Raw genomic sequence first — 56,408 nt, 5'->3', positions numbered from 1 at the left:
TGCTGCGCGGCGAGGTCAGCCTGGACGGCAACACCAACGACAACCGCCCGTTCAGCATCGACACCCGCATCGGCGCCTTGAGCACCCAGGGCGGCCAGCTGCTGCTGCGGGAAAACGCCCAGGGCCTGCTGCTGGCCGTGCGCAGGGGCGAGGTGACGCTGTTCCCCGCCTCTGCCGCCGCGCATCAGGTCAAACCCGGCGAGGTGCTGCAGGTGTTCGCCCAGGGCGACTTCCAGCCCGCCACCCTGCACAACGACCCCTGGGGCTGGACCGATGGCGTGCTCAGCGTGCAGCAGATGCCCCTGGGCGAGTTCATCGACGAACTGTCGCGCTACCGCCCCGGCCTGCTGCGCTGCGCGCCGGAGGTCGCCGGGCTGAAGGTCTCCGGCACCTTCCAGCTGGCCGACACCGACCAGATCCTGCTGCTGGTCGCCCGCAGCCTGCCGGTGCGCGTCGATTACCGCACGCGCTTCTGGGTGAGCATCGCCGCCGCCTGAAAACATCGCAAAAAAATAAATGAGGTGGAATCTCATTCTCGTCCGGCCTGAAGGAAACAAGCCCGAACAGTGGTCTGCCAACCTTCAGGAGCGCTTCATGATCCGCCCGTGTTCCCCTCGCAACGCCACCCTGCGCCATGCCATCCACGCTGCCGCCCTCGGCCTGAGTGTGGCGTGCGCCAGCATCGCACCGGTAGCGGCAAGCGCCGCGCCCGCCAGCCAGAGCCAGCAGCGCGACTGGAACATCCCGGCCGGCCCGCTGGCCGCCGCCCTGGACCAGCTGGCGCGCCAGGGCGGGCTGAACCTGTCGTTCGACGCCACCAGCCTGCGGGGCAAGACCACCCAGGGCGTGCAAGGCCGGCATGACAGCGCCCAGGCCCTGCAGATCCTGCTGCGGGGCAGCGACGTGCAGGTCCAACAGGAAAGCGACAAGAGCTTCCTGCTGCTCCCGGCCCTGGACGTCGGCGACGCCCTGCAGTTGGGCGCCACCAGCATCTCCAGCAACCGCCTGGGCGAGACCACCGAGCACAGCGGCTCCTACACCACCGGGGCAGTGACCATCGGCAAGACCCCGCAAAGCATCCGCCACACCCCGCAGTCGGTGACCGTGGTCACCCGCCAGCGGATCGACGACCAGAACATCACCAACCTCACCAACCTGCTCGAACAGACCCCCGGCGTGGTGGTCAACCTCACCGACAGCGAGCGGGTGCAGTACTACTCGCGCGGCTACCAGATCGACGCCATCCAGTACGACGGCGCCACCGTGGTGCAGAGCAGCGGCGGCGGCTCGTTCATCCAGAGCGACTCGGCGATCCTTGACCGCGCCGAGGTCCTGCGCGGCGCCACCGGCATGCTGCGCGGGGCCGGCAACCCCTCGGGCACCGTCAACCTGGTGCGCAAGCGCCCCACCTATGAATTCCAGGGCGAAGGCAGCGTCACCCTCGGCACCTGGGACGCCCAGCGCTACGTCGCCGATCTCTCCGGGCCGTTGACCGAAACCGGCAACGTGCGTGGCCGGGTGATCGCGGTGCACGACGAGAAAGACCACTTCCAGCAGTCACGCCAGGAGCGCAAGGACGTGCTGTACGGGGTGATGGCCTTCGATCTCGACGACAGCACCACCCTGACCACCGGCCTGGAATGGACCCAGCTCGATGCCACCGGCGCCTGGGGCAACCTGCCGGCCGACTACGACGGCTCGCCGCTGCCGTTTGGCCGCAGCACCTACCTGGGCGCCGACTGGAACCGCTGGAACCGCAGCAACCTGCAGACCTTCGCCGAGCTCGAGCACCGTTTCGACAACGACTGGACGCTCAAGCTGATGGCCCAGCGCACCCACTTCGAGCTGGACGACAACGGCTTCAAGCAGACCTACTTCAGCCGCGCCACCGGCACCGCCAACCCGACCCGCAACCCTTACCTGATGAGCTACCAGGTGACCGAAGGCGATGGCGGCGAGAGCCTGCAGAACAACCTCAGCGCCACCCTCAATGGCCCGTTCGAGATGCTTGGCCGCACCCACGAGCTGATGCTGGGCGTCGAGCGCATCCGCAACGATTCCTACGCCTCGGCCACCAACAACGTGCAGTCGGGCGTGTTCGACATCCGCACCTGGGACCCGAAGACCAGCCTGGCCAACCCGAACATCAATATCACCGCCCACCCGGTGCGCACCCGCACCACCCAGGAAGGCGCCTACGCCACCTGGCGCATCTCCCTGGCCGACCCGCTCACCGCGATCATCGGCGCCCGCGCCAACTGGTACGACTACGAGCAGGAGAACAACACCAAGGCCAGCGGCAAGTTCAGCGTCGACAACGAGATCGTGCCCTACGCCGCGCTGATCTACGACCTCAACGAGAACTTCAGCACCTACGCCAGCTACACCGAGATCTTCAACCCGCAGACCAACACCGACGCTGCCGGCTCCGTGCTCGAGCCGGTCACCGGCGAAGCCTACGAGACGGGAATCAAAGGTGAGTTCTACGAGGGCCGGCTGAACACCTCGCTGGCGTTCTTCCGCATCTACCAGGTCGGCAATGCGCTGGACGACCTCAGCGGGCCGAACCCATGCCTGCCCAACTACACCAGCGGCTACTGCAAGGTCGCCGCGGGCAAGAACCGCAGCCAGGGCTTCGAGCTGGAGATATCTGGCGAGGTTCTGCCGGGCTGGAACGTGACCGGTGGCTACACCTACAACACCACCGAATACCTCAAGGACACCACCGGCACCAACGGCAACCCCATCCGCACCACCGACCCCAAGCGCATGCTGCGCCTGTTCACCAGCTATCGCCTGCCTGGCGAGCTGCAGGCCTGGACCGTGGGTGGCGGGGTGCAGGCGCAAAGCGACATCTACAATCGCAGCGGCAGCGCCGAAGCCTCGCAGTCGGGATATGCGGTGTACAACGCGATGGTGAACTACCGCTTCAACGACAACTATTCGCTGCAGCTGAACGCCAACAACCTGTTCGACAAAAAGTACTACCGCCAGGTGGCGCCGACGCCGACCGGCTACTACTGGGGCGATCCGCGCAACGTCTCGGTGACCCTGCGCGGGAGTTTCTGAATACAGGCCGGCGCTGACGGGGCAAGCTCATGGCTACTGGGCCTGCCCCGCGCACCCGGCGCTTAGAACCGCTCGTCGCGCAGCGCCGGCAAGGTCAGGTCGCGCACGTAGCTGGCCGAGGACAGGCTCAGCATCATCCGGCACACCTGCACCACATCGTGCAGCGGGATCAACGCCCCCTCCCCACGCTGCTCGGCCTGCGCCAGCGGCACCTCCAGCCCGTCCTCGGTGTTCAGGTAGCCCAGGTTCAGGCAGCTTACGCCCAGGCCCTGGTCGCGGAACCCTTCGCGCAGGCTCTCGGCGATGCCGCGCAAGCCGAACTTGCTGGCGCCGAACGTCACCTCCGGGCGCCCGCTGCCCGGCAGGCCCGAGGTGGAGCCGGTGAGGATGATCCGCGGCCGGGCGCTTTGCAGCAGCACCGGCAGCAGGCGCTTGATCAGCAGCAGCGGCGCGGTGATGTTGGTGTCGACCATGCGCTCGATCTGCGCTTCGTCATCGTCGAGAAAGCTGTAGCCCTCCTCGAAGGCCCGCGCTTCCCAGATACCGACGTTGTACACCAGCACATCCAGCCCGCCGTCGAGCACGGCCTCGTGGATGGCAGCCGCGGCCTGGCGCGGCTGGCCGAGGTCGGCCTCGATCCAGTTCACCGCGCCCGGCAACGACGCCGGCCTGCTGCGCGACACACCGATCAGCGTATCGCCCGCCCCACCCAGGCCCTGCACCAGCGCCCGTCCCAATCCCTTGCTCGCACCGACCACTAGAATTCGCATCGAATCACTCCCTATGGACTGCGCCAGATAGTACCCTGCCCAACCCAGCAAATCAGTCGGAAATATCACTGCGCCGTGGACAGAGATCAACTCGAACGCAACCAGATCCCCCTCTACTTCATCGCCGTGCTGCTGGCCGCCGCGCTTGGCCTGCTGGCACCGGGCGCCGCCGGCCCGCTGGAAGCGCTGGTGACCCCGGCCATCGCCGTGCTGATGTATGCGATGTTCCTGCAGATCCCCTTCCTCGACCTGCGCGCGGGCCTGGGCAATCGACGCTTCATGGGCGCGCTGCTGCTGGCCAACTTCGTGCTGGTGCCATTGCTGGTGTGGGCCGGCACCCGAGGGCTGGTCGAACACCCCGCCATTTTGGTCGGGGCCTTGCTGGTGTTGCTGACGCCGTGCATCGACTACGTGGTGGTGTTCACCCATATCGGTAAAGGCGACTCGCGCCTGACCCTGGCGGCGACACCAGTGCTGTTGCTGATGCAACTGGCGCTGTTGCCGCTGTACCTGGCATTGATGCTCGGTGGTGGCCAGGTCGAGATTTCCGTCGCGCCCTTTGTCGAGGCCTTCGTGCTGCTGATCGCGCTGCCGCTGTTGCTGGCCGTCGCCACCAGTGCCGGGGCGCGGCGCTCGGCGTTGGTGGCGAAATGGAACGACGCCTGGGCCTGGTTGCCGGTGCCGGCCATGGCCCTGGTGCTGATCGCGGTGATCGGTTCGCAGATCGGCGTGGTGGCCAGCCGGCTGGACGACCTGCTGCCGGTGGTGCCGGTGTACGTTGGTTTTGCCCTGCTGGCGCCGCTGCTGGGCTGGTTCGCGGCGCGGCTGTTCACGTTGTCCACTGGGGAAGCACGGGCAGTGACCTTCAGCGCCGCGACGCGTAATTCGCTGGTGGTGCTGCCGCTGGCGTTGGCGCTGCCGGAGTCGATTCGGGCGTTGGCGGCGGCGGCGGTGATTACCCAGACGCTGGTGGAACTGGTCAGCGAGCTCATCTATGTCCGTGTCGTGCCTGCCTTGGTTCGGCGATAGCGGCCAATGCACAGGTATCAGCCCAACTGCAGCCTCCATTGCCCGTAATGGCTCAAACACACGCGGGCCAGGGGCGGCACATCAATCCGGTGGAACGACTCGAAAGGTGCCCCCAACGCGTGCAGCATCGCGGCGCGGATGACGAAGGGATGGGTGATCGCGGCCCACTCGCCCGGCGCCAGCGCTGTATCCATCCAGGTCGCGACACGCTCGCACAGCATGGCGATGGATTCGCCGCCGTGAGGGGTTGCCTGGGGGTCGGAAAGCCAGACCCGCAGGGCAGCTTCGTCCAGTTGCTTGAGCGGGATGCCTTTCCAGTTGCCGAGGTCGCAGTCACGCAGGCCTTCGTCGACGGTCGCACCCAATCCTTCGGCGGTCTGGCGGGTACGCAACTCAGGTGCCATGAGATAGCGAGCGGTTGTGGGCAGATCAACCGAAAGCGACGACGGATCACGCAACGGCTCGTCGTCCACGGCGAAACGCCCCACCCGTTGCGCCTCGGTGCGGGCGTGGCAGATCAGGGTGAGGTGGGTGGTTTTCATCGCGGGCGCTCTGGTCACAGTCGAAAGTACGATGTTGCCTGAACGATCCGGGGGCTGCTACGCAGCCCTTTCGCGGCACGAGGCCGCTCCTACAGAAGACCGCGATCCCCTGTAGGAGCGGCCTTGTGCCGCGAAAGGGGCGCAAAGCGCCCCCGACGGTCATCGAACCATGGCGCGCAACTCGCGGGCAGCGGCCACCATGTTCACCAACGCCGCCTCGGTCTCCGGCCAGGCACGCGTCTTCAACCCGCAATCCGGATTGACCCACAGCCGCTCGGCCGGAATCCGCCGGGCCGCCTTGCGCAGCAGTTTGACCATCTCTTCCTTGCCCGGCACCCGTGGCGAGTGGATGTCGTACACCCCAGGGCCGATCTCGTTCGGGTAGTCGAAGCGTTCGAACGCCTCCAGCAGCTCCATGTCCGAACGCGAGGTCTCGATGGTGATCACATCGGCATCCATCGCCGCGATCGACTCGATCACGTCGTTGAACTCGCTGTAGCACATATGGGTGTGGATCTGCGTCTCGTCACGCACGCCCGAGGCGCACAGGCGGAAGGCCTCGGTGGCCCACTCCAGGTAATGCGGCCAGGCACTGCGGCGCAGCGGCAGGCCCTCGCGGAAGGCGGCCTCGTCGATCTGCACGATCTTGATGCCGGCGGTTTCCAGGTCCACCACCTCGTCGCGGATCGCCAGCGCCAGCTGACGGGCCTGCACTTCGCGGCTCACGTCCTCGCGGGGGAAGGACCACATCAGCATGGTCACCGGGCCCGTCAGCATGCCCTTCATCACCTTGCGGGTCAGGCCCTGGGCGTACTTGATCCACGCCACGGTCATGGCCTTCGGGCGGCTCAGGTCACCGAAGATCACCGCCGGTTTGACGCAGCGCGAACCGTAGCTCTGCACCCAGCCGAAACGGGTGAACACATAGCCGTCCAGTTGCTCGGCAAAGTACTCGACCATGTCGTTGCGCTCGGCCTCGCCGTGCACCAGCACATCCAGGCCCAGGTTCTCCTGGATCTCCACCGCGTGGCGGATCTCGCTGTGCATCGCCTCGACGTAGTCCGCTTCGGTCAGCTTGCCCTGTTTGAACGACTGGCGCGCCAGGCGGATCGCCGAGGTTTGCGGGAACGAACCGATCGTGGTGGTCGGAAACGCCGGCAGGTCCAGGCCGGCACGCTGCTTGGCGATGCGCTGCTCGAAGGCCGATACACGCTGGCTGTCCACCGGCTTGATCGCGGCGACACGGGCCTGCACCGCTGGCTTGTGAATGCGTGGCGAGGTGGCGCGGCGGTGTTGCACGGCACGGCTTTGCGCCAGTGCGACGAGCACATCGTCGGCCTCTGGTTGATTGACCGCCTTGGCCAGCAGCGCCACTTCCTGGCATTTCTGCACGGCAAAGGCCAGCCAGCTCTTCAGCTCGTCATCGAGTTTATCTTCACGACTCAGGTCCACCGGGCTGTGCAGCAGCGAGCACGACGGCGCCACCCACAGGCGATCACCCAGGCGTTCGTGGGCATGGCGCAGCACGTCCAGCGCCTTGCCCAGGTCGCAGCGCCAGACGTTGCGGCCGTTGACCACGCCCAGCGACAGCACCTTGTAGGCCGGCAGGCGGTCGAGGATGGTCGGGTACTGGTCCGGGGCGCGCACCAGGTCGATGTGCAGGCCATCGACCGGCAGGTTGGCGGCAAGGCCCAGGTTGTCTTCCAGGCCGCCGAAGTAAGTGGCGATCAGCTTTTTCAGCGGGGCGCGTTGGAGGATGTTATAGACGCGCTCGTAGGCATTCTTCCAGTCCTGCGGCAGGTCGAGGGCGAGGATCGGCTCGTCGATCTGCACCCACTCCACGCCCTGCACGGCCAGGCGGTTGAGGATATGGTCATACAGCGGTAGCAGGCGGTCGAGCAGCTCCAGCTTGTCGAAGTCGGCGCCCTTGGTCTTGCCCAGCCACAGGTAGGTCAGCGGGCCGATCAGCACCGGCTTGACCGCGTGGCCCAGGGCCTTGGCCTCTTCAACCTCTTCGAACAGCTGTTCCCAGCTCAGGGCGAACTGTTGGTCGGCAGTGAATTCGGGGACCAGGTAGTGGTAGTTGGTGTCGAACCACTTGGTCATTTCCTGGGCGTGGGCGCCGCCGCAGCAGTTGTCGCTGCCCTTTGTTCCTAAGGCACCACGAGCCATGGCGAACAGGGTCTGCAGGGTCGGCTTGGCACCGTCCTTGGCACGGAAACGCTCGGGGATCACGCCGAAGGTCAGCGAGTGGGTGAGTACCTGGTCGTACCAGGCGAAGTCGCCCACCGGCAACAGCTCGATGCCGGCGGCCTTCTGCACCTGCCAATGCGCGGCGCGCAGGCCACGACCCACGGCACGCAGCCCGGCTTCGTCCAACTCGCCCTTCCAGAAGGCCTCCTGGGCTTTCTTTAGCTCGCGGTCGCGGCCGATGCGCGGAAACCCCAGGTTGTGTGCCAGTGCCATGTTGTCGTCCCTCGAGCCTTAAAGTGAATGAGGGCATTCTGGGCGCGGGGTAAAGGTGAGACAAACTCATTAAATTTGAGATGAAATCAAGATTTGTTCATGATGCCAGACAGAAATGATGAACCCTGTAGGAGCGGCCTTGTGTCGCGAAAGGGCCGCAAAGCGGCCCCGGCGATTTATGCATCAACACTGAAATCCTGGGGCTGCTTCGCAGCCCTTTCGCGACACAAGGCCGCTCCTACAGGGGGCTGGGTCGCCTAGGATGTCTCAATCAACACATTCCCCCGCGCAATCAGACATGCCCCACCCGCCAATCTGCCGCACACTGCCACCCTGCCCCAACCCGGTAGCCCGCACCCCATGAGCCTGCTGAAAACGACCCTGGACGCCAACGCCTTCGCCTGCATCCTGGAATTCGTCCCCAAGCCCGGTGCCGAGCGTTTCGCCACCCTCGAAACCCTCATGGCCCGCACCCGGCTGTGTGGCTGGCCGCTGACCGTGGCCATCGGCGACCGCGTCTCCAGCGCCCTGGACATGTCGCCGCTGGAGGCCTTCAGCAGCCTCGCAAACCCCGTCCCCGCCCTGCTGCACTTCTCCGGCAAGGACCGCGAACGCCGCGATCTGCTGGCCCAGTTGCAACGCATGGACGCCGCCGGCCTCGACCAACTGCTGCTGCTCACCGGCGACCGCCTGCCCGGCCACAACCCGGGCGAACGGCCGGTGCGCTACCTGGAATCCGTCGCCGCCCTGCAGATCGTCCGCCAGGCCCGCCCCCACTGGCTGCTGGCCGCCGCGCTCAACCCGTTCAAGTACCAGGAAGCCGAAGGCGGTGCGCAGTACTGCAAAGCCGAAAAGAAACTCGCCGCCGGCGCCGACCTGTTCATCCTGCAGCTCGGTTTCGACATCGACAAACACCAGGAAGCCTTCGACTGGATGCAGCGCCAGCCCCGGCCCAAGCCGCTGATGGCCTGCATCATGGCGCTGACCGAAGGCCGCGCCGGGATGCTCGATCACGTTGCCGGGGTGACCGTCACGCCGTCGATGCGCGCGCTGCTGGCCGCCGAAACGGCGGTGTCCAGGGCCTACGCCAGAGAGCGCGCCAACCATCGCCTGGCCTTGCAGGTGATCGGCTTGAAGTTGATGGGCTATGCCGGCGTGCACCTGTCCGGTATCCACGAGGTGGCGCAGTTCGAGGCGCTGGAGCAGGCCATCGACGCGCTGCAGCCGCAGTTCACCTCACTGCAGGACTGGACCACGGCCTGGGAAGCAGCCTGGCAGGCACCTGGCCTGACGCCAGTCACCTTCCACCCACTCGGACATGCCTGGCGCTTCGGGCAACGGCAGATCACCGCATCGAACAAGGAAAAAGTTCGCTACCACCTGCTGTCGGCAATGCACCATCAGCTGTTCAGCCGCACCACGGCCCTGAGCAAGGCCTTCGGCTGGGCCGTGACCCGGCCGCTGTGGGCCAACCCCACGGCGGCGCAGTGGCTGCATCAGCTGGAGCGACGCATCAAACGCCCGATGGTGGGGTGCGATACCTGCGGCAGCTGTCGGTTGGAGGACACGCTCTACATCTGCCCCGAGACCTGCCCCAAAGGCCTGGCGAACGGACCCTGTGGCGGGACCAGCCTGAACCGTTGCGAGTTTGGCGACCGGGAGTGCGTGCACAGTGCCAAGTATCGGCTGGCGGTGAGCGTGGGCAGGACCGAGGTGTTGCGCGAGCGGTTGATTCCTTGCGTGCAGGTGGAGAACCGGCATCGCAGTTCGTGGCCGGTGTGGTTCGAGCCTGCACCACTTGCCATTGCCGAGCCCACACCGATGAGCGACGACGACCTGCTTGCCAAAACGCGGGAGCGCCTGGCTGCGCCACAACGAGTGAAGGTCTCGCTGGACGACCTGTAGCCAGGCACGAGCGGATCAGCCTGCCTGCTGAGCCAGTGAAACCTCCACCCCCTGCCACTCCCCAGCCTGACCGGAAACAACCAACAGCCGATTCCCGGCCCCTGAAGCCGCCACGACACACCGCCCCTGCTCGTCCCAGAACGCGCTGCGCCCAGCCGCCGCCCAGCCGCCCGTGGTGCCGCCATGGTTGGCCATGAGCACCGCCATGGCATGCCGCTGTGCATAACCCTGCAGCAACGCGCTATCCGCCGGATACCCACCCTCCCCGATCAGCACACCCGTCGCATACACCTGCGCACCACGCTGCGCTGCCTGGGCGGCATGCTCCGGATGATTGAAATCGGCACACACCGACAAGGCCACGGACAGCCCGGAAACGGACAACAACTCACCGCCGCTCCCCGCACTGAAGAACACGTCCTCGCCGGTATGCAGATGCTGCTTGGTATAGACCGCAATCGAGCCATCCGGGTGGAGGATGCAGGCCGCAATCCGCGGCTTGTCCTGGCCCGGTACCTTGAGCGGCATCCCGACCACCGTGGTCATGCCCGCTTCCTGGGCGAGCTGGCGCAGTGGCGCCAGCAGCGGCGTGTCCAGGTCCTGCGCCAGGCCACTGGCCAAGGCGGGGGCGTAGCCCGTGAGCGACAGTTCGGGGAAGAGCAACAGGTCCACGCCATGCTCATGGGCCTGGCGCATGAACGCCAGGTGCAAGGCCAGGTTAGCGGGGATGTCGCCATCACGAATGACGCATTGGGCGGCGGCGAAAACGGCTGATGGCATGGGTGTCTCCTGACAAGGTAGGCAGACTCTGCTCGGCTGCCGCTCAAAAGACAACCTCTGCATTAACGATGGGATCAGCGTGGGAGCGGGCTTGCCCCGCGATGGGTCCCACAGCTTGGCTCCAGCCCTTGTGCAGAAAGGCTATGATGCTCTCCTGCACGCAATCAGCCTGACAGGGCGGCCCCATCATGAATCTGAGTGTTCTCTACGCGTTGGTTGCAGCCGCGCTGTTTGGCGCAAGCACGCCGCTCGCCAAACTGTTGGGTGTCGATACCCCGCCCATCCTGCTGGCCGGTCTGCTCTACCTGGGCAGTGGCGTCGGCCTGACCCTCGTCCGTCTGGTGCGCGATCGCGGCTGGCAGCGGCCCGGGCTGCCTGCGGGAGAATGGCCCTGGTTGCTGGGTGCGATCTTATTCGGTGGCGTGCTTGCACCTGTGGCGCTGATGTTCGGGCTCACTCGCACAGCGGGAGCCACTGCATCGTTAATGCTCAATCTTGAGTCGGTTCTTACGGCAGTGCTGGCGTGGGTGGTATTCAAGGAAAACGCCGACCGCCGGATCGTGATCGGCATGGTTGCCATCGTCCTGGGCGGTATCGTGCTGTCATGGCCGCAAGAGACCGCAACCGCCCATGACTGGATCGGCCCGCTGGCGGTGGCGTTCGCCTGCCTTTGCTGGGCGATCGACAACAACCTTACCCGCAAGGTCTCCGCCTCCGACGCGCTGTTCATCGCCGGCAGCAAAGGCCTGGCGGCGGGCGTGGTCAATGGCGGCCTGGCCTTGGCCATCGGCTCGCAACTGCCGGCCCTGGGCACGCTGGGGTCGATCATGCTGGTTGGGTTTCTTGGGTATGGCGTCAGCCTGGTGCTGTTCGTCCTGGCGCTTCGCGGGTTGGGGAGCGCGCGAACCGGGGCTTACTTTTCCACAGCGCCGTTCCTGGGCGCGGCAGTCGCGATCCTGATGCTGGGTGAGTCGGTGTCCGTGATGTTCCTGCTCGCCGCAGCGTTGATGGCCTTGGGTGTGTGGATTCACCTTATGGAAAATCATGTTCACGAGCATCAACATGAGGCCCTCGATCATAGCCACCGGCATACGCACGATGAGCACCATCAGCATGAGCACGACTTCGAGTGGGATTGTGCCGAGCCGCACAGCCACCCGCATGTGCATGCACCGATTCGACATAGCCATGCGCATTTTCCGGATGTTCATCATCGGCATAGGCACTGAGCCAGTCAGGGTAAGGGGGCTGGTTTTTTTCATCCGTCAGCGGTAGAGAAATTCGTCCCTTTTGCCGTTCGACGAATCACCGCCTGTTAACCATTTTTTTGACTTGTTAACTGCTCAGGTTTACAGCACAAAAAATCACTTAACACCACACATCCTCGACATGGCCAAATCACACAAGGAAACCAAGCGTTACCTTGGGCCAGTCCTTGGTATGCCCACTCAGATCAACTGCATCCAGTAACTCCAGTTTGCGCGCCTGGTGGAACTGATAGACCGTCATCCCAAGCAGCTCCGCCGCCTTGGACTCGCCGATAATCCCCTCCCCCAGCGCGCGGTAGACCAGTTGCTGGAACAGCCGTGTGGTTTCCTGCCGGTACGCAGCCCCTGGCTCCTGTTTGCGCCAGCCCTGTTTGACGAACAGCATGAACAGCCGCTCGCGCACGGCATGCGGGATGATCTCCAGGTCGCCAGCGCGATACAGGCAACCCTGCATGCTGAGGCCAAATTCCGCCTTGAGCAGATACAACTCGCGCACCTCCAGCATGTGGCGTTTGTGGCCCAGATGCTGCCGCATGGCGCTGGCCGGCACCAGCAATGCCGAGGCAAAACGGTTACAGGCCTTTTCCTCGTCCAGCCCTTCGGCCAACCGACCGTGCATCAGCAAGTGACCAAGTTCGTGGGCCAAGGTGAACCGCTGCCGGTCACCCGGCCAGTCCGCCGACACCACGATGACCGGCTGCCCCGCCACGCTGGCCTGCAAGCCATCGAACTTCGCCTGCGCATCGACCTGGGTGATGATCACCAGAATCCCATGTGTCTCCAGCACGTCGATCAAATCGGGAATCGGGCTCGCCCCCAGGCCCCACAGCTGCCGCACCTGGTCCGCCAGGTTGTCGACCGCCTGCAGCGAATCCAACTGCGCGGGCAGCCCTGCCGGCGCGCTGAACGCCTGCACGGGATAATCCGGCCATAGATTGATCAGTTCCTGCCAACGCTCCGCCTGATCCAGCACATCGGCCTCGATGCGCTTGAGGATCGCCTTGGGCGTGCTGCAACGCTTGCGATATTCGACACCCGCCAGCTCGACCTTGGCAGGGCGGAAAAAGTACTCGGCGCGTACCGATAGCGCCTTGCACAAACGCACGAGCACGCCGGAACTGGGCATGCTCTGGTCATGTTCATACTTCTTGATCATGTTGGCGCTCACGCCCACCTGATCACCTAGCGCCTGCATCGACAGGCCAGCAGCAGCGCGGGCACGTTTGAGCCGCTCGCCGATCATCGGCTGTCTCCCTCGGTTTACGATTCCATAAAATTTCAAAGAAATATAAACCCGATACACTTACCCGTCGAGCCATGGGCGACGACCGTCCCACCGCGTCCAGCTCGGCATTGCGCAACAACCCCTGATTCATATGCATCACCAAAGAATGTATAAAGCGCCAGCAACCCGCGCCCCGACGTCTGCCAAAGGAAACCCGTCATGCTTCGGCTCTTGATGCCAGCCCTGCTCCTGCTGCTTGCCGGCTGCGCCACCAAGCCCCCGGCCAACCCCGACAACCTCTGCGAGATCTTCCGCGAGAAGCCGAAATGGCACGAGGCGGCGCTGAAGATGCAGGCGCGCTGGGGTGCGCCGGTGCAGGTGCCGATGGCGATGATGTACCAGGAGTCCTCGTTCAAGCACGACGCCCTGCCGCCGCGCTACTACTTCCTCGGCTTCATCCCCTGGGGCCGGGTCAGTACTGCCTACGGCTACGCCCAGGCCAAGGACGAGACCTGGGCCGACTACAAGCGCGATGCCGGCGGCTGGGGCGCCGCCCGCGACGACTTCGCCGACGCGATCGACTTCATGGGCTGGTACATGCAGAAGAGCCAGCAGGTCAACGGCGTGTCCAAGTGGGATGCCTATGGCCAGTACCTGAATTACCACGAAGGCTGGGGCGGCTACCGCAACCGCAGCTATGACGCCAAGCCGTGGTTGAAGAATGTGTCGCAGAAGGTACAGGCGCGGGCTTCGGTGTTCGGGGCGCAGTATCGGAGTTGCGAGCAGGAGCTCGCGCGGGGTGGGTGGTTCTGGTAGGGACGCCTGGCGATACGTTGCCGCCCCAAAAGCCCGCTGCCAGTCAGTTAAGCCATTTGGGGTCGCTCCGCGACCCTTCGCGGGTAAACCCGCTCCTACAAGAGCGTTTGCGCGATCCTGTAGGAGCGGCTTTAGCCGCGAAGGGCTGCAAAGCAGCCCCAATAAATGCGATAAAGCGCTAACTAACTGGCATTTATCTGTCTGGCGGTTTTTTCGTTTCCAGCGGTAATCGCCCGTTCATGGCATCCACCTGCGGGCTTGGGTGGGATCACTTCAAATGCACTTTCAGCGCTTCGCCAGCCTGCAGCATTGCCGAGCGCACCGCTGGCACCTGGCTGACCACGTTCAGCAAGCCGTAGTCATGGATCATGCCGTTGTAGCGCACCGCCGTGACCGGCACGCCCGCTTGGTCCAGCTTGCGAGCATAGGCTTCCCCTTCATCACGCAGCACATCGGCACTCGCGGTCTGCACCAGCGCTGGCGGCAGGCCTTTCAACTGCTCAGTGGTCGCGCGCAGTGGCGAGGCGTAGATCTCGGCACGTTGCTTGGGGTCGGTGGTGTAGTTGTCCCAGAACCACTTCATCATGTTGCGGGTGAGGAAGTGCCCCTCGGCGTACTGGTTGTACGACGCGGTCTCGAAGTTGGCGTCGGTCACCGGCCACAGCAGCACCTGGTACTTGATGGCCGGGGTGCCTTTGTCCTTGGCCATCAGGCTGACCACCGCGGCCATGTTGCCGCCGACGCTGTTGCCCGCGACCGCCAGGCGCTTGCCGTCGACATTGATGTCCTTGCCGTGCTCGGCCACCCATCGGGTTGCCGCGTAGGCCTGGTTGATCGCCGTCGGGTAGTGCGCTTCAGGGGACGGGGTGTAGTTGACGAACACCGCCACCGCCCCGGAGCCAACGACCAGGTCGCGCACCAGGCGCTCATGGGTCGGGAAGTCGCCGAGCACCCAACCGCCGCCGTGGAAGTACATGAACACCGGCAAGGTCCCCTTCACACCCGCCGGGCGCACGATGGTCAAGCGGATGGCTTGGCCATCGACGGTGATGGTCTTCTCGCTGACATCCGCCTTGGGCAGTGTCAGTTTCACCCCGGCCTGAGCGCCACTGAGCACCGCGCGGGCGTCCTTCGGCGAAAGCTGCTCGATGGGTTTGCCACCGCCCGCGTTCAAGGCATCGAGGAATGCCTGGGTGTTGTGCTCGACGCCAGCGTCGGCGAATGCGTTACCGATCGACAAGGCAAGCAGCGAGCCCGCGAGTGTTCTGGTCAAAACGTTCAATTCATTTCCCCTGTTTCTGTTGAGGCGGTAGTCAGATGGTCACGTGCAGACAACTTGTTGCTGCCAAGCCTTTGGTGTCATGCCTTCAGCCTTCACGAAGGTGCGGCAGAAGTGAGACTGATCGCAGAAGCCGCATGCCAGTGCAATCTCTGCGAGCAACATCGTGGAATTCTTCAATAGCTCCCTGCTTTTCATCACCCGCTGTTTACGCAGCCATTGTTGCGGCGACATCCGGGTACTTTCCTTGAACATGCGAGAGAAGTGACTACGCGACAGTGCGCACGCCTCGGCGATTTCAGTCACTGATAGGCAGGTGTCCAGCCTGTCCAGCATCAGCTGTGTGGCCGTTCTCAACTGCCAGGATTTGAGCTGCCCTGTCGAAGCCAGTGTCAGCGTCGCCAGCACGGTAGAGTTGTCCTTGTTCATACACACCCATCAATCCAGGTAGCAGGATGCGAGCGCCTGACGCGAACAGCGCTGGGCGCTGGAAACCCCAGAGGTTCCAGGCCAGGCTCGTTGATTCGGATCAGCCCTCCGCGCACCCTTCGCACGTCAGTGAACAGCCCCCAGGGCAGGGGCTGGCGATGGCTCAGACAGCGGCAGCGACAGGCGCCAAGGTGGGGCCATGCTGAACGCGCTCAGGCGCCTTGTGCACCATGGTGTAGGCGTAGTCGACGCCCATGCCATAGGCACCGGAATGCTCCTTGACCAGTTCCATCACGGCGTCATAGGTGTCGCGGTTCTTCCAGTCCCGCTGCCATTCCAGCAGCACCTGCTGCCAGGTCACCGGCACCACGCCGGCCTGGATCATGCGCTGCATGGCGTAATCGTGGGCTTCCTTGGTGGTGCCGCCGGAGGCGTCGGCGACCATGTAGATTTCATAGCCGGCATCGTTCATTGCCGACAGGGCGAAGGTGGCGTTGCAGACCTCGGTCCACAAGCCGGAGACGATGATCTTGTTGCGGCCATTGCGCTTGAGGGCGTCGCGCACCTTCTGGTCATCCCAGGAGTTCATCGAGGTGCGCTCCAGCAGCGGGGCGTCGGGGAACACCGCGAGCAGCTCGGGGTAGGTGTGGCCCGAGAAGCTTTGCGTCTCGACCGTGGTGAAGGTGGTGGGGATATTGAAAATCTTCGCGGCCTTGGCCAGGCCAACGGTGTTGTTCTTCAGCGTTTGCCGGTCGATGCTCTGAACGCCGAAGGCCATCTGCGGCTGCTGATCGATGAAGATCAGTTGGCTGTTGAACGGGGTCAGGACTTCAGTCTTAGGATTGCTCATTGTTGTTTCCTTTCAATTTGATGAAGTTCGATCGCACCCGTTTCGGGCCCCGCACGTTGCGGGCATTACCGTAGTAGCCACGAGTACGCTCCTCAGCGTCGTTGCTTGAGGACGAGCAAAAGATAACGAAACAAAGCGCCTGTCGGTGGCGCACTTTTGCGCCTCTACCGGCTCATTTTTGCGCCATTGAATACGCGGTCGCGCTGCTAGCATTCGCCGTTCCATTCGGATCAAGCCGGTCCGTCATGTGCAGGAGAATGCAATGGCAGCTTCACAACCGTTCAACAAGCAGACCGCCTACTGGGGCGTTTCCTGGGAGGAGGCGTATGGCTATCCGCAGGCACGGCGGGTAGGCAACGAGATCTACGTATCAGGCCAGTTCAACCATGACGAGGCCGGCAATCTGCTGGCCCCGGCGCCGCTGAACGCCGACGGCAAGCCCAGTGATTTCTCGTCGATGGGCGAGCAGATGCAGGTCGCCTACGACAACATCTCAAAGCTGCTCGCCTTGTATGGCGCGACGCTGCAAGACGTTGTGGAGGAAACGCTTTATGTACTGGACATGGACGCCGCCTTCGCGGTGGTCGGCAAAGTGCGCAAGGCGGCCTATGGCACTGATCGGCCTCAGTGCGCGAGCAATATCATTGGGGTGTCGAGGCTTGCCCAGCGCCCGCAGCTGATCGAGATCGCCTGCAAGGCCGTGCTTGGCGCCCGGGAAATCTAAGCTGCGCTCCCGGTTGCGATCAGTTGACCGGGAGTACCGACTGCCCCTCGACCAAGGGCTTTTGACTGGCCACGGCAGCGGCGCAGAAGGTCATGAATGCCTTGACGCGCCACGACTTGCGAATGTCCTGGTGCGTCAGCAGCCACAACTCGTCCTGAAGCTCTGGCACCACTGGGCCTGCGCGTACCAACCCCGGGGTGATGTCGCCCAGCATGCACGGCAGGAATCCATACCCCAGGCCCGCCGCGATGGCGAGGCTTGCGGCTGCAACAGAATCGGTGCGGTAGGCAATGCGCTCAGCGGCGACTCTGCTTTCGACATAGCTGGTCGCCCTCAAACCACAGAGCGCTGCCGAGTAGGACACCCATGCCTGCCCCTCTGCGAACAGGGGCTCGGCGGTCACCTGCTTGGCGCTGCAGTAAGGTGCCCAGGCAATGTTCGCCAGTTTACGGCCCACCAGGCTCTCTGCAGGTTTTCTCGTCGCGCGAATGGCGATATCCGATTCATCCCGGGCGAGGCTGAGGGTTTCATTGCCTACCAGCACCTCGAGGCTGATCCCCTCGTTCAGGGCCTTGAAGTCCGCGATGATGGGGGTGAAGAAGTACAGCAGCAGCGAGTCGCTGGTAGTGATGCGAAGTTTCCCCAGCGGGCCTTGGCCAGAACGTGAAACACGCCGCGTGACGCTGACGATATCCAGCTCCACGCGCTCGGCGAGTGCGCGCAATTCCGCGCCCTCGGCGGTGAGCAGATAGCCTGATTTGCGGTGGTCGAACAGCGCGATGCCGAGCGTTCGCTCGACCTGGGCAACCCGGCGCGAAACGGTGGAGACATTGATGCCAAGCTTCTTGGCCGTCGCCGCACGGTTGCCGCAGTCACTGAGCGTCTTGATGATGCGCAAGTCATCCCACGAGAGCTGATTGACAGCCTCGGCGACGTCCCACTTCGGCCCATCAGCGGCAGCTGACGCTTTTCCAGTTGGCGATTTCACACAGTTCGTTCCGGATGCGAAGGCGCTGATGATACGAGATGGGGGGTGGGTGAAGCAGCCACATTGTTCTGGCGATGGTTGAGAACGGGGCGGTGGAAGTGGCGGCCGATCAGGGCACACGCAATAGGGCCGCAAAGCGGCCCCGATGATGCGCGGTATCAGTCTTCGGAAACACTCTCGTCTTTCATCGCCTCCAGCTTGCCGAACTGCTCGCTGGCCAACCGGCTGATGATCCGGATCGCCTGGTGAATACCCGCTGTGTTGCGGAAGCTCAGTTGCGGGTTGTGCTCGCACTCGAGCACCTCGTCGTGCTGGACCAGTGCCTCGCCGAGCAGTTCGAGGGTCCAGACGTAGCTCTGGAGAGTGGACAGGCGTTCATGGTCAGGCATGGGGCACCTCCCGGGTGGCGCGGGTGGCGAGGGAGTGGCTGTCGATCGGGTAGAAGGTTGGGGATGAGGTGGCCGCGGGGGTTGGGCGGCGGAGAGCGGATGCGAGGATCCTCAGTATCTTGGTGGTCATGCATGAGTTCCTTTCGTTGTGGAACTGCCACCGCTCGCGGCCAAGCAAGTTTAGGTGGCAGCAGTACGCGGGTTGGCCGACCGGGACGAAAGGGGCCCGGCACACCCGAAGGTGTCCCGCGCACCACCGCCATGACGCGACATCGCGGGCACAAAAAAAGCGCCTGCGATGAAGACTGGGCGCTGTTGCGCCTTTCGATTCCGACCGGCCAAGGTCGCGTCGCCGATGCTTCGGCGACGGAGGGAATTTATTCCTTGGGGCTTGCTAATGCAAGCTTAGGAAGGCTGGGAAAAGGAGATTGGTGCTGCGGGAAACTGCCTACAACTCAAGGACACGTAGATGCCACCCAACGAGCCGGTTCGGGGCAGCTGAACAAAGCTTGATCGAGGTATACGAAGAACAGTACGGAGACAGACGGACGGTTGTTGGGCGTGAGCGCCCGGTTTTCGCGGGCTGGAATTTGATGGATTTTTTGATGTACCTCATAGGGTATCTACAAACAAATCAGCTGTTTATGGCTTTCCGTGGAATCAAATCAGGAATCTCTGGACTCCAGTGAGAGCGAAGACCACCCGCTTCAAAACGCTAGATGGGGAACGACAGAATCCGCCGAAAATGGCAGCTAGCGACCAGAAGCGGCCTCCGCTCGGCGAAGATCCACAGGTCCTTCGCGGCAGTCAGTAATCAGCCATACCTCACTTTCTTACCACGGTTCGACGCCAGCCAGCCTCAGCGCTGTTCACAAATCACGCCCGCCCGACGCTCTACGAAATCGCTAAACTGGGACTTCCTCAATTTTCGAAGGTCTCGTTTGTAAGCAAGGTCCGTATGTATCTAGATCCGGAGAAATCCGCGACACTGGACAGGCAGATCATGCAAATCCATCAAATCCACAACGACACTGTATTAGCAGCGGTTAAAGAAGACAAAACCAGCATTCCAACCAGTAGGGGGAATTCGAATGCCTATGAGGGGTGGTGCGAACATCTGGCTTATATCGCTCAAACCTACCTGCCTACTATTCGTGTCGTTGACATTGAGCGAGGGCTCTTTCAAATGATCCAAGTTGGACGCGTGAAAGAGGCCGCGAGCATTCTTAAAACCGCCTGAATCACACCGCTCGCTTAGCACTCCTGAACCATACTTGTCTGTGGTGCGGGCTGAAATTGGAACCGCAATCCCAGTGCTGAGTGGCCGTGACGGGTCGATTGCAGCCGTTCGCGACTGACTGCTATCGACCCAATGCTGCCCCTCATTTAAGACCGCTTGCCGACAAAAATGGTCATACAGATATTGTTTAACATTTTCAAATCCATCTGAATGGCTGCACCTGTTCGAAGAGCTGCTGCATATATCCTTGGTGAGCTTTCGGCTCTATCAAATTACAGCGCTGGCTTGGAACCAATCATAGCTTATCAATAGTAGTCTAGGCAGTGGCAAGCATCGCTCGTGGAGAATGTGTACAACACAAAAGTCTTCTGAGTCACCTGAGCGAGCGAGCTTCATAGACAAGGTAATAGCATTTGGTTATGCTTCATAAGCACACACAGACCCAGAAGGAACTCAATGTTAATCCCTGCACTAGAAGTAATGGATAATTATGAACATCACATGTTTAGAGCTAGCTGTGAAAACTCATTAGACTATCAACTAAGAAAAGTTTTGCATATTACTAAGGAAGTTGAGAAATGTCTCGACGAACAAGCGAACGGCCCTTATTGGTACGTTACCGACGAGAGGTTCTCATATAACTTAGACGCACTAATTCACAACCTTTCAATACTCACAGAATACTACCACAACTGGGTAGTCTTTTGTTTTATTGGAACAACCTCTCTCAAAAAGACAAAATACAGGCCGCTAAAAAAAGACAAAAATCTCAATGCTGAGATTGACAAAATATTCAAGTCAAATTCAATTGGAGTCTTGAAATCACCTGAAAGATACCGTGGTGACTTCCATGAGGACTGTAAGAAGGCGTTCATGAAAGCATATGACTTTCTGTTCATTGGGAAGTTTTATGAGATTTACGTTATTAACAATTACCTAAAGCACAATTCGGCTGCTATGAAATATGCCCCCAAGGCGATAATAGGCAATCGCGCAATATCTGTCCCATACATATATATCGAAAAGCCTAATGATCGACTTTTAAACCAATCTGTTTTCAAGAGTCTAATTGATTGCACGCTTGATGGCTCTGAAAAAGCACCCATCAAAAAAGATGATTATTTTCTAGATGTTATCAATGCCACAATTCGCCCGGTGTGCAGCCTTGGAGGGTACAAAGTATATAATGTCAATGATCTAGATTATCTGAAGGGCAGTTCACACGTTGGGCTGCCTGTGGAATCCATCGTGGAACTGGCCCATGAACTTTTTGCAAATATAGCAAAAGTTTTTATCGATGGCTCGAAAAGTGATTTAGATAGAGAGTCAAAGCTCAATCGATTGATTGATGAGATCAAAATCCGCACGCCCAAAACTCTCACAAATTTAATAGAATCCCAAAATAAATCTCTATGAAAGACACATAAAAATATGCAAAGGGCCTTCAAGATCCCATCATCTTTATGATGAAATCCATTTTTTGATGGACTTATTGAAGTTGCATCTCTTTCATGGTGCGAATGATATATCCAACTTTTAGCGGGGAGAGACATCTGGTCGTAACCTCTCTGCATCGACTTTGGTAGTTAGGTGCTGGTCGTAACTGACCGCTACCGCCCCATAGCCGCGTTTCGTGGAGGCCGCTACCGGCCGAAAGCAGTCTCCATCCAAAGCCTTAATGTCCATTTACGAACGCTCAGTCTTGACCGCTTCTATCTTGAATTCTTCAGGGTAACGGTGACGACTCATGGCACCTCCTATTTGGGCCTCATTATGAGGCTTGGAGGTGTCTGCGAAACCAGGGGCGATTCATTCAGCTCTCTCACCGTCAGCCTCTCCGGCGCCTGTTCATACTGCGCCATGCTCATCCATGGCGGCCTGCATCGAGCATTGACCCGAGCAAGGTCTGTTCATCGCCGCCTTTCCCCCGGAATCGGCCCAGTGCCGCATCCAGAACGGCACCGCTGGATAGACAAACGATGCCAACCATTCGGCAAAGTGGGAAACCCAGACCAACCTTCTGGCCCCGTGATTGCGGATAAGCAACCTGGTTGGCTACCGTGTCGGGCATCGAAACGGTTGTTCCATCGACAAGACTTACGGGCCGCCCCATCCAACGCCACGACGAGGGCGCCTGATCAATGACCGATGACGCCGTGTGACGAACCAGTGTTGAGCCCATCTCCACCGGTAGGCGCTGTCTGGCTCTGCAGAAGGCGTCTGTACGAGTGCTGTTAGGCTTCATACCGTTGCAGGATCGCTTGATGGAAAAGTCATTGCCCCCCTGCTGGCAGGAGCGATCAGCACTCATTGCTTGAGCAAGGAACATCGAGAGCGTTTCGGTGGGTGGAAACAGGCGCTCTCGACGTGTTGGCAAAGTTGACTCGACATGCATTAGCAACTCGGGAGCCATGAGGAGATTGAAAAATGCCTGAGCGTCACTGGTCGAAGCATGGTGGCGAAAACGCTGCTGTTGATGCTGAAGGATTTGACGTCTACGATCCATTCTGGGTGGCGTCCTTGGGTTAATGGTGTGTTTTTCGCAACTATCACCGTGGACCAAGGCCAGCCCTTATTCATTTTTTCTTACAGATCAAACTGTTGATTGTCAAGTAAGTGCCATTCAAATCTGCCCCCTTTATTTGGACCCATTTCTTTGCCCTCTTTCTTATTATCGAAAAATTGTTAAGAGTCGAAATTGACGATCGTGGATGATCGCTTTCGACCCTTAGTTGTAATCCGTGGAAGACTGCTATCAGCCAAAAGCGGCCATTAACGTTTGAGTTAATGACGCGCTTTAAGCGAACACCAAAAAATCGGTACTTGCAAACTAGTTAACTGGACTCCCCATATGCGCTCTCGGAGTATAGTTTCAGATGCCTATTGTCGAGTATCCTGACTGTCGGCATGTTATCGAATAATGCGTACCTTTCGATATAAGTGCGAAATTTATGACCTTGATTGGATGTTGAGTTATAGAAAAGAAGAAAAAGCTCTTGATCAGATAGCTGAGCTCTCACTAGCTTTATGTAGGGACCTTCGGAGAATTCGCTCTCATCGACAAATTTTATAAGATTGTATAGGTACCTAAAATAATGCCCTAACTCAGTCTGATGATCCTTCCAGAACAAAGTATAAGAAAGCTCAGCAATACTTTCAGGCGGATACTTTCCTTTACCTTTATTTTTTGTCTCTCGGTAAAGACGAGCAAGCCGCGTGTAAAAAACCCTAAAGCAATCTCTGCCTTTTGTTGTATTTCCACTTTCTTTCTCAACAAGATCTATGGAATTAACAATATCGTTATGTAGAGATAGCATCTGGAAGAATGTACTCTCAAAATTTTGCTTCTTTAAGCTCTTGCTTTGATCATCTAACGCATCTGCTGAGCGTTTAAACTCTTTTCGAGACTCTTTAAGCTCCGCCTGCTGAATAACGATCGTTATCAATAGCCCCATGAAGGTAAGAAAAGTTAGTATTGGATTGAGTACGCCACCAAAGAAGTCTCCCCACTCACCAAATGAGCTTTTCCCGATCGAGAGTAAATTTACAAGGAAAACCAATAAAACAGCTGCGACTGCGGTAACAAATAGACGGTATAAGGCTTGAGTTGTGCGTGAATCGTCTCCGTCGACAATATCGAGAAATGCCTTGTATCCTTTTCTTCTGAATTTCATATTTTTCATTCCTTGATTAGTTGCTTCAGCCAACTACAAATAGGTATCAATTGGGCTAAACCGCCAAGTAGGCGGGCCTTGGCTGCTCTAGATTACGTTTTTTGCGCCGACACTGGACTCTCAGCCAACACATAAAAGTCATTTTGCCAACATGTTGACCAAGTTGCATATTAGCTTTCTGACTGGGAGTTAGACTGGAGAGGTGTTTATGGCCTGATCATTGGAACGAATTGCCAAGGCATTTGGTGAATGGGGACATCTTCAAACTTCCTTAGATACCCATAAGTTGCTGCCGGCCAATTTCTACTCTTCGTGAAAAGTAGTTTCGGACAAAAATGGGGACGTATGCATTTTTCAGAAAAATCTTAGAAAAAATAGATCCGCCCCATTTTTGCCGAACAGCCCGCGTGCTCTTTTGAAAACAGCACTCACTCTGATCGCTCTACCCTTTCTTCATTAAGAGGGCTAGCGCTCTCAAAAATTTCGTAAAGAAGATCAAGCTTTACCCTAACCTCTGCCTCTGCATTTGCAGATAGCTTCGCAAAACTCATAAGGCGATGCAACTCTCCCTTTTTCAGAAGCATTCCACCTCCGATCCTGCGAGCAAGTCTCCGGAAAAACTCATCAGCCAGGCGACTAAGCTTTCTCCGTTCAGTTTTCGCCTCCCATACCAACCGAGCGGCCTCTGCTGGTGACTCTTGCCAAGCACTGTAATCGGTAACATCACCATCAAATACAAGCTCAATCACTACCTGCGAAAGAACCTCATCTATAGCACCAATGGTCTGTTGGGAGAACAGATCATCTGCAGGGTATTGCGCCACAGTATACCGACGTAAAAGATCTGGAGTTACAAAGTAGTTCTCCGTCTCATAACGTCTCCAATAACACATTCTCAGATCACCAAAGTTGCGATCTTGGCGACCTTGACCGTCATTATCTAATACTGCAAGCCCCTTCAGCCCTGGGAGTAAATTCTTCAACCCTTTGAAGTGATCTAAAGGAGTGATACCGAAACCACCCTCTACACGCTCTAGCTCCGCTTGCAAGTCCTGTAAAGGATAGTTATTTTGCACATAAAAAGTATTGATACGCTCATCCCAGATACTTGCCACTGGGTGTTGGATATGCTCGCTCAAAGCACGTAACATATCGACATCAGTCCCACCTTCTACATACAGAACATATCCACGTTCGCGGGCTTTAACGTAGTGGTCTGCGCCGAAATGCTTGAGACTGTTACGAATTTCTTGACGTCCTGCCAAATCATCAGATACGCCCTCAAGCAAAAGCGTCAAATTCGTGTCTAAGGCTTCATCCAAGATGACCTCAGAGTGGGTCACCAATACCACTTGCGACCCATTCTCGCTGGCAATATCCCTAAGCAAAACATAAATTTGCTTTTGCCTCAAAATCTCTAAATGCGCATCTGGCTCATCGACCAAGAGCACACTACCTTTGTGTGAATACAGGTATGCAAACACAAGCAAAATTTGTAACATCCCTCGGCCAGCCGAAGAAATATCCAAGGCCTCCTTAACGCCCCTCTGACGATAAGTCAGAGTGATACTGCCACGAGTCGTTTCCTCTGGATATCCAAGTTCAACACTGAATAGGCGTTTGATTAGCCCGGTGACTCGCTGCCAGTCCTCTTCGGAGGTCTTTGCAACAACTAGGCAAAGGTTTCTCAGTACATCAGCTGTGCGCCCCTGCCCGAGCAAAACATCAACTCGACCTGGCTGTAGGATTGGCTCCTCTGTATCCAACCCAGACATAGGATAGAGCAGCTCGACTTTCAAGCTAGCCGCGTACGCTATTAAATCCAGATTCCCCATGACAGATTCATCAGGAGAGCAGTACACCAGCTCATCACCTTGGCTACGAAAACGCATTGGCAAGGAGTAGACCTCACCCTCATACTCGACACCCACAGTGATTATTAATGGTATGTCTTTATTGGCCTTCCTGACTTGAGTATTGTGCCAAAAAAAGCGCGTTCTTGTAACAGGAACCGCCACAATATTTAAACGGTTCAACGACGTCGCTGTTCGCTCTTTTGCTGCTGACTCTTTACGAATCTCATACCATGTGCGAATTGCTTGAGACCACAAAGCCAAAGCCTGTATAGCACTAGTCTTGCCACAATTATTAGGGCCAATCAGTACAGCCGGGTGGTCTAACTCAATGCGCTGACGAGTGCCGAATCGTTTAAAATTTTCGATTTCTAGATAATGCAAAAGTCGCATTGAGCATCTCCTCTTGTGCGAATTGGCGCATTGCAACCTTGGGATTATACGACACTGGATACAGCATCCTTCAATGCCATCAAACGGAAAAAGCCCGCACTAGGCGAGCTTTACCTCTAACACTTCTAGAATTTGAAGCAAGCCAAGGCGGCCAAAAATGGTGCCGGAGACAGGAATCGAACCTGCGACCTTCGCGTTACGAGTGCGCTGCTCTACCGACTGAGCTACACCGGCGTGTTGCGCAACGTACCATTGCCGTGTCCGTTACGCAAACCCCTGTTTCACCTCACTTTCACGGCGCCTTGCAGCCATTCGGCGCGAGGTCTTCCTCCACCGTGGTCACGCAGCTCCACCCGGCCTGGGTGCGGGCCAGGGTCACGGTCTTGCCCAGCACATTGGCCGGTGCGTCGACCAGGGTGCAGGCGATGCTGGCGGTGCCGTCGGCCGCCGTGCCGCTGGCGGTGATCGCGCAATGGGCGGTGGCGGGCTGGCCGCCGAGGCTGGCGACGTCGGGCACGTCCTTGCCTTCGTTCAGGCGGATGTCCATCGGCGTTTTCAGCGCGGAGATCTCCAGCAGCGCCGCCGCGGCTTTGGTCCGGGCCTGATGGTTGGTGTACATGGGGATGGCGATGGTCGCCAGGATGCCGATGATCGCCACGACGATCATCAGTTCGATCAGGGTAATACCTCGTTGCCCTTTCATGAACGGTCTTCCTTCGTAATACATGGAGGCGCGGTCGGCGCATTTCATCTTGGGTTGCGCCCCGGCCGGCAGGCGCGCAGTAGGCCTGAACCGACACCTTTTGTCACCCCTGCACGGCAGGGCGTCATCTTCGCTGAACTACTCTAGTGAGCGTCATGGAAACGCGCCCGGCCTCGGGCCCGGCAAGCTGTTACGGGGCTTGTCGCCGCACTGCAAAGGACCTTCGCATGCCACCGTCTACCCGCCTCTACGCCTGGGAGGGCATCGATGCCTCCGGCGCTCGTCAACACGGCCAGCAACCGGGGCGCAGCCCGGCGTTCGTGCAGGCCTGGCTGCAACGCCAGGGCATCCGGGCCACACGGGTGAGGTTGGCGGGTGGGTTGCAGTGGCGTTGGCCGCAGCGGGTGGGCAAGCCGGATGCGCCGGGGTTCAGCCGGCAGCTAGCGACCTTGCTGACGGCGGGGGTGCCGTTGTTGCAGGCGTTCGAGGTGATGGCGCGCAGCACGGTGGACAGCGGCATGTCGGCGTTGCTGGCGCGGTTGAAACAGGATGTGGCGGCGGGGCTGGGGCTGGCGGAGGCGTTGCAGCGCCACCCGGCGTGGTTCGATGCGCTGTACTGCAACCTGGTGCGGGTGGGCGAGCAGTCGGGCACGCTGGACCGGCAGCTGGAGCAGATGGCGGGGATGCTGGAAAAGCGCCAGGCGCTGCGGCAGAAGGTGCGCAAGGCGATGCTGTATCCGGCGCTGTTGCTGCTGACGGGGCTCGGGGTGGCAGCGTTGTTGTTGCTGGAGGTGGTGCCGCGCTTTCAGGGGCTGTTCGCCAGTTTCGACAAGGCGCTGCCGGCGTTCACGCAGTGGGTGATCGATTTATCCACAGGGCTGGGCAATCACGTGGGGTGGCTGGTGCTGTTGATAACTGTGCTTGGGGTTGGTGGGCGGGAGGTTTATCGGCGGCATCTGCCGGCGCGCCTGTGGATGGTGCGCTGGGGGCTGCGGGTGCCGGTGGTTGGCACCTTGCTCGGGCAGGCGGCGTTGGCGCGGTTTGCGCGCAGCCTGGCGACATCTTATACGGCCGGCGTGGCGTTACTGGATGCGTTGGCAACGGTGGCGCCGGTCAGTGGCAACTGCCTGCATGAGCGGGCGATCCTGGCGTTGCGCCAGGGCGTGGCCAATGGGGCCAGCCTGCAACAGGCGATGGAGGCTGACGGGCTGTTCCCGCCGCTGCTGCGCCAGCTGATGGCGGTCGGCGAGGCCAGCGGCACCCTCGACACCATGCTGGACAAGGCCGCGCTACATTACGAAGAGCAGGTGAGCCAGGCGCTGGAGCAGTTGACCACGCTGCTGGAGCCGGCCATCGTGCTGATCCTCGGGCTGCTGGTGGGGGGCCTTGTCGTGGCGATGTACTTGCCGATCTTCCAATTGGGTAGCCTGATCTGAACATGAATGCCTGGGCCGTAATCGTCGATCATCCGCCGTTCTTTTATGCCCTGGCCGCGGTGCTGGGGTTGCTGGTGGGCAGTTTTCTCAATGTGCTGGCGTACCGGCTGCCGCTGATGCTCGAGCGCCAGTGGCAGCGCGAGGCGCAGGAGGTGCTGGGGCTGCCGCAGGCCGAGCACGAGCGCTTCGATCTGTGTTTGCCGGCTTCGCGTTGCCCGCATTGCCAGCGCCCGATCCGGGTGTGGGAAAACATTCCGGTGTTGAGTTACCTAGCCCTGCGCGGGCGTTGCTCGGGTTGCAAGGCGCGGATCAGTGCGCGTTATCCACTGGTGGAGCTGGCCAGCGTCCTACTCTCGCTGCTGGTGGCGTGGCATTTCGGGCCGGGCGTGGAGGCGCTGGCGGTGATGCTGCTGACCTGGGGGCTGATCGTCTTGAGCCTGATCGATGCCGAGCATCAGTTGCTGCCGGATGTGCTGGTGCTGCCGCTGTTGTGGCTGGGGCTGGTGGTCAACGCCTTCGGGCTGCTGGTGCCGCTGGCCGATGCGGTGTGGGGCGCCGTTGCGGGTTATCTGAGCCTGTGGACGGTGTACTGGGTGTTCAAGCTGGTGACCGGCAAGGAGGGCATGGGCTTTGGCGACTTCAAGCTGCTGGCCATGCTCGGGGCCTGGGGCGGTTGGCAGATTTTGCCGCTGACGTTGATGCTGGCCTCGCTGGTGGGGGCGCTGATCGGGCTGACGCTGGTGCGTTTGAAGCGCACGCAAATGGGCGCTGCGTTGCCTTTTGGGCCTTATCTGGCGATTGCGGGGTGGATCGCCGTGCTCTGGGGTGATGAAATAGTCGCTTCTTACCTGCAACTGCTTGGAACCTGATGAGCACAGCGCCTTTCACCCCCTGGATTCTCGGCCTGACCGGCGGCATCGGCAGCGGCAAGAGCGCCGCCGCCGAGCGTTTCGTCGAGCTGGGCGTGCACCTGGTCGATGCCGACCAAGCCGCGCGCTGGGTTGTCGAGCCGGGGCGCCCTGCCCTGGCCAGCATCGTCGAGCGCTTCGGTCCCGGCGTGCTGCTGGAGGATGGCCAGCTCGACCGTGGCGCCCTGCGCCAGCAGATCTTCGCCGACCCTGCGCAACGGCAATGGCTGGAGCAGCTGCTGCACCCGCTGATCGGCCAGGAGATCTTCAGCTACCTGGCCAAGGCCGAGACGCCCTATGCGGTGTATGTGTCGCCGCTGTTGATCGAGTCGGGGCAGCTCAGCAAGACCCAGCGCATATTGGTGATCGATGCGCCGACCGAGTTGCAGGTGCAGCGCACCCTGCAACGGGACAACACCAATCCTGAGCAGGTGCAGGCGATTCTCAAGGCCCAGCTGGCCCGGGAAGAACGCCTGCGCCATGCCGATGACGTGGTGGTCAACGATCGTGATCTGCAATCGCTGCACGACGAGATCGACCGCCTGCACCACTTTTACCTGACTTTGCGAGGAGGCCAGCCATGAGCCAGCCGATGACCGTTGATTGCCCGACCTGTGGGGCGCCCGTGGAATGGGGGGAGAAGAGCCCGTTCCGGCCGTTTTGCTCGGACCGCTGCAAGTTGATCGACCTGGGGGCCTGGGCGGCCGAGGAGCACAAGATCGCGGGGGCGGAAGAGTCCGAGGATGAGTTGTATTCGGGGGATCTGGAGCCGCGGCACTAAGCTAGGCTGCCCAGGTGCCTACGCCCATGTGCGTACGCCCCCTGTAGGAGCGGCCTTGTGCCGCGAAAGGGCCGTGCAACGGCCCCTGGATTTCAGTATTTGCGCAAAGATCGCCGGGGCCGCGTTGCGGCCCTTTCGCGGCACAAGGCCGCTCCTACAGTTGAGTGCGTGGTACAGATCATCACTTCGGATGACCAGCCACTCCGTCAATCCACCGCAGCCTGCAACCGCCCCGCCCGCCGATACGCCTGCCGCGCAAAACACACGAACAACCCCGCCATCAGCGCCAACGCCATAGGCAAGCCATGGGGCGCCACATCCATCGCCGCGCCGCTGACCAGCGGCCCGACCAGGCTGCCGACGCCCCACAGCAGGCCGACACTGGCGTTGGCGGTCACCAGGTCCTGGCCCCTGAAGCGCTGCCCGATCAGTACCAGCGCCAGGGTATAGATGCCCCCGGCTACCGCCCCGAGCACCACCAGCAGCGGCCACAGCAGCCAGGTCATCTGCAACAGCCAGGGCAAGGCGATACCGATGCTCATCGCCACCAGCCCGCACACCAGGTGCAGCCCGGTGCGCTCGACCCGGTCGGCCAACCAGCCCAGGGGCAGCTGGAAGATCATGTCACCGGCGAACACCACCGTCACCATCAGCGCCGCCACGCCCACGGCAAAGCCATGGCTGCTGGCATACACCGGCAGCAGCGACAGCACCACGGCATCGAAGAACGAGAAGAACAGCACCGCCACGCACAGCGCCGGGGCGATGCGGAAGAAGCCGGCCAGTCCGAAGCTCTTCTCGCCCTCGTCGCCATGCTCGACATGGTCGTTGGGCACGGTGAACAGGATGCACAGCAGCGCCAGGCCGTAGCCGGCGGTGACCACGCCGGTCAGCCACGGGCTGTCGGCGCCAAGCAGCGCCAGCAGCGCCGGGCCGAGCACCTGGAAGCCGGTGAAGCTGGTGGCGTACAGGGCCATGATCTTGCCGCGGTTGTGCTCCGGGCACAGTTCGTTGACCCACGACTCGCCGAGGATGATCGCGATGCCCATGCCGATGCCAAGCCCCAGGCGCAGCAGCGCCAGCCACAGCATCGAGTCGAAGGCCCACTCCAGCAGGGCGATGCTCAGGGTGCACAGGCTGAAGCTGAGCAGATAGATGACCCGGCGGGTCAGGTGCCGACAGCAGGCATCGACCATGAACGCCGAGAGCATCATGCCCGCCGCCGGGATCGCCGAGATGATGCCGATCTCCAGCGTCCCCGCCCCCGCTTCGTGCAGGCGTAACGACACCAGCGGCAGGCTCGCCCCGAGGCTGAAACCGACCACCGACACGGCGAACAACAGGCCCGCCAGCAAACGCATGTTCATGTACCACTCCTTGCAAGCCGGCGCGCAGGGGCTCTGGCCCTGGCCGACTGGAAAATCCGCTGAAAGATATTCGAACGCAGGCGCCCGCGATCTCGCCGCAAAGGCGCGGGAGGCAGGGGCGCGGATCAGTTCAGGGCAAGATGTGGCGAGAAGGTGAAGGCGAACAGCACACTGCGTCGACGCTTGAGCACCGTGTCGCTCGGCCACGCGCGGCGCGCTGTCGGGGCGACAGGCTGGCGGTGTGGGCGGGGACTACGGGTACGGCGCATTGCATTGACTACGCAGGGATTGAGGAGGCGGCACTCTAGGCCAGGGAGCCCTGAGGCGTCAATCCGCTAATCACAACAGCGGTTCTTGGTCCAAGGGTCAAGCAGCGAAAGGCCGGTTTGCAACCCCACCATTACGCAGCCTTGAAACAACCACCTAATATTTCTGACAGTTGCCAAACCACTAAAGACGGCCCAAGTTCAAGCTTTCATAGGCGCTCTCAGGCCGCTGCCATGCCAATCAAAACCGGACGAACCATTTTACTGGCATCGACGTTCAAAGCTTACCCCTTTGCAGCCTTTTTGCTAGCAGGCTGCTTGAGGCGCGATTGTGGTAATAAAACCCAGACCACGGTGGAGGGAGCGTTATGAATAACCAGGCGGGCGTCAATGTCTTGTTGGCTTCGGACCAACAAAACTCTGTTCTCTTCGAAGCCAATAAAGCACATTCATCACAAAACTTACCCTATTCATGTTATGGCTTACTTCCTGCACTAGGTAATACCCTTGGATTTAATGGTGAACGACTGGAGCCCCTCACGGACAATTACCTTCTGGGTAATGGATTACGAGCATTCAATCCGGTTTTGATGCGATTCAACAGTCCGGATAACATGAGTCCTTTCGCTGCGGGCGGGGTGAACTCATATGCGTACTGCCTAGGCGACCCGATAAACCGTCGGGACCCTAGCGGTAACATTTCTGAGTCCTTACGTCGCTTTTTCAAAAAGTCACCCACCCAACGAAATTTGCCTGCCAGTGTAAAAATCGAAACATCTGATACCTACACCACTTCTACTTATACCAGGACCTACACAACAGATAAATTCCCCATGAATATCGTTAACAGTCCAAAGAACATCCCAGAGGGCTGGCAGCTGATTGGGCTCCATGGAACAAAAACAATAGAGGATGTCAATTCCCTAGAGTCGGGTTTGGATATTAGCCATTCAGGAGGCGGGCTGGCTGGGCGAGGCACATACATTACGCAATATGCCGAACTGGCAAATAACTTCACAGGCCATGATGGGTCTGGCTATATAGTTGGCGTTTACGTCAAGGACTTTTCGCGCTGGATTGAAGGCGTACATTTTACCCGCCTTCACAGTCAAGTGATGGTTATTCACGAAAGAGCGTATTACGCCGTTAAAATGTCAAGAGACATAAAATTCCCAATGGTGTTCGATACTACTTATGCAGAAAACCCATCGGACGAGCCCTACGGAGGGCGATCCTGGTTCTAATCCAGTTTGCGAGTTGAGCACTCTTCGGGGGAGCCGCCGTTGGGGATCTGCTTGGGCTTGCCGTAAATTGGCAGGCCTAGGCTCCGAGGGGAAATGAACGGACACTATTTCATCAGAAGCGCGATCCCGGCCCCGCGCTGAAATCCAGCGAGGGGCCTTTCGCTGTCATTTCTTGCCAGTAGCCGGCAAAAACACCGCCAACAACCCAAACAACGGCAGGAACGAACAAACCCCATACACATACTCGATCCCACGCAGATCCGCCACATACCCCAGCAGCGCCGCGCCGATGCCGCCGAAGCCGAACATCAGCCCGAAGAAGATCCCGGCAATCATCCCGACATTGCCCGGCACCAGTTCCTGGGCATACACCACGATGGCCGAGAACGCCGACGCCAGGACAAAACCGATCACCACGCTGAGCACGGTGGTCCAGAACAGGTCGGCATACGGCAGCGCCAGGGTGAACGGCGCCACCCCGAGGATCGAGAACCAGATCACCGCCTTGCGCCCGATGCGGTCACCGATCGGCCCGCCAAAGAACGTGCCCGCCGCCACCGCGCCGAGGAACAGGAACAGGTGCAACTGCGAACTGGCCACCGACAGCTGGAACTTCTCGATCAGATAGAAGGTGAAGTAGCTGGTGAAGCTGGACATATAGAAGTACTTGGAGAACACCAGCAGGCCCAGAACCACCAGCGCCAGGATCACCCGCTGGCGCGAGATGCCATGGGTGGCCTGCACCGCCTTGCGCGCCTTGGCCTGGTTGAGGTGTTCCTTGTACCAGCGGCGCAGCATCAGGGTCACGGCGAAGAAGAACAGCCCGGCCACGCCGAACCAGGCGACATGGGTCTGGCCGAAGGGAATCACGATCGCCGCCGCCAGCAGCGGGCCGAGGGCGGAGCCAGCGTTGCCGCCGACCTGGAAGCTCGACTGGGCCAGGCCGAAGCGCCCGCCGGAGGCCAGCCGGGCGATGCGCGAGGTCTCGGGGTGGAAGGTCGACGAGCCGATGCCCACCAGCGCCGAGGCCAGCAGGATCATCGGGAAGCTGCCGACGAAGGCCAGCATCACGATGCCCGCCAGGGTGCACAGGGTGCCCATCGGCAGCAGGTTCGGCGTGGGCCGCTTGTCGGTGATAAAGCCCACCCACGGCTGCAGCAGCGACGCGGTGATCTGAAAGGTCAGGGTGATCAGCCCGATCTGGGCGAAGCTCAGGTCGTAGTTGGCCTTGAGCATCGGGTAGATCGCCGGCAGCACCGACTGGATCAGGTCGTTGATCAGGTGCGCCAGGGCACAGAAACCGATGATGCGCATCACCAGCGGGGAGGCCTGGTTTGCCGGGCTGCTGGCGCTGGAAGTCGTGGTACTGCTGATGGCCATGGGCTGGATGTCCGTCCGCGGGTTGGGATCCGATTATCGTGAAACAAATAGATACGAAGCTACCTTTTTATTTGGGCGAGCCTTCCATCCGACACGTACTTGTAAATAATTCTCAATATATTTAGCATCCTTTCTCCTCTTCCCTGTAAATGCGGGGCGAAACCGCCCTCCCCCTGCGAGCAGACCGATCCCATGAGCCCGATGCCCGCCTTGCAGCCCACGCCCGACCCCGAGCAGGAAGCCCTGGACTGGTTCTCGCGCCTGCGCCAACCCGGCTGCGACGAGGCCCTGCGCCAGGCATTCGCCAGCTGGTGCCAGGACCCGCTCAACGCCAGGGCCTATGCCCAGCTCGAAGCCTACTGGCAGCAATTGCAGGTACCGGCGGCGCGCCCGCGACCACGCATCGCCAAGGTCCGCCGCAGCCGTGCCGGGCTGTGCCTGGGGCTGCTGTTTCTGCTGCTGGTGGGCGCACTGGCCTGGCTCTACTGGCCGGTGATGCAGCGCCTGGGCAGCGAACTGCACACCGACAGCGGCGAGCGCCGCAGCGTACGCCTGGCCGATGGCTCGACCCTGCACCTGGACAGCGCCAGTGCGATGAATGTCGACCTGCGTGGGCGCACCCGACAGTTGCAGTTGGTGCAGGGCCAGGTCTACCTGGAGGTGATGCTCGATGGCCGGGCCATGGAGGTGCAGGTCGATGACACGCGGATCCAGGTGTTCGGCACCCGCCTGCAGATCGCCCGCCACGCCGACCACGACGAACTGGTGGTGTTCAACGGCAAGGCCGCGGTCCTGCAGGGTGGCGACCAGCGCCTGGTCAATGCCGGCGAACGGGTGACGTTCAACGAAAGCCGGATCAATCCGGTCGAGAAGATCGACGTCAAGCTGGCCGATGCCTGGCGCAACGGCCAGTTGAAGGCCAGGAACCTGCCATTGAGCGAGGTGCTGGAGCGCCTGGCCGATTACCGTGGCCAGCGGGTCTGGCTGCTAAACGAGCAGGCCGCCTACCAGCGGGTCAGCGGCGATTTCGACCTCGACCACCCGCCGCAGAGCCTCGAACGCCTGGCCGCCGATCAGCAACTGCGCCTGCACAACCTGCTCGGCCACTGGCTGATCGTGCGCTGAAGCGCCCTGCCCGGCTAAGTTTTTGAAAGGTTGGAAATTTTTTTTGAAAACGTTGTTGACAGAATCGCGATTCGAGCTAATAATGCGCGCCAAGTCGGCTACATAGCTCAGTTGGTTAGAGCATAGCATTCATAATGCTGGGGTCCGGGGTTCAAGTCCCTGTGTAGCCACCAAACACTTGCTTCTTACGTTGCCTATGCCAATGTACGAAACGACAAAAAGCCTGCCTTGTGCAGGCTTTTTTGTTTCCGGTGAATCTGCGTATCTTCCCACACCTTTCTTCACGCCGCCTGCTCCTTTGCAGATAAGGAAGCCGAGGTGTACACGCCGTTGAAGCGTATCAAGCCCAAACGCCACGCCTTGCCCTAAGCCACCTTGGCGGGGCTGGGCTCGACATCTGAAAGTCTCGACAGGCTTCATCCAGGCATTTTCTGGGGCAAACGCCATACCGATAGCCCTGAGAATCGAGGCCATCGTTCAGCGGGCACGGTTCACTTCTAATCGCTTTAGCCGATCATACTATTTATAACGACAGGCGATACTTTCGCTTTGGCCACAACAGTGGATGATTACGACGATTTTCCATTGACCTTTTGATCTGTAAGTGCTGCGGACGGTGCGTGCCTGCATGGCTTCTTATACTGACAGCCATTAAAGCACTTAATGTTCTAAAAAATTATTCCTGATAGCAAACCTCCCCTTCCGCGTATTTGCATATCCAGGACTTTTGGTCTTTGCTCACAAGGGGGTGGCAAGTAGCCACCCCTTATAGCACGCCACGGACGGCAAGTGTCGTTGGGTTGCCCGCCGTGGACAGATCACACCAGTCCGCTGGTTAAACGGAGGGGCGCCGCACATGAAGTTGACAAATCCAGCACTTTTGCTAGTCATGCTTTTCGGTTTAAGTGGCTGTGGATACAACACACAAGCCGTCAAGGACTTCAACGAGAGCTCGGTTGGCTTTACCAAAAGCTATTCAGAGATAATGAAAAAGTCCGTCAAATGGTGCTACGAGTCGATGCTGTCTTCAGAGCTCGGCAAGACGAATTACGTTAGCGCCAGCGCAATGAAAAAAAATATTGATGGCGAATGCGAAGCTTTTGCAGCCAATGTCAAAACTGCCGAAGCAAGCGCGGTGGTCATTAACACTTACGCTGCAGCCCTGTCTGCATTGGTTGGTGTGTCCCCTCAATTCCTGGCTGATGACGCAAAGAACCTTAAAGATGCAGCCTTGACAATCAAGGGGGCAGATGGAAATCAGGTACTGAACAAAGAGGATGCCGAAGCCTTCGAGCAATTGACAAAGCTTCTCTCGGAAATGATCACTACCGCTGCTATTAAAGACAAGGCAACGAATTTAATGCGCGACAACTATGCGGCCGTCAACAGACAAGTAGACACCATGCTCGCCGTTGCTGATGTGGCCAGCACTGAAGTAGCAAACGCCGCCAGTGTTTCCAACACCGCGCTCGTGTCCAACATCGATTTTGTCGGGGCACGCAAAGGCGAAAAAAACAAAAACCTGAGCAATGAGCAGGCGCTAATTTACCGATACCTTGCGTATATCATGGCGCAGCAGCATCCTGATCAAAAAGAGGTTGATGATGCCTTGGCGAAGTTCAAGGCCGCTGGAGAGGCACTGAAAAAAGCGAATATAAATCTTGAGCAGAAATTCTCTACACTGTCTAAAAAAGACCAGTTGCAGTCTATCAATGATTTTGCAAACAAGGTCGAGACGCTTAGAGACTCCATTCACGCAATGAATAAATAAATCAACAGGTGCAGCGATGGCTAACGAAAGCAATGTACAAGACCTCTTTGGTGCCGAAGAAGCGCTAGTCTCTGCGGTTCGGCAACTGCTCGCCCAGCTTGTGCTTCAGCTCAGGAATGAAGAAGACCAGGATGTAAGGGACAAAATAAACAATCAGATTGGCGAGCTTAATCCGTTATACATAAGACTCAGCGGAAAAGGCATTGCTATAATTGCCGCACAATCTAAAAATGATGTCGAGAACATCAAGGCCGTCAGCGCTGATGTTCAGCGTTTCATTTTCAAAATCAAAAAAGTAGAGAAAATGGTCGCCGTCACAACAAGCCTCATCAAATTCGTTGTCGTCTGCCTTGGGGACACAACTGACCCTCTGTCAATTTACGATGCGGGCAAGGGCGTGTATGAGGCAATGAATGAGACTATTGAGAAGGAAGGCAAGAAGGGTGCACACGCTGCCATCGAGCCGATGAGCGCCATGGTTCCGTCATTGATTAGCGGCTAAGGCAGGAATTAGTCTACTCTCAATACCTAGGCCAATGGATGCAATCTCGTCCACAAAGTCCCCGCCCCGGCGGGGACTTCGCAGTAAGGCTAATGCACGTCGCTCACCTTCAGCATGCCCCGGTGACGGAAACCATGCGGGTCAAATATCGGTGAAGGGAGGTTTGCCGACGATTCTCATAGACTCAACACCTCAGAACCGGGTCCGCAAGGTCAGGTTGAAATTGCGCGGCTCGCCGTAGAAATTCCAGTAGTTGTCGTTGCCGGTGGTCTGGATGTACTTCTTGTCGAAGACGTTGTCCAGGTTGTACTGCAGCTCCATGTTCGGGCTGATCTCGTAGACCGCATGCAGGTTGGTCAGGGTGTATGGCTTCTGTTCGATCTTGAACGTGTCCGACACTTCGGCGTCGGTGTAGGTCATCTTGCTTTGCGCATGGAAGCTGCCCCCCACCCGCACATGGTTGAAATTGCCCGGCAGGCGGTAGTCCGTGGCAATCTTCAACAGATGACGCGGCGCGGACGCCGAGAAATCCTCACCCTTCTGCGCCCCGGCAATGTACTTGGACTGGGTATAGGTGTACCCCGCCGACAGGTTCCAGCCCGGCAGCAGCTCACCAGCCAACTCCAGATCGATACCACGGTTGCGCACCTTGTCGGATGAGGCATAGCAACCATTGGGCAGCGCCGGGCACAGGGTCTCGGCCTCGCTGTCGCTCAGCGCCTCCGGCCTGCCGGTCTGGTCCGCCTGGAACAGGGCGATCGCGGTGGTCACCCGCTTTTCGAGAAACTCGCCCTTCAGCCCGATCTCATAGTTGCTGCCAGTCATGGGCTTGAGGATCCTGCCATCGGTTCCGAGATTGTCCTGAGGCTTGAAGATCTCGGTGTAGCTGGCGTACGCCGACCAGTTTTCATCGAGGTCCTGGATCAAGCCGGCATAGGGCGTGACCTCTCGGTTGGCGCTGTACTCACCTTCGATCTTGCGGGTGACATGGGTCAGGCTCTGGGTCTTGAACCAGCTGACCCGGCTACCGAGGATCAGGCGGGTCGAATCGGTAAGCGAGAAGCGGCCAGCGGCATAGATCCCCTCTTGCTCCTGGGTCTTGTTGTACTTCCACTTGTTGACGGCCAGCCCCGTGGGCCTGGGCGGATTGAAGGCATCCAGGTCGTTCATGTCGAACAGGTAGCTGTAACCGACGTCATTGCCGCCGTGGTAGTCAAAGTCGTCCTTGCGCACATTGCTGCCCAGCACCAGCTCGTGCTGACGGCCCAGCAGCTGGAACGGCCCGGTCAGGTAGGTATCGACACTGGTCTGCGTATCGTTGTAGCGAAAGTGCCGGGGTTGCAGGCTGAAACGGTCTTCGCTGCCATCCACGCGCGTGGTGAAGTTGCCGAGAAAGTCCGACTTGGCCCAGGTCTGGCTGGCGGCGACCACCAGCTTCCAGTCGTTGCCCAACTGACGCTGCACATCGCCGAAGAGCGTGGTGTTGCGCTTGTCCAGATGATTCCACTTGCCGGTCAGCGAGGTCGAACGCGAAATAGGGTAGAACTCGCCGTTGGGGCGGGTGGGCAATCCGGACCAGTCGTAACCCGAGTTGCGCTCCTTCTGGTAGGTGAAGCCGAGTGTCACCAGGGTATCGGCGCTCAGGTCCGCCTCGAACACGCTGTAGAACAGCTGGTTTTCTTTCTGCGCGGTGTCCAGGTAGCTGTTGGCATTGTTGTAGCTGAGGACCGTGCGATTACGCAGCGTGCCCTCGCCATTGAGCGGGGACGAGACATCGAGCATGCCTTTGTAGTCATCCCAGGATCCGGCCGACACTTCGGCCAGTGCCTGGGCCTCGCGGGTCGGGCGCTTGCGCACCAGGTTGATCGACGCGGAGGGATTGCCCGCCCCTTCCATCAGGCCCGTCGCGCCGCGGACGATTTCCACGCGGTCGTAGATGTCGGTGGTGGGCTTGGAGATGGCGTCCATCGAGTAGGCGTTGCTGATGTTGGTGGGGATGCCATCGATCTGCAGCGTGTCGATCAACTGCCCCCGCGCCGAGTACATCGAACGCTCGCCACCGTTTTTCATGATGGTGATGCCCGTCGCCCCTTGCAGTACATCGTCCAGGGTCTTCATGTTCTGGTCGTCCATGCGCTGGCGGGTGACCACGGTGACCGACTGCGGCGTCTCGCGCAGGCTCAGGTTGAGCTTGGTGGCGCTGCTGGTCGTGCCAGTGGTGTACGAACCGGTCCCTTCGGTGGTGCTGCCCAGCGCCTGGCTGTTGATGGTGGTGGCCCCCAGCTCAAGCGCCCCTGGGCTGCCGGCCACGGCGACCAGCACGTAACCATCGGCACTCCACTGAGCCTGCAGGCCCTGACCGTGCAACAGGGCGGCGAAACCTTCCTGCACACCGTAGCTGCCCTGCAAGCCCGCACTGCGCTTGCCTGCCACCTGCGCGGCGTCGAACGAGATCGCTACCCCGGCCTGGCGGGCGAACTGGCTCAGGACATCGCCCAGCGCGCCGGCAGCGATGTCGTAGCGCTGCAACTGCTGCTGGGCCATGACCGCCGGGGCAAGGCTCAGGGGCAGCCCGGCGACCACCAGGTGCAGGCCGATGGTCAGGGCGTTGCGGGGCTTGAAGGGGATGCGCGCGCGCAAGGATGACAGCATATTCCCGAATCTCCGATGTGTTGGCTAAGAGCAAGGACGCACGGGATTCGAGAACTGGAAGCAGATGGAAATGATTTTTATCTGACCTCGGCGGCAGGACGCGGTGAAACCCGGGTAATCCACGGCGTGTAGTGCTCGACCTTGATCGGCAGGCTCCGCGCCAGCAGGCGCAAGGCACGCTCGCTGTCATCGGCCGGCAGCACCGCAGTCACCTTCATCCCCGCCAGGGACTGGCGGTCGAACAGCAGGTAGCCGCCGTGGTTGCGCGCCAGGCGCTGCAACACTTCGGCCAGCGGTTGCTCGCGCACCAGCAACTGGTGATGGGCCCAGGCCTGCTCGACGCCCGCGCCATCGATGGCCTCGGGCACACCCGGCCCGGCGGCATCGAACTGCACTTGCTGCCCCGCCTTCAGCACCAGCCGCTGGCCGGCACTGTCGACCTCGGTGCTCGACTCGAGCATCGCCAGGCGCGTGCGCTCGGACAGGCGCTCGACCACGAAACGCGTCCCCAGCGCCCGCACGCTGCCATGCTCGGTGACGACCCGGAACGGCCGCCCCGGGTCCTTGGCCACGTCTACCAGGATCTCGCCCCGCACCAGGTGCAGCGTGCGGACGTTGCCATCGAACTGCACATCCACCGCCGAGCGACCGTCCAGTTTCAACAGGCTGCCGTCGGGCAGTATCTGGCTGCTCCATTCGCCGCTGCCGGTCCGGATATCGGCCAGCAGGTAGGCTGCCGGAAAATGCTGCAGCAACAGCCCCAGCGGTACCAGCAGCACCACCGCCAAGGCCAGTACCCGGGCCACGCCACCTACCCGGCGCTGGCGCTTGAGCGCGCCGAGGGCCGCACGGGCCGGTGCCTGCTGCAACACCTGTAGCGGCGCCAACGAGCCTTGCAACTGCTGGACGGCCTCAAGGTGCTCCGGATCGGCGGCAAGCCAGTCGCGAAAGGCTTCACGCTCATGGGCGCTGGGCTGATCGTCCAAGCGCACCAGCCATTCGGCCGCCGCCTGCAAGGTCTGCGCTTTCACAGACAGTCCTGCGCCGCAGCGTGGCAGAGCAGCAGGGCCTGCACCAGATAGCTCTGCACGCTCTTGGTCGAGACCTGCAGACGCTCGGCGATCTCGGCGTGGGGCAACCCTTCCAGGTGACGCAGGACGAACGCCTGGCGCACCCGTGGCGCCATCTTCGACAGCGCCCGATCGATCTGCTCCAGGGCCTGCAGCGCCGCCATCACCTGCTCCGGCGAGGGGGCCTGTTCCAGGTGTTCCACATGCAACGCCAGGGCTTCGCGGTAGGCCTGCTCGAGCTTGTGCCGACGACCACGGTCGATCAGCAGTCGCCGCGCCACGGTGGCGAGAAACGCCCTTGGCTCACGCGGCGCCACGTAACGGCCGGTGGCGAGAACGCGCACGAAGGTGTCCTGGGCCATGTCCGCCGCGTGCTGGGGGCACTCCAGACGTCGCCGCAACCACACCAGCAGCCAGCCGTGGTAGCCCTTGTACAGGGCATCCAGGCTGTCAGCGGGAGCGGGTGGGGTTGATTTCATCGGCACGGCTGCGTAAATGGGAATTATTCCATGTTAATCGGCTGGCCTCGCCTCATGCAATCGCTGCCTCAGCGCGCGCCTGACACCATCACCGCCAAGCCCAGCCCGATCAACGCCACGCCAATGACCCGATCGACCACCACCTGCCGCTCGATCATCGCCCGACGCAGCAGGTGATTGGAGAAAAACACCGCCACCAGGCTGAACCACACCCAGTGAGCGAACGACATGAACGCACCATAGGCGAAGTCCAGCGCCAGCGGGCTGCCGGGCTGCACCACCTGGGTGTAGGCGCTGACCACGAAAAGCATGGTCTTGGGGTTCAGCGCGTTGGTCAGAAAGCCCGTGCGCAGGGCGCTCGCCACGCTGGCCTCGCTGTGCGCCAGGCCGTCGAGGCTTATGCGCGTGGTGTTGGTCAGCGATTTATAGCCCAGGTACACCAGGTAGCCCGCCCCCACCACCTTCATGGCCAGGAACAGGGTCGGGCTCTGGCTGATGATCACGGCGATGCCGAGCACGGTGTACAGCACATGCACCTGCACGCCCAGGGCAATGCCTACCGCAGCGGCGAGGCCGGCCTTGCGGCCCTGTGCATAACTGCTGCGGGTGACCATGGCGAAGTCCGCGCCGGGGCTGATGACGGCCAGGAGGGTGAAGAGGGCGACGGCGATGAGTTCGTTCACGGACAGGTATCCTCGATGAAAATTCACGGAAGATGGGATTATCCGGTTGCCTTGAACGAGTAAAAATCGATTTATAGTGAGGTTAATCTGCTAGTTTTACTCACATATCTTCATAAATTTTACCGGCCTCATCGCGGGACAAGCCCGCTCCTACAGCGGTATCCATCGTTCCTGTAGCGATAGCGCCGGAACAGGCCAGCACATGAAACTGCCTCCCCTCACCGCCTTTCGCTACTTCGACATCGCCGCCCGCACCGAAAGCTTCGTGCGCGCCGCCGAGCACCTGCATGTCACCCACGGCGCCGTCAGCCGCCAGGTGCGCCTGCTGGAGGAAAGCCTCGGCGTGGAGCTGTTCGAACGACGCAACCGAGCGATCTTCCTCACCCGCGCCGGGCGCGACCTGCAGGCCACCACCCAGGCGATCTTCGAACAGCTGGAAGGCGCCGTGCAGCGCCTGCACCAGCAAACCCACGACAACGTGCTGGTGGTGTCCTGCGAGCCGACCATCGCCATGCGCTGGCTGATCCCGCGCCTGCCGCGCTTCCATGCCCGGCACCCTGACCTGCAACTGCACCTGGTGGCAGCCGGCGGCCCGGTGGACTTCGCCCGCGGCGGCATCGACCTGGCCCTGCGCCGCGATGACTTCCACTGGGACCGCCAGCTGCACAGCCTGAAGATCTGCGATGAATGGATCGGCCCGGTCGCCACGCCGGATCTCAAGGGCCAACGCCTGCTGCACAGCGCCACACGCCCCGATGCCTGGGCCACCTGGCTGCGCTTGAGCGGCCAGGGCATCCAGCACACGACGCGCAGCGACTTCGAGCACTTCTACCTGTCGATCCAGGCCGCCAGCGCAGGCATGGGAATGGCCATCGCCTCGGCGCTGATGGTCCGTGACGAACTGGACAACGGTCAGCTACAGGCGCCGTACGGCTTCCTGCGCGATGGCTCCGGCTACCACCTGCTCAGCCCGCAGCCGCTGGATGACGGCAGCAAGCGCCAGCGCTTCGCGCAGTGGGTCGGCGACGAGTGTCGGGCCTGCCTGGCTCACCTGGGCTTGCTGCAGAACGACGAGCCGGCCCCGCCTTCACCGCCCCAGGTGCGATAGCCAGCCGTGTCGATATGGATGCGCCCCGAGGGGTAGCGGCCAAGCCCCATGTTCCAGGCCTGGCCGTGCTGCTGCCAGAAGCGACACAGCGGGCTAGGGTCGGCCCAGCCTGGCAGCAGCAGGTCGACGGCGAAGGCGCGCATGTGCGCGCTGCTTGGCGCGCCGCCGGCACAGGCATTGAGCCGGGGATCGCGGTAGGCCGACACCACTTCGAACTGACGCAGGATGCCCTGCCGATCCAGGGTCTGGATCAAGGCCAGCGTCGAGCGTACCGCCGGCCAATGGCTCGCCGGCGGCACCGCAAAGGGCGAGGCCTGGCACAGGCGCCAGTCCGAGGCCGAGCGTAGCAACTGGTGGATCGGCACCACGCCATACAGCCGGGCGTCCACCAGCATTTCACGAAATCGGCGGTTCTCGTGATCGCCGGCCCACTGGGCGAACATCCACACATCGCGTTCATCGGCCTGGACCGCACCCAGCCCGACCAGCGCGCTAGCCAATAGCCATATCCTGGCGCTTTTCATTCCCCCTCCTCTTCGTCCACCATGGGCGCGCCCGCCGTCCCGGCGGCCACTGACAAGGAGTTAAGCATGCACAAGATTGCTCTATCGGGCCTGGCCGCCCTCGCCTTCAGCGGCCTGGCCATGGCCGACGCGCAGATCGACCTGGGCGATGCCCAACGGGTCACCCGCTTGTTCGCCTACCCCAACAACTGCAACGTGATCTGCTACCGCGACTGGACACTCGAGAAGACCGTCGAGCACTACCTCACCCAGAGCGTGCAGCGCGATGGCTACGCCAACGCCAAGGTCACGGTGAACCGCGACAACGACAAGCTGCACGCCAGCATCACCGGCGTGCCGGCCAGCTATACCGAGCCCTTGCGCAAGCTGCTCGACAGCGGCGAGCTGGCCTACCAGGGCGCCACCCGCCTCAACCAGAAAGGCGGCTGGGACTACAGCTGGTACCTGTTCCTGCCCCTGGGTATGGCCCTGGAGAACCGCCGCAGCGTCGAGCTGCTGCACTTCCCGCCGGACTACTCGCTGACCCGCTACCAGGACTACCTGAAGTCCAACACCACCGACCGCTGGGCGCAGCTGCTGACCTTCAACGGCGTCGAGGCCACCCAGACCCCGGCCTACCAGACCATCGTCGACATCGCCCCGATCGCCGCGCCGGCCAGCGCGGGCAAGGACCTGGAAGGGGTCTACAGCTACTTCAACGACTACCAGGTACGGATGGTCAAGGAAGTGGCCCTCACCCACGACGGCAAGGCCGCCCTGCCAATGGTCGCCTTCGGCGCGCCGGTGCGCGCGTGGATCCAGCAGCAGTACGGGCCGAAGGTCAACGTATTGGGGCTGGTCAGCATCGCGCCGGCGCCGGACAGCGCCAAGGTGCCCGTGCTCGGCGCCAACCACCCGAGCGCGATCTGGTACGCGGCCGACCCGAAAAGCTACGACGGCGACCAGGACAAGGCCGACGCCGCGGGCCTGAAGATGATGGGCCAGGACCTCTCCGCCGCTTGCTGGCAGGCCGGCATGGGCCGCAACCCGCAGGCCGACGCCAAGCTCACCCTGCAGGCCTGCACCAGCAAGTGGCAGGTGACCCAGAAGAAGCAGACCTGCGAGCTGTTCTACCGCACCATCCGCGACATGACGCCGGAACAGGCAGCGGCCAAGTGCAACACCGGACCGGTGACGCGCAGCCTGCGGGATCTGCGCAAGCCGATCGAAGTGGAACACCCGGAGATCTGAGCCGACTGCTTACGCGCCCCCTCTAGGAGCGGCCTCGTGCCGCGAAAGGGCCGCCAAGCGGCCCCAGGATTTCAGTGTTCGCAGCAAAATGCCAGGGCCGCTTTGCGGCCCTTTCGCGACACAAGGCCGCTCCTACAGGGGACAGTGTTCAGTCTTCGAGCAACGTACAGGCCATCACCAACGCGTCTTCCCGCCCACCCGCCACCGGGTAGTAGTCACGGCGCCGGCCAATCTCGTTGAACCCATAGCGCTCATACAGGCGATAGGCCGACTGGTTGCTGGCGCGCACCTCGAGGAAACACTCGCGGCCATTGAGCTGGTAGGCCCGCGCCATCAGGTGCTCGAGCAGGCGCAGGCCCAGCCCACAGCCCTGGTTCTCCGGCTTGACGGTGATGTTGAGCAGGTGCGCCTCGTCGATGATCACGTTGATCACGCCATGGCCGACCTGCTGCTGGCCAACGAACATCAACCACACTTCGTAGGATTTCAGCGCATCCTGGAAGATGCCACGGGTCCAGGGGTGGCTGAAGGCGGCATATTCGATTTTAAGCAGGGCATCCAGATCCGCCTCGGTTGCCGGGCGGAAACTGATCGAGTCACTCATTCAACGCTCTTCCAGCGCGCCATCAGCCGGCGCATGGCTTTCCAGACGTCCGCCTTGCGTTGCGGCTCGTCCATCAACAGTTCAAGGCCGGGCAAGGCCCAGGCGTTGCCGAGCAGGTCGACCTCGAGTTCTTGGTAATAGGCTTCGGCATCGGCCTGGCCGGCGAAGCGGATGGCCGGCAGGCCGAGCAGCCACAGGCAGGTGCACGGTGATTCCTCAAGGCGCGCGGCGATAAAGCCCTGGACGAAGTCGCGGGCGGCGTCCGGGCCCTGGTCCATGTTGCCGCGCATCAGCAGCGGCCAGCGCACCGGCTCGCCGATGATCTGCGGGGCATCCGGCAGGCCCGCGGCGCGCAGCATGTCCTTGAGCAGCAGGTACGACGGGTCGCGGCTCTGGAACGGCTGGCCGGTGGCCAGCTCGACCAGCAGCAGGCAACTGCCGGCGCGCAGCAACTGCAGGGCGAAGCGTGGTGGCGGCACCGGCGCCGGGCGTGGCGCGGGGGCCTCCTGCTCGGCCTCGACCGGCTTGGCGGCAGGTTTCGGCGCGCTACCCGGGCGCGGAATTTCGATCTTCGGCCGCTCGGCGCGTGCCTGGGGGGCCACCGGGGTGGCGCTCGGCGCAGGCACGGGGGCGGCCGGACGCACCTCGAAGTCGACGTCCTCGACCGGCGCCACCGGCAACAGCAGCTCCGGCCGCGACGGGGCGGCGAACGGCAGTTCGGCGCGCGGCAGCCAATGCACCACTTGCATGGCGGACAGGTAGGCGCGACGGCGGGACTCGATCAGCAAGGCGCGGGTATCCGGGGATAGACGAAACAGTCGGGCATTCTAACCCCGTTGCCCAGGATGCGCCGCAACAGATTGTCAGCCCTCGCGGGGCAAGACCGCTCCCACGCGCCCCGGTGGGCCGGTGAATCCCCCTTTGAGCCTCAGGGTTATCCCCATAACAGACCAAGGGGTGAAATCCTCCCCCCCGGATGCAGTACAATCGCCCCTTTTATTTGGCAACGAGTCGACCCGCCAATGATCGAACCCAAGCGCGTCCTGCGCGCCCTAGCCGAACACTGGGCCCTGATCGAGCCGCTGTGCGAGCGCTTCGACCAGGGCACCCTGAGCCTGGTCGAGCTGCGCCAGCAGCTGGCCCGCCAGCAAGTGGAAAGCACCCCGCAGGACATCACCCAGCTGCTCGACGTGTGGATCCGCCTGGACATCCTGGTCCCGGTGGCCAAGAGCCCGAACCGTTTCGAGCTCAACGCGCAGATCCACGACTTCCTCGCCTACCTGCGCCGCGAACACCGGCTGGGCCTGTGCCTGGAGATCGAGGCGTATCTGCGCCACCTGGAACGCCTGGCCGGGCATATCCAGGACGCCTTCGACAACCGCGACAGCGACGACCTGGCGCGCCAGCTGCGCCTGCTCGACATGCGCGTGCGCGATGTCCTGAAGAAGCTCGACAACGACGAGCAGGCGCTGGTGGCCGTGGCCGAACGGGCCAAGACCAGCAACCGGCAGATCCCCCTGCGCCAGCGCTACGCCGAAGTACTGGCGACCTGGGACGAGTACGTCGAGCCGATGATCCAGCTGGTCAACGCCGACGGCGCCTTCGAGCAGGGCGTGCGCAAGGTCGAGACCGTGCTGCTGCGCCTTTTGGGCGAGCAGGCGCGCCTGGGCCATCTGGTCGACGACGACATGCTGCTGCGCACCCACGCGCGCATCCTCGAGATGCAGACCAGCGCCCAGCTGACCCTGCGTCACGCCCGCGAACTGCTGCTGCCGCTACGCGAAGAAGCGCGCCGGCACAATGCCGTGACCCGTGGCGCCGCCCTGGCCTTGTCGGTGATCCGCAAGAAGGGCATCGACGCCGTGCCGCAGGCGGCTATGCCGCTGTTCACCCGCCCGCAGAGCACCTTCCTCGGCAGCGCCAGCCAGGTCGAGGCCTACGTCTATGCGCTGGCCCGCTTCGAGCCCAAGCCTGCGCGCTTCCCCAAGGCGCACAAGACGCAAAAGGGCCCGCTGCCCCGCGCCCCGCGCACGGTCAAGGAAATGCTCGAACGCTGCGAGGACGCCCTGCCGCTGCCGGACCTGATGGTCTGGCTGCTGGAGCAGGAGCCCGAAGGCGCCACCGACGAGCTGCTGTACTGGTTCTCGCGCCTGTCGCGCGAGAAGCGCTTCAGCCGCGAGCGCCTCGATCGCCAGCAATACCTCACCCGCGAACACCTGGTCAGCCTGCGCTCCTTCGCCCTGACTTCCAGCCGCGACAACAAGCCGGCGACCCCGACCGAATCCACCGCGAGCCCCGTCCATGCATCTTGATCTTTCCGAACTGTCCCAGCTCGCGCCGATCTTCCGCGAGCTGTTCAAGGGCTTCCACATCAGCCGCCGCGACCCGGAGCTGTACGCCCAGCTGTCGAACTTCCAGGACCAGTACCGCACCCTGTTCAAGGCCCTCGGTTTCGAGCTGGTCTGCGACACCCGCGGCTTCTACTACTTCGTCCCCGAGCAGGCCGCCGCGCAGGTCAACAAGACCGCCCAGCGCCTGTCGCTGTTCACCTTCATCCTGGTCGAGCACCTGGCCGACCAGGGCCGCGACCCGATGGCAGTGCTCGACGGCGGCAGCATCGGCCGCGACGAACTGCCGTCGCTGCTGGACAAGTACCGCGACCTGTTCCTGCAGGCCGAAGTGCAGACCGTCGACGAGCTCGAAGAAAAGATCATGCGCCGCATGACCCAGCTGGGCTTCGCCTTCGAAGAGGGCGGCATCTACCGCTTCATGCCGCCGATGCACCGTTTCCTCGACGTATGCCTGTCGGTCCAGCAGGACCGCGACCTGGCCGCCACCCTGCACAGCGACCTGCCGCTGCCGGTGCCCGTGCTGGTGGTGGAAGAAACCCCCGAGGAACTCAACCGCACCGACGACCCGCTCGACCTCACCCCGTTCGACGGCGAGGAAAGCGAAGAGGACGCCCTGGCCCGGGCGATCCGCGAAGAGCAACAGGAGATTGACGCATGAGCCAGGAACGCTACGGCATCCGCCGCTTCGCACTGCTCAACACCGCTGGCTACAGCCTTGGCCTGTTCCCCCTGGAACACCCGCTGTCGGTCTATGGCGCCAACAACCTGGGTAAATCGGCGTCGATCAACGCCCTTCAGTTCCCGATCCTGGCGCGCATGTCCGACATGAGCTTCGGCAAGTACAGCCTGGAGCAGTCGCGCCGCTTCTACTTTGCCACCGACACCAGCTACATCCTCACCGAACTGAACCTGCCCCACGGCCCGCACGTGATCGGCGTGGTCGGCCGCGGCCCGGGCGGCGGCTTCGGCCACCAGTTCTTCGCCTACCAGGGCGAGCTGGACCTGGCCCACTACCAGAAAGACGACACCTGCCTGCGTCAGAAGGAACTGTTCACCAACCTCGAGCGCCATGGCCTGAAAGCCTACGAGCTCAAGCCGGACGAACTGCGCCGGCTGCTGGTCGGCGGCCACACCTCGGTGCCGCTGGACCTGACCCTGATCCCGCTGCGCTCGACCAGTGAGCAGAGTCTGAAGACCTTCCGCGCGCTGTTCATCAACCTGCTGCACATGCGCGAGATCACCGCCGCCAAGCTCAAGCAGCTGTTCCTCGACGCCTTCGAGCACAGCCTGCGCTCGGGCAGCGTCGACTACATCGCCGCCTGCGAAGAGGCCTTCCGCGACGTACGCCGCATGGAGGGCGACTACAACGCCCTGGTAGCCGCAGGTCCCTTGGTCGAGGCCCTGGCCGGCGGCGTGGCCCAGCGCGACATCCTGCGCGGCAAGCTGCACCGCATCTCGCCCTTGCTCGACAACCTGCTGGGCACCTGGCAGGAATACGCCATGGCGCGCAAGGAAGAGCTGGTGATCCAGTCCGAGCACTACCGTGGCGAGCAGGACCGCCTGCAGAACGACCAGCGCGGCGGCACCCAGGAGCTGATGCGCCTGGAGCGCGAGATCACCGGTATCCAGCGTTGGCTGGGTGAGCTGTCAGTGCTCAAGCACCGCTTCGCCCTGGTCACCGACGTCAAGGTGCTGGAACAGCAACTGCTGGCGGCCAAGGACGCCCACGACGAACTGGCCGGTGCCCTGGCCCAGTCGCGGCAGTTCTCCGCCGAGGACCTCGACGAGCGCGTGCGTGACCTGGAAAAACGCGTGAAGGCGGTCAAGCAGCAGCTCGACCACGCCGACAACAACAGCTATGCCCGCCTGCGCGAGGAGTTCTCGCAGCAGGACGTCGACCGCCTGATGCGCCTGTTCAACGGCGCGCTGTTCAGCCTGCCGCTGGGCGACCGCGGCATCGAGCTGGATGAAAGCGACGTCTGGGTGAAGACCCTCGAAGGCGTGCTCGACCGCTTCAAGGGCGAGCGTTTCGAAGTGCCGGGCCTGTCCATCGACATCTCGCACATCGACCCGCCCGCGCTGCAGGCCCTGGCCGACCGCGCCGCCCTGCGCGACCAGAAGGAGCGCCTGGAAAAAGAGCTCAAGCAGCTCAAGACCCAGCAGGCCGTGGCCCTCGACCGCGCCGCCAGCAAGGCGCAGACCGAGGCCCTGTACCAGCAGGTGCTGGATGCGCAGAAGGCCCTGGAAGACTTCCGCCGCACCGAGACCCTGGCCGCCGAAGAGCCGGAGAAGATGGAGCAACTGGGCCAGCTGGAAGCTGCCCAGGACGAACTCAAGCGCTCCAGCGACGCCTTCACCGAGCGCGTCCAGCAGCTGTCGGCAAAGCTGCAGCTGGTGGGTCGGCAGATTGCCGACCTGGAAGCCAAGCAGCGCACCCTGGAAGACGCCCTGCGTCGTCGCCAGTTGCTGCCGGCCGACCTGCCGTTCGGCACGCCGTTCATGGAAGCCATCGACGACTCCATGGACAACCTGCTGCCGCTGCTCAACGACTACCAGGACAGCTGGCAGGCGCTGCAGCGCGTGGACAACCAGATCGAGGCGCTGTACGCCCAGGTGCGCCTGAAAGGCGTGGCAAAGTTCGACAGCGAAGACGACATGGAGCGCCGTCTGCAGCTGCTGATCAACGCCTACTCGCACCGCACCGAGGAAGCGCTGACCCTGGCCAAGGCCCGCCGCGCCGCGGTCACCGACATCGCCCGGACCCTGCGCAACATCCGCAGCGACTACGACAGCCTCGAGCACCAGCTGGCGCTGTTCAACCGCGAGATCAACAAACGCCAGGTGTCGAACCTGGAGAGCTTCCGCGTGGTGCTGGCACCGAACAAGGAAGCACTCAAGCACATCGACCAGATCATCCACAGCGCCGGCCAGTACGAGGAGGGCGAAACGCTGTCGGTGTTCGACCTGACGCAAAGCGCCGAGCAGGATCACAAGAACGAAGAGGCCAAGGAGTACCTGGCGCGGCTGGTGGCGGCTAACCACAACCAGCTGGGCCTGAAGGACCTGTTCGAGCTGGCCTTCGAGATCACCAAGATCAACAGCCAGCCGGTGATCCACGCCGACATCGACGGCGCCGCGTCCAACGGCACTACCATGACCATCAAGGCGCTGACCAACATGTACCTGTTGCTGCACCTGATGGACCGTGACCTGGCCGGGCGCATTCGCCTGCCGTACTACCTCGACGAGGCGGCGGACATCGACGAACGCAACCAGGCGGCGTTGCTGGAGACCAGCCAGCAGCTGGGCTTCGTACCGATCCTGGCGAGCGTGAAGCCGCAGGTGTCGGCGCGGGTGGCGATCGACCTGGAAGGTGGTAGCGGGCCGAACGGCATCTACATCGACGAGGCGGACTGGAAGTACATCAGCCGTCGCGACGAGGTGAAGGCGATCGTGCGTGAGGATGAGGCCGAGGAACTGGCCTGATTCGGTGTATTGGGGCCGCTTTGCGGCCCTTTCGCGGCACAAGGCCGCTCCTACAAGGGGTACGCATAACCCTGTAGGAGCGGCCTTGTGCCGCGAAAGGAGGCCAAAGGCCTCCCAAAAATCGGGAAGTTACTGCTGAGCCCAAGGCACAATCGGAATCGCCGTCACCGCATTCTGCGGGCTGCCTTCGATCACCCGGTCGCTGTACACCAGGTACACCAGTGTATTGCGCTTCTTGTCGAGAAAACGCACCACCTGCATGGTCTTGAACACTAGCGAGGTGCGCTCCTTGAACACCTCCTCGCCATCCTTCAAGTCACCCTTGAAGTGGATCGGCCCGACCTGGCGGCAGGCAATCGACGCCTCGGCCCGGTCCTCCGCCAAACCCAACCCACCCTTGATGCCGCCGGTCTTGGCCCGCGACAGGTAGCAAGTCACGCCGTCGACCTTCGGATCATCGAACGCCTCGACCACGATGCGGTCATTCGGCCCGACGAACTTGAACACGGTGGACACCTGGCCGATCTCCTCGGCCCCGGCCAGCATCGGCAGCATCAGCGCCGCCACGGCAAACATCCTTTTCAGCACGGTGATCTCCTTCAGACCAGGACCAGGTTGTCGCGGTGCACCAGCTCAGGTTCGGCGCTGTAGCCCAGCAGGCTCTCGATGGCATCGGATGGCTGGCCGATGATCTTCTGCGCCTCCAGGGCGCTGTAGTTGGCCAGGCCACGGGCCACTTCCAGGCCGTCAGGGCCGACGCAGACCACCATCTCGCCGCGACGGAAGCTGCCCTGCACGGTCTTCACGCCCACCGGCAACAGGCTCTTGTTCGATTCGCGCAAGGCCTTCACGGCGCCGTCGTCGAGTACCAGGGTGCCACGGGTCTGCAGGTGGCCGGCCAGCCACTGCTTGCGCGCGGCGAGCATGCCGCGCTCGGGCGACAGCAGGGTGCCGAGGCGCTCGCCGGTCTTCAGGCGATCCAGCACGCGTTCGATACGGCCACCGATGATGATGGTGTGGGCACCGGAACGGGCGGCCAGGCGCGCGGCGCGCAGCTTGGTCTGCATGCCGCCGCGGCCCAGGGCGCCACCGGTACCGCCGGCCACGGCGTCCAGCGACGGGTCGTCGGCACGGGCTTCGTAGATCAGCTGGGCTTCGGGGTTGTTGCGCGGGTCGGCGTCGAACATGCCGTCGCGGTCGGTGAGGATCACCAGCAGGTCGGCTTCCACCAGGTTGGCCACCAGGGCGGCCAGGGTGTCGTTGTCGCCGAAGCGGATCTCGTCGGTGACCACGGTGTCGTTCTCGTTGATCACCGGGACCACGCCCAGGTCGACCAGGGTGCGCAGGGTGCTGCGGGCATTGAGGTAGCGCTTGCGGTCGGAGAGGTCGTCGTGGGTCAGCAAGATTTGCGCGGTGTGCTTGCCGTGCTCGCCGAAGCTCGACTCCCAGGCCTGCACCAGGCGCATCTGGCCGATCGAGGCGGCGGCCTGCAGCTCGTTCATCGCGCTCGGTCGCGAGGTCCAGCCCAGCTGGCTCATGCCGGCGGCCACGGCCCCGGAGGAGACCAGCACCAGTTCCACGCCCGCTTCACGCAGGGCCACCATCTGCTCGACCCATACCGCCATGGCGCCGCGGTCGAGGCCCTTGCCATCGGCGGTCAGCAGCGCGCTGCCGATCTTCACGACCCAGCGCTTGGCGCCAGTCACCTTGCTTCGCATCTTCTCTTCCAACCTATGTCGAATCTGTAGATACCTTGGATACAAAAACGCCGCTCCAGAGAGCGGCGTTTAGTGTATAGCAACCGATCAGTCGCGCACGTAAATGATTTCCGGGCCGTCTTCGTCGTCCTCGAAATCATCCCAGTCGTCATCGTCGCCGATGTCGTGCACGCTCTTGACGCCGGTACGGCGCAGGGTACGGGCGTCGTCCAGGGCCTGCAGCTGGGCGCGGGCCTCGTCTTCGATGCGCTGGTCGAGCTCGGCCAGTTCCTCGGCGTAGGCCGGGTCGTTGGCCAGGCGGTCGGCGCGGTCCTCGAGGTAGCGCATCAGGTCGTGGCTGAGCTTCTCGGTGCCCTGCTTGGCGATGGCCGAGATCACGTAGACCGGGCCATCCCAGTTCAGACGCTCGACCACTTCCTTGACGCGCTCATCCTTCTCGTCGTCCATGATCATGTCGGCCTTGTTCAGCACCAGCCAGCGCTCACGATCGACCAGCGCCGGGCTGAACTGCGCCAGCTCGTTGATGATGATCTCGGCGGCATCGGCCGGGCTGCTGCCGTCCAGCGGCGCCAGGTCGACCAGGTGCAGCAGCACGCGGGTACGCGCCAGGTGCTTGAGGAAGCGGATACCCAGGCCGGCACCTTCAGAGGCGCCTTCGATCAGGCCGGGGATGTCGGCGATGACGAAGCTCTTCCAGCGGTCGACGCTGACCACGCCCAGGTTCGGCACCAGGGTAGTGAACGGGTAGTCGGCGACTTTCGGCTTGGCGGCCGAGACCGAGCGGATGAAGGTGCTCTTGCCAGCGTTCGGCAGGCCCAGCAGGCCGACGTCGGCCAGGACCTTCATTTCCATCTTCAGGTCGCGCTGATCGCCGGGCTTGCCCGGGGTGGTCTGGCGCGGTGCACGGTTGGTGCTGGACTTGAAGCGGGTGTTGCCCAGGCCGTGCCAGCCGCCCTGGGCGACCATCAGCTTCTGGCCCGGGGTGATCAGGTCACCGATGACTTCCTGGGTAGCTGCGTCGATCACGGTGGTGCCCACCGGCACGCGCAGGAACAGGTCATCGCCCTTCTTGCCGGTGCAGTCGGTGCTGCCGCCGTTGGAGCCGCGCTGGGCCTCGTGGTGACGGGTGTAGCGATAGTCGACGAGAGTGTTGAGGTTCTCGTCGGCCACCATGTACACCGAACCGCCGTCGCCACCGTCACCGCCGTTGGGGCCGCCGTTCTCGATGAATTTCTCGCGGCGGAAGCTCATGCAACCGTTGCCGCCGTCACCGGCCTTAACCCGGATCGATACTTCGTCTACAAACTTCATTCAAAACCGCCTCTCGTCGGATGACGAGTCGAAAACCAGAAAACCATGAGGCTCTTGCGAAGATGAGCGCGGCGGCCCCGTACGAACCAGAAACCAACGCCGGCAGCCCATTCAAACAGCTTTGCAAGAGGCTCACCACAAACGAAAAAGCCCCGTCGCATGACGGGGCTTCTGGAGCGACGTCGCGATTAAGCGGCGACGATGCTCACGTAACGGCGCATGAACTCGCCTTTCTTCTCGAACTTGATCACGCCTTCGATCTTGGCGAACAGGGTGTGATCCTTGCCCATGCCAACGCCGTAGCCAGCGTGGAATTCGGTGCCGCGCTGACGGACGATGATGTTGCCCGGCTTGATCACCTGGCCGCCATACATCTTCACGCCAAGGCGTTTAGATTCTGAGTCGCGACCGTTACGAGTACTACCACCAGCCTTCTTGTGAGCCATGGTTCAATTCTCCAATAAATTCAGGGGATCGGGGCGATTAAGCCTGGATACCGGTGATTTTGATTTCGGTGAACCACTGGCGGTGGCCCATGCGCTTCATGTGGTGCTTACGACGACGGAACTTGATGATGCGAACCTTGTCGTGGCGGCCTTGCGAAACGACTTCGGCCACTACTTTAGCGCCAGCAACAACTGGAGCGCCGATGGTGACTTCTTCACCGTTGGCGACCAGCAGAACGCGATCGAAGGTCACGGATTCGCCAGTGGCGACTTCCAGTTTTTCGATCTTGAGGAATTCACCTTCAGCGACTTTGTACTGCTTGCCGCCGGTAACGATTACTGCGTAAGACATGGTATTTCTCCGATAATCCTGCTCACCCAGCGCTTTATATGATGAGTATTGGCTGGCATGGCTGCACAGGGCTGGAACGGCCCGGTGCAATTGCGTAAGGCAGGTGCTGCCCAGGAAAGTTAGGGTGCGCGATTGTACGCAACCCTATAAATGCTTGCAAGTGCCGGCCCGGGGGCACGGGCAGCGCGCCTTGACACACCGGTACCTGCGACCTAGCATGCCGCGCAACCTCAATGGAGCAGCCGATGCAACCCCAATCCTTCTACCGCGCGGTAGCTGACGATTTCAGCGCCGTCGACGAGATCATCAAGAAGCAGCTGACCTCGCGCGTCCCGCTGGTATCGAAGATCGGTGACTATATCACGTCCGCCGGCGGCAAGCGCCTGCGCCCCCTGCTGGTGCTGCTGTGCGGCAAGGCCCTGGGTCGCGAAGGCGACGACCTGCGCCTGCTGGCGGCGACAATCGAGTTCCTGCACACCGCCACCCTGCTGCACGACGACGTGGTCGACATGTCCGGCATGCGCCGTGGCCGCTCCACTGCCAACGCCCTGTGGGGCAACGCGCCGAGCGTGCTGGTGGGCGACTTCCTCTATTCGCGCTCGTTCGAGATGATGGTCGAGCTGGGCTCGATGCCGGTCATGCAGATCCTGTCCAAGGCCACCCGGGTGATCGCCGAGGGTGAAGTGCTGCAGCTGTCGCGGGTGCGCGACGCCAGCACCACCGAAGAAGTGTACATGGACGTCATCCGCGGCAAGACCGCGATGCTGTTCGAGGCCTCGACCCACAGCGCCGCCGCGCTGGCCGGCGCCACCGACGAGCAGCGCGAAGCCCTGCGCACCTTCGGCGACCACCTGGGCGTGGCCTTCCAGCTGGTCGACGACCTGCTGGACTACAAGGGCGACTCCGAGACCCTGGGCAAGAACGTCGGCGACGACCTGGCCGAAGGCAAGCCGACCCTGCCGCTGATCTACACCATGCGCGAAGGCACCCCGGAGCAGGCCGCGCTGGTGCGCCAGGCGATCCAGAAGGGTGGTCTGGAAGACCTGGAGCAGATCCGCATCGCCGTCGAGGCGTCCGGTGCCCTGGACTACACCGCGCAGATGGCCCGCGACTACGTCGCCCGCGCCATCGCCTGCCTGGAAGTGCTGCCGGCCAGCGAGTACCGGGATGCCCTGGTCGAGCTGAGCGAGTTCGCGGTCGCGCGTACCCACTGATTCATCGC

50 protein-coding genes, 2 tRNA genes and 1 pseudogene (1 of these 53 running past the window's edge) are annotated in these 56,408 nt (G+C 61.6%); 24 read left to right on the top strand and 29 right to left on the bottom strand.

Annotated features, from left to right (window positions below; all coding sequences use genetic code 11):
- Both V0R62_RS11220 and V0R62_RS11215 read left to right on the top strand, forming a co-directional pair.
- Positions 1-497, top strand: partial view of a FecR domain-containing protein gene (locus tag V0R62_RS11220; protein ID WP_330103767.1) — the 3' portion only. The gene continues 454 nt to the left of window position 1, outside the view; 497 of the gene's 951 nt are visible here — the last part of the coding sequence; the start codon falls outside the window, past its left edge; the stop codon is at positions 495-497.
- A 97-nt stretch (positions 498-594) separates the two neighbouring features.
- Positions 595-3,069, top strand: coding sequence for a TonB-dependent siderophore receptor (locus tag V0R62_RS11215; protein WP_330103766.1), 2,475 nt, complete (start codon positions 595-597; stop codon positions 3,067-3,069).
- A 62-nt stretch (positions 3,070-3,131) separates the two neighbouring features.
- Here V0R62_RS11215 and V0R62_RS11210 read toward each other — a convergent pair whose 3' ends face one another.
- Positions 3,132-3,839, bottom strand: a complete 708-nt coding sequence (locus V0R62_RS11210) for an SDR family oxidoreductase (RefSeq protein WP_330103765.1) — start codon at positions 3,837-3,839, stop codon at positions 3,132-3,134.
- Positions 3,840-3,914: 75 nt separating this feature from the next.
- Here V0R62_RS11210 and V0R62_RS11205 point away from each other — a divergent pair, with 75 nt between their 5' ends.
- A complete protein-coding gene (locus V0R62_RS11205; protein WP_330103764.1) occupies positions 3,915-4,868 on the top strand; it encodes an arsenic resistance protein in 954 nt (317 codons plus the stop codon).
- A gap of 17 nt (positions 4,869-4,885) precedes the next feature.
- Here V0R62_RS11205 and V0R62_RS11200 read toward each other — a convergent pair whose 3' ends face one another.
- Positions 4,886-5,410, bottom strand: coding sequence for a histidine phosphatase family protein (locus tag V0R62_RS11200; RefSeq protein WP_330103763.1), 525 nt, complete (start codon positions 5,408-5,410; stop codon positions 4,886-4,888).
- Between the two features lie 159 nt (positions 5,411-5,569).
- Entirely contained in the window at positions 5,570-7,876 is a 2,307-nt protein-coding gene (metE, locus tag V0R62_RS11195) for a 5-methyltetrahydropteroyltriglutamate--homocysteine S-methyltransferase (protein ID WP_330103762.1), read from the bottom strand.
- A 360-nt stretch (positions 7,877-8,236) separates the two neighbouring features.
- Here metE and V0R62_RS11190 point away from each other — a divergent pair, with 360 nt between their 5' ends.
- Positions 8,237-9,781, top strand: coding sequence for a methylenetetrahydrofolate reductase C-terminal domain-containing protein (locus V0R62_RS11190; protein ID WP_330103761.1), 1,545 nt, complete (start codon positions 8,237-8,239; stop codon positions 9,779-9,781).
- 15 nt (positions 9,782-9,796) lie between these two features.
- Here V0R62_RS11190 and V0R62_RS11185 read toward each other — a convergent pair whose 3' ends face one another.
- Complete coding sequence (locus tag V0R62_RS11185) at positions 9,797-10,561, bottom strand: carbon-nitrogen hydrolase family protein (protein ID WP_330103760.1); 765 nt, start codon at positions 10,559-10,561, stop codon at positions 9,797-9,799.
- 188 nt (positions 10,562-10,749) lie between these two features.
- Here V0R62_RS11185 and V0R62_RS11180 point away from each other — a divergent pair, with 188 nt between their 5' ends.
- Positions 10,750-11,790, top strand: coding sequence for a DMT family transporter (locus V0R62_RS11180; RefSeq protein ID WP_330103759.1), 1,041 nt, complete (start codon positions 10,750-10,752; stop codon positions 11,788-11,790).
- Positions 11,791-11,959: 169 nt separating this feature from the next.
- Here the strand turns inward: V0R62_RS11180 and V0R62_RS11175 are convergent, their stop codons facing one another.
- Positions 11,960-13,072 carry a helix-turn-helix domain-containing protein gene (locus V0R62_RS11175; protein WP_330103758.1) on the bottom strand — a complete coding sequence of 371 codons (1,113 nt, stop codon included), beginning with the start codon at positions 13,070-13,072 and terminating at the stop codon, positions 11,960-11,962.
- A gap of 201 nt (positions 13,073-13,273) precedes the next feature.
- Here V0R62_RS11175 and V0R62_RS11170 point away from each other — a divergent pair, with 201 nt between their 5' ends.
- Positions 13,274-13,870: a transglycosylase SLT domain-containing protein gene (locus tag V0R62_RS11170; protein WP_011535688.1), complete on the top strand. Its 597-nt coding sequence runs from the start codon at positions 13,274-13,276 to the stop codon at positions 13,868-13,870.
- A gap of 268 nt (positions 13,871-14,138) precedes the next feature.
- Here the strand turns inward: V0R62_RS11170 and V0R62_RS11165 are convergent, their stop codons facing one another.
- The 3 genes from V0R62_RS11165 to V0R62_RS11155 form a co-directional block, all read right to left on the bottom strand.
- On the bottom strand, positions 14,139-15,152 hold the full coding sequence (locus V0R62_RS11165; protein WP_330103757.1) for an alpha/beta hydrolase: 1,014 nt from the start codon (positions 15,150-15,152) through the stop codon (positions 14,139-14,141).
- A gap of 39 nt (positions 15,153-15,191) precedes the next feature.
- Positions 15,192-15,578, bottom strand: coding sequence for an AraC family transcriptional regulator (locus V0R62_RS11160; protein WP_330103756.1), 387 nt, complete (start codon positions 15,576-15,578; stop codon positions 15,192-15,194).
- A gap of 163 nt (positions 15,579-15,741) precedes the next feature.
- Positions 15,742-16,428 (bottom strand): hydrolase, encoded by a 687-nt coding sequence (locus tag V0R62_RS11155; protein ID WP_096049340.1) that lies wholly within the window; start codon positions 16,426-16,428, stop codon positions 15,742-15,744.
- Between the two features lie 262 nt (positions 16,429-16,690).
- On the opposite strand from V0R62_RS11155, the gene V0R62_RS11150 reads away from it, so the two are divergent.
- Positions 16,691-17,152 (top strand): RidA family protein, encoded by a 462-nt coding sequence (locus tag V0R62_RS11150; RefSeq protein ID WP_330103755.1) that lies wholly within the window; start codon positions 16,691-16,693, stop codon positions 17,150-17,152.
- Between the two features lie 19 nt (positions 17,153-17,171).
- On the opposite strand, the gene V0R62_RS11145 is transcribed toward V0R62_RS11150, so the two are convergent.
- Complete coding sequence (locus V0R62_RS11145) at positions 17,172-18,140, bottom strand: LysR family transcriptional regulator (RefSeq protein WP_330103754.1); 969 nt, start codon at positions 18,138-18,140, stop codon at positions 17,172-17,174.
- 158 nt (positions 18,141-18,298) lie between these two features.
- A complete protein-coding gene (locus V0R62_RS11140) occupies positions 18,299-18,529 on the bottom strand; it encodes a hypothetical protein (RefSeq protein WP_028689879.1) in 231 nt (76 codons plus the stop codon).
- Positions 18,530-19,532: 1,003 nt separating this feature from the next.
- Here V0R62_RS11140 and V0R62_RS11135 point away from each other — a divergent pair.
- The gene (locus V0R62_RS11135) at positions 19,533-19,769 is read left to right on the top strand and encodes a hypothetical protein (RefSeq protein ID WP_330103753.1); all 237 of its coding nucleotides are present in this window, start codon (positions 19,533-19,535) and stop codon (positions 19,767-19,769) included.
- Positions 19,770-20,225: 456 nt separating this feature from the next.
- On the top strand, positions 20,226-21,185 hold the full coding sequence (locus V0R62_RS11130; protein ID WP_330103752.1) for a hypothetical protein: 960 nt from the start codon (positions 20,226-20,228) through the stop codon (positions 21,183-21,185).
- A 398-nt stretch (positions 21,186-21,583) separates the two neighbouring features.
- Here V0R62_RS11130 and V0R62_RS11125 read toward each other — a convergent pair.
- The 5 genes and pseudogenes from V0R62_RS11125 to V0R62_RS11105 form a co-directional block, all read right to left on the bottom strand.
- Positions 21,584-22,275, bottom strand: a pseudogene (locus V0R62_RS11125) (hypothetical protein); the annotation flags it as partial.
- A 328-nt stretch (positions 22,276-22,603) separates the two neighbouring features.
- Positions 22,604-23,443, bottom strand: coding sequence for a putative phage abortive infection protein (locus V0R62_RS11120; RefSeq protein ID WP_330103751.1), 840 nt, complete (start codon positions 23,441-23,443; stop codon positions 22,604-22,606).
- A 428-nt stretch (positions 23,444-23,871) separates the two neighbouring features.
- On the bottom strand, positions 23,872-25,689 hold the full coding sequence (locus V0R62_RS11115; protein ID WP_330103750.1) for an AAA family ATPase: 1,818 nt from the start codon (positions 25,687-25,689) through the stop codon (positions 23,872-23,874).
- 158 nt (positions 25,690-25,847) lie between these two features.
- A tRNA-Thr gene (locus V0R62_RS11110) sits at positions 25,848-25,923 on the bottom strand.
- A 58-nt stretch (positions 25,924-25,981) separates the two neighbouring features.
- A complete protein-coding gene (locus V0R62_RS11105; protein WP_330103749.1) occupies positions 25,982-26,392 on the bottom strand; it encodes a pilin in 411 nt (136 codons plus the stop codon).
- A gap of 227 nt (positions 26,393-26,619) precedes the next feature.
- Between V0R62_RS11105 and V0R62_RS11100 the strand changes: the two genes are divergently transcribed.
- The 4 genes from V0R62_RS11100 to yacG are packed head-to-tail and all read left to right on the top strand — an operon-like array spanning position 26,620 to position 29,517.
- Positions 26,620-27,828, top strand: a complete 1,209-nt coding sequence (locus V0R62_RS11100) for a type II secretion system F family protein (RefSeq protein WP_330103748.1) — start codon at positions 26,620-26,622, stop codon at positions 27,826-27,828.
- Between the two features lie 2 nt (positions 27,829-27,830).
- Entirely contained in the window at positions 27,831-28,697 is an 867-nt protein-coding gene (locus V0R62_RS11095; protein ID WP_330103747.1) for a prepilin peptidase, read from the top strand.
- Positions 28,697-29,320: a dephospho-CoA kinase gene (gene coaE / locus V0R62_RS11090; RefSeq protein ID WP_330103746.1), complete on the top strand. Its 624-nt coding sequence runs from the start codon at positions 28,697-28,699 to the stop codon at positions 29,318-29,320. Before V0R62_RS11095 ends, coaE begins: the two co-directional genes overlap by 1 nt.
- Positions 29,317-29,517 (top strand): DNA gyrase inhibitor YacG, encoded by a 201-nt coding sequence (gene yacG / locus V0R62_RS11085; RefSeq protein ID WP_011535705.1) that lies wholly within the window; start codon positions 29,317-29,319, stop codon positions 29,515-29,517. The genes coaE and yacG overlap by 4 nt, the downstream gene beginning before the upstream one ends.
- Positions 29,518-29,723: 206 nt before the next feature.
- Here the strand turns inward: yacG and V0R62_RS11080 are convergent, their stop codons facing one another.
- The gene (locus tag V0R62_RS11080; protein ID WP_330103745.1) at positions 29,724-30,884 is read right to left on the bottom strand and encodes an MFS transporter; all 1,161 of its coding nucleotides are present in this window, start codon (positions 30,882-30,884) and stop codon (positions 29,724-29,726) included.
- A 634-nt stretch (positions 30,885-31,518) separates the two neighbouring features.
- Between V0R62_RS11080 and V0R62_RS11075 the strand changes: the two genes are divergently transcribed.
- The gene (locus V0R62_RS11075; RefSeq protein ID WP_330103744.1) at positions 31,519-32,394 is read left to right on the top strand and encodes an RHS repeat-associated core domain-containing protein; all 876 of its coding nucleotides are present in this window, start codon (positions 31,519-31,521) and stop codon (positions 32,392-32,394) included.
- Positions 32,395-32,559: 165 nt separating this feature from the next.
- Here the strand turns inward: V0R62_RS11075 and V0R62_RS11070 are convergent, their stop codons facing one another.
- On the bottom strand, positions 32,560-33,774 hold the full coding sequence (locus V0R62_RS11070) for an MFS transporter (protein ID WP_330103743.1): 1,215 nt from the start codon (positions 33,772-33,774) through the stop codon (positions 32,560-32,562).
- Positions 33,775-33,966: 192 nt separating this feature from the next.
- Here V0R62_RS11070 and V0R62_RS11065 point away from each other — a divergent pair, with 192 nt between their 5' ends.
- The 4 genes from V0R62_RS11065 to V0R62_RS11050 all read left to right on the top strand — a co-directional run bounded on the left by V0R62_RS11065 (position 33,967) and on the right by V0R62_RS11050 (position 37,172).
- A complete protein-coding gene (locus V0R62_RS11065) occupies positions 33,967-34,899 on the top strand; it encodes a FecR family protein (protein ID WP_330103742.1) in 933 nt (310 codons plus the stop codon).
- A 96-nt stretch (positions 34,900-34,995) separates the two neighbouring features.
- Positions 34,996-35,072 (top strand) — tRNA-Met (locus V0R62_RS11060).
- 683 nt (positions 35,073-35,755) lie between these two features.
- Positions 35,756-36,670, top strand: a complete 915-nt coding sequence (locus tag V0R62_RS11055; RefSeq protein WP_330103741.1) for a hypothetical protein — start codon at positions 35,756-35,758, stop codon at positions 36,668-36,670.
- 16 nt (positions 36,671-36,686) lie between these two features.
- Positions 36,687-37,172 carry a hypothetical protein gene (locus V0R62_RS11050; protein WP_330103740.1) on the top strand — a complete coding sequence of 162 codons (486 nt, stop codon included), beginning with the start codon at positions 36,687-36,689 and terminating at the stop codon, positions 37,170-37,172.
- Between the two features lie 192 nt (positions 37,173-37,364).
- On the opposite strand, the gene V0R62_RS11045 is transcribed toward V0R62_RS11050, so the two are convergent.
- The 4 genes from V0R62_RS11045 to V0R62_RS11030 all read right to left on the bottom strand — a co-directional run bounded on the left by V0R62_RS11045 (position 37,365) and on the right by V0R62_RS11030 (position 42,056).
- The gene (locus V0R62_RS11045) at positions 37,365-39,824 is read right to left on the bottom strand and encodes a TonB-dependent siderophore receptor (RefSeq protein WP_330103739.1); all 2,460 of its coding nucleotides are present in this window, start codon (positions 39,822-39,824) and stop codon (positions 37,365-37,367) included.
- 77 nt (positions 39,825-39,901) lie between these two features.
- Entirely contained in the window at positions 39,902-40,855 is a 954-nt protein-coding gene (locus V0R62_RS11040) for a FecR family protein (RefSeq protein WP_330103738.1), read from the bottom strand.
- Complete coding sequence (locus V0R62_RS11035; protein ID WP_330103737.1) at positions 40,852-41,373, bottom strand: sigma-70 family RNA polymerase sigma factor; 522 nt, start codon at positions 41,371-41,373, stop codon at positions 40,852-40,854. The genes V0R62_RS11040 and V0R62_RS11035 overlap by 4 nt, the downstream gene beginning before the upstream one ends.
- A gap of 68 nt (positions 41,374-41,441) precedes the next feature.
- Positions 41,442-42,056: a LysE family translocator gene (locus V0R62_RS11030; RefSeq protein ID WP_330103736.1), complete on the bottom strand. Its 615-nt coding sequence runs from the start codon at positions 42,054-42,056 to the stop codon at positions 41,442-41,444.
- A gap of 202 nt (positions 42,057-42,258) precedes the next feature.
- Here V0R62_RS11030 and V0R62_RS11025 point away from each other — a divergent pair, with 202 nt between their 5' ends.
- A complete protein-coding gene (locus V0R62_RS11025) occupies positions 42,259-43,164 on the top strand; it encodes a LysR substrate-binding domain-containing protein (RefSeq protein WP_330103735.1) in 906 nt (301 codons plus the stop codon).
- Here V0R62_RS11025 and V0R62_RS11020 read toward each other — a convergent pair.
- On the bottom strand, positions 43,104-43,688 hold the full coding sequence (locus tag V0R62_RS11020) for a YcbK family protein (protein WP_330103734.1): 585 nt from the start codon (positions 43,686-43,688) through the stop codon (positions 43,104-43,106). The two genes, V0R62_RS11025 and V0R62_RS11020, sit on opposite strands and share 61 nt — an antisense overlap.
- A gap of 66 nt (positions 43,689-43,754) precedes the next feature.
- Here V0R62_RS11020 and V0R62_RS11015 point away from each other — a divergent pair, with 66 nt between their 5' ends.
- Positions 43,755-44,918 (top strand): hypothetical protein, encoded by a 1,164-nt coding sequence (locus V0R62_RS11015; protein WP_330103733.1) that lies wholly within the window; start codon positions 43,755-43,757, stop codon positions 44,916-44,918.
- Between the two features lie 148 nt (positions 44,919-45,066).
- Here V0R62_RS11015 and rimI read toward each other — a convergent pair whose 3' ends face one another.
- Positions 45,067-45,522 (bottom strand): ribosomal protein S18-alanine N-acetyltransferase, encoded by a 456-nt coding sequence (gene rimI / locus V0R62_RS11010; RefSeq protein WP_028691170.1) that lies wholly within the window; start codon positions 45,520-45,522, stop codon positions 45,067-45,069.
- On the bottom strand, positions 45,519-46,310 hold the full coding sequence (locus tag V0R62_RS11005; RefSeq protein WP_330103732.1) for an energy transducer TonB: 792 nt from the start codon (positions 46,308-46,310) through the stop codon (positions 45,519-45,521). The genes rimI and V0R62_RS11005 overlap by 4 nt, the downstream gene beginning before the upstream one ends.
- Before the next feature lie 234 nt (positions 46,311-46,544).
- Between V0R62_RS11005 and mksB the strand changes: the two genes are divergently transcribed.
- From mksB to mksF, 3 genes are read left to right on the top strand one after another with little or no spacing between them, the layout of a single operon-like run.
- A complete protein-coding gene (gene mksB / locus V0R62_RS11000) occupies positions 46,545-47,834 on the top strand; it encodes an Mks condensin complex protein MksB (protein WP_050706885.1) in 1,290 nt (429 codons plus the stop codon).
- Positions 47,824-48,531: an Mks condensin complex protein MksE gene (gene mksE / locus V0R62_RS10995; RefSeq protein WP_011532174.1), complete on the top strand. Its 708-nt coding sequence runs from the start codon at positions 47,824-47,826 to the stop codon at positions 48,529-48,531. Before mksB ends, mksE begins: the two co-directional genes overlap by 11 nt.
- Positions 48,528-51,359 (top strand): Mks condensin complex protein MksF, encoded by a 2,832-nt coding sequence (gene mksF / locus V0R62_RS10990; protein ID WP_330103731.1) that lies wholly within the window; start codon positions 48,528-48,530, stop codon positions 51,357-51,359. The genes mksE and mksF overlap by 4 nt, the downstream gene beginning before the upstream one ends.
- Before the next feature lie 129 nt (positions 51,360-51,488).
- Here the strand turns inward: mksF and V0R62_RS10985 are convergent, their stop codons facing one another.
- The 5 genes from V0R62_RS10985 to rplU all read right to left on the bottom strand — a co-directional run bounded on the left by V0R62_RS10985 (position 51,489) and on the right by rplU (position 55,186).
- Positions 51,489-51,935, bottom strand: a complete 447-nt coding sequence (locus V0R62_RS10985; RefSeq protein ID WP_240064657.1) for a CreA family protein — start codon at positions 51,933-51,935, stop codon at positions 51,489-51,491.
- Between the two features lie 23 nt (positions 51,936-51,958).
- The gene (gene proB / locus V0R62_RS10980; RefSeq protein WP_330103730.1) at positions 51,959-53,077 is read right to left on the bottom strand and encodes a glutamate 5-kinase; all 1,119 of its coding nucleotides are present in this window, start codon (positions 53,075-53,077) and stop codon (positions 51,959-51,961) included.
- Positions 53,078-53,164: 87 nt separating this feature from the next.
- A complete protein-coding gene (gene cgtA / locus V0R62_RS10975; RefSeq protein WP_110735931.1) occupies positions 53,165-54,388 on the bottom strand; it encodes an Obg family GTPase CgtA in 1,224 nt (407 codons plus the stop codon).
- Positions 54,389-54,576: 188 nt separating this feature from the next.
- Positions 54,577-54,834, bottom strand: a complete 258-nt coding sequence (rpmA, locus tag V0R62_RS10970; RefSeq protein WP_003247464.1) for a 50S ribosomal protein L27 — start codon at positions 54,832-54,834, stop codon at positions 54,577-54,579.
- A gap of 37 nt (positions 54,835-54,871) precedes the next feature.
- Positions 54,872-55,186, bottom strand: a complete 315-nt coding sequence (rplU, locus tag V0R62_RS10965) for a 50S ribosomal protein L21 (protein WP_003247466.1) — start codon at positions 55,184-55,186, stop codon at positions 54,872-54,874.
- 245 nt (positions 55,187-55,431) lie between these two features.
- On the opposite strand from rplU, the gene V0R62_RS10960 reads away from it, so the two are divergent.
- On the top strand, positions 55,432-56,400 hold the full coding sequence (locus tag V0R62_RS10960; protein ID WP_186712958.1) for a polyprenyl synthetase family protein: 969 nt from the start codon (positions 55,432-55,434) through the stop codon (positions 56,398-56,400).
- The last annotated feature ends 8 nt before the right edge of the window (positions 56,401-56,408 follow it).

Origin of the sequence: Pseudomonas carassii (assembly GCF_036324045.1) — a bacterium.
Taxonomy (GTDB): Bacteria; Pseudomonadota; Gammaproteobacteria; order Pseudomonadales; family Pseudomonadaceae; genus Aquipseudomonas; species Aquipseudomonas peradeniyensis.
The sequence above is the reverse complement of the archived record's forward strand: the minus strand, read 5'-3'. Positions and strand labels throughout refer to the sequence as shown.

Excerpts from the sequence above, each read along its gene's own strand:
- V0R62_RS11215 (WP_330103766.1), top strand. The coding sequence starts at position 595 with ATGATCCGCCCGTGTTCCCCTCGCAACGCCACCCTGCGCCATGCCATC.
- V0R62_RS11210 (WP_330103765.1), bottom strand. The coding sequence starts at position 3,839 with ATGCGAATTCTAGTGGTCGGTGCGAGCAAGGGATTGGGACGGGCGCTG.
- V0R62_RS11200 (WP_330103763.1), bottom strand. The coding sequence starts at position 5,410 with ATGAAAACCACCCACCTCACCCTGATCTGCCACGCCCGCACCGAGGCG.
- metE (WP_330103762.1), bottom strand. The coding sequence starts at position 7,876 with ATGGCACTGGCACACAACCTGGGGTTTCCGCGCATCGGCCGCGACCGC.
- V0R62_RS11190 (WP_330103761.1), top strand. The coding sequence starts at position 8,237 with ATGAGCCTGCTGAAAACGACCCTGGACGCCAACGCCTTCGCCTGCATC.
- V0R62_RS11185 (WP_330103760.1), bottom strand. The coding sequence starts at position 10,561 with ATGCCATCAGCCGTTTTCGCCGCCGCCCAATGCGTCATTCGTGATGGC.
- V0R62_RS11180 (WP_330103759.1), top strand. The coding sequence starts at position 10,750 with ATGAATCTGAGTGTTCTCTACGCGTTGGTTGCAGCCGCGCTGTTTGGC.
- V0R62_RS11175 (WP_330103758.1), bottom strand. The coding sequence starts at position 13,072 with ATGATCGGCGAGCGGCTCAAACGTGCCCGCGCTGCTGCTGGCCTGTCG.
- V0R62_RS11170 (WP_011535688.1), top strand. The coding sequence starts at position 13,274 with ATGCTTCGGCTCTTGATGCCAGCCCTGCTCCTGCTGCTTGCCGGCTGC.
- V0R62_RS11160 (WP_330103756.1), bottom strand. The coding sequence starts at position 15,578 with ATGAACAAGGACAACTCTACCGTGCTGGCGACGCTGACACTGGCTTCG.
- V0R62_RS11155 (WP_096049340.1), bottom strand. The coding sequence starts at position 16,428 with ATGAGCAATCCTAAGACTGAAGTCCTGACCCCGTTCAACAGCCAACTG.
- V0R62_RS11150 (WP_330103755.1), top strand. The coding sequence starts at position 16,691 with ATGGCAGCTTCACAACCGTTCAACAAGCAGACCGCCTACTGGGGCGTT.
- V0R62_RS11140 (WP_028689879.1), bottom strand. The coding sequence starts at position 18,529 with ATGCCTGACCATGAACGCCTGTCCACTCTCCAGAGCTACGTCTGGACC.
- V0R62_RS11135 (WP_330103753.1), top strand. The coding sequence starts at position 19,533 with ATGCAAATCCATCAAATCCACAACGACACTGTATTAGCAGCGGTTAAA.
- V0R62_RS11130 (WP_330103752.1), top strand. The coding sequence starts at position 20,226 with ATGTTAATCCCTGCACTAGAAGTAATGGATAATTATGAACATCACATG.
- V0R62_RS11120 (WP_330103751.1), bottom strand. The coding sequence starts at position 23,443 with ATGAAATTCAGAAGAAAAGGATACAAGGCATTTCTCGATATTGTCGAC.
- V0R62_RS11115 (WP_330103750.1), bottom strand. The coding sequence starts at position 25,689 with ATGCGACTTTTGCATTATCTAGAAATCGAAAATTTTAAACGATTCGGC.
- V0R62_RS11105 (WP_330103749.1), bottom strand. The coding sequence starts at position 26,392 with ATGAAAGGGCAACGAGGTATTACCCTGATCGAACTGATGATCGTCGTG.
- V0R62_RS11100 (WP_330103748.1), top strand. The coding sequence starts at position 26,620 with ATGCCACCGTCTACCCGCCTCTACGCCTGGGAGGGCATCGATGCCTCC.
- V0R62_RS11095 (WP_330103747.1), top strand. The coding sequence starts at position 27,831 with ATGAATGCCTGGGCCGTAATCGTCGATCATCCGCCGTTCTTTTATGCC.
- coaE (WP_330103746.1), top strand. The coding sequence starts at position 28,697 with ATGAGCACAGCGCCTTTCACCCCCTGGATTCTCGGCCTGACCGGCGGC.
- yacG (WP_011535705.1), top strand. The coding sequence starts at position 29,317 with ATGAGCCAGCCGATGACCGTTGATTGCCCGACCTGTGGGGCGCCCGTG.
- V0R62_RS11080 (WP_330103745.1), bottom strand. The coding sequence starts at position 30,884 with ATGAACATGCGTTTGCTGGCGGGCCTGTTGTTCGCCGTGTCGGTGGTC.
- V0R62_RS11075 (WP_330103744.1), top strand. The coding sequence starts at position 31,519 with ATGAATAACCAGGCGGGCGTCAATGTCTTGTTGGCTTCGGACCAACAA.
- V0R62_RS11070 (WP_330103743.1), bottom strand. The coding sequence starts at position 33,774 with ATGGCCATCAGCAGTACCACGACTTCCAGCGCCAGCAGCCCGGCAAAC.
- V0R62_RS11065 (WP_330103742.1), top strand. The coding sequence starts at position 33,967 with ATGAGCCCGATGCCCGCCTTGCAGCCCACGCCCGACCCCGAGCAGGAA.
- V0R62_RS11055 (WP_330103741.1), top strand. The coding sequence starts at position 35,756 with ATGAAGTTGACAAATCCAGCACTTTTGCTAGTCATGCTTTTCGGTTTA.
- V0R62_RS11050 (WP_330103740.1), top strand. The coding sequence starts at position 36,687 with ATGGCTAACGAAAGCAATGTACAAGACCTCTTTGGTGCCGAAGAAGCG.
- V0R62_RS11045 (WP_330103739.1), bottom strand. The coding sequence starts at position 39,824 with ATGCTGTCATCCTTGCGCGCGCGCATCCCCTTCAAGCCCCGCAACGCC.
- V0R62_RS11035 (WP_330103737.1), bottom strand. The coding sequence starts at position 41,373 with ATGAAATCAACCCCACCCGCTCCCGCTGACAGCCTGGATGCCCTGTAC.
- V0R62_RS11025 (WP_330103735.1), top strand. The coding sequence starts at position 42,259 with ATGAAACTGCCTCCCCTCACCGCCTTTCGCTACTTCGACATCGCCGCC.
- V0R62_RS11020 (WP_330103734.1), bottom strand. The coding sequence starts at position 43,688 with ATGAAAAGCGCCAGGATATGGCTATTGGCTAGCGCGCTGGTCGGGCTG.
- V0R62_RS11015 (WP_330103733.1), top strand. The coding sequence starts at position 43,755 with ATGCACAAGATTGCTCTATCGGGCCTGGCCGCCCTCGCCTTCAGCGGC.
- rimI (WP_028691170.1), bottom strand. The coding sequence starts at position 45,522 with ATGAGTGACTCGATCAGTTTCCGCCCGGCAACCGAGGCGGATCTGGAT.
- mksB (WP_050706885.1), top strand. The coding sequence starts at position 46,545 with ATGATCGAACCCAAGCGCGTCCTGCGCGCCCTAGCCGAACACTGGGCC.
- mksE (WP_011532174.1), top strand. The coding sequence starts at position 47,824 with ATGCATCTTGATCTTTCCGAACTGTCCCAGCTCGCGCCGATCTTCCGC.
- mksF (WP_330103731.1), top strand. The coding sequence starts at position 48,528 with ATGAGCCAGGAACGCTACGGCATCCGCCGCTTCGCACTGCTCAACACC.
- V0R62_RS10985 (WP_240064657.1), bottom strand. The coding sequence starts at position 51,935 with ATGTTTGCCGTGGCGGCGCTGATGCTGCCGATGCTGGCCGGGGCCGAG.
- proB (WP_330103730.1), bottom strand. The coding sequence starts at position 53,077 with ATGCGAAGCAAGGTGACTGGCGCCAAGCGCTGGGTCGTGAAGATCGGC.
- cgtA (WP_110735931.1), bottom strand. The coding sequence starts at position 54,388 with ATGAAGTTTGTAGACGAAGTATCGATCCGGGTTAAGGCCGGTGACGGC.
- rpmA (WP_003247464.1), bottom strand. The coding sequence starts at position 54,834 with ATGGCTCACAAGAAGGCTGGTGGTAGTACTCGTAACGGTCGCGACTCA.
- rplU (WP_003247466.1), bottom strand. The coding sequence starts at position 55,186 with ATGTCTTACGCAGTAATCGTTACCGGCGGCAAGCAGTACAAAGTCGCT.
- V0R62_RS10960 (WP_186712958.1), top strand. The coding sequence starts at position 55,432 with ATGCAACCCCAATCCTTCTACCGCGCGGTAGCTGACGATTTCAGCGCC.